Consider the following 57,671-nt stretch of genomic DNA (forward strand, 5'->3'; position numbering starts at 1 on the left):
GCTCAGTCTTATGGCTTCTTCTTTGAATGCCTTGTCATACCTGTTCATGCGTCCTCGTCCCCTCGCTAGCTTTCATTTTATTTCATACGAGGGGGTTTTTCGACTGCATTTTTATCGTAGCACTCCAAGGCGATGCCGCCAAACGCGGGTCCGCCGGGGCGATCGCCTCTCGTAGTAAAGGCGATGCCGCCAAACGCGGGTCCGCGAGAGCGATCGCCTCTCGTAGTGAAGGCGATGCGGCCAGACGCGAGTCCACGGAAGCGATCGCCTCTCGTAGTGAAGGCGATGCGGCCAAACGCGGGACCGCCGGGGCGATCGCCTCTCGTAGTGAAGGCGATGCCGCCAAACGCGGGTCCGTAGGAGCGCTCGCCTCTCGTAGTGAAGGCGATGCGGCCAAACGCGGGTCCGCCGGGGCGATCGCCTCTCGTAGTGAAGGCGATGCGGCCAAACGCACGCCCGCGAGAGCGATCGCCTCTCGTAGTGAAGGCGATGCGGCCAAACGCACGCCCGCCGGGGCGATCGCCTCTCGTAGTGGAGGCGATGCGGCCAAACGCACGCCCGCGAGAGCGATCGCCTCTCGTAGTGAAGGCGATGCGGCCAAGCGCACGCCCGCGGGAGCGATCGCCTCTCGTAGTGGAGGCGATGCGGCCAAACGCACGCCCGCGGGAGCGATCGCCTCTCGTAGTGAAGGCGATGCGGCCAAACGCGGGTCCGCGGGAGTGATCGACTCTCGTAGTGAAGGCGATGCGCCGCGAGAGGCGAAGCAGGCTCTGTTACATATACAATTGCCTTCAAATAAGTGGTAGTATCAAATTGCCTTGTCCGTCGCGGCGTTTTTTGATAGGGGATGATTGCTCGTGCCCGGTGCGGCGGTGATTAATAAAACTCAGTAGCATCGGCCCGGAAATAGTAGGATTCGCCCTGTAGACCGCTGCCAAAACATCTGATAATAGAGGGTATCACACGGTGAGTCGAGGGAGGTTATTCGATTGAATCGGTATACGTTCCAGAAAGATGTGGCGGTATACGAGAAAGCGGATATTGTGGTCGTAGGCGGCGGTCCGGCGGGGGTGGCGGCGGCGATCGGGGCAGCAAGATGCGGGAAAAAGGTGACGCTGCTCGAGCAATCGGGGCAACTGGGCGGGATGGGCACATTGGGCAATGTCAGCGTGTTTATGGGTGTCGGCAATGTGACGGGCATCTATCGCGAGATTATATCCGAGGTGCTGCCGCAGCAGGCGGTGCCGGACGATCATCATGGTTCGATCTGGCCGCAGTACAGTCCGTTCCGGCTGCGGCATTATTTGAACGAGAAGCTGGAAAAGGAAGGCGTGCAGGTGCTGTTCCACGTCGGCTGCGCGGGGACGATCAGCGAGCAGGGACAGGTCAAGGCGGTCATCGCGAATTCGCGCGAAGGGCTGCTGGCGTTCGAAGCGGATGTGTTCATCGACTGCACGGGAGACGGACGCGTGGCGATCGAAGCGGGTGCCGGTTATACTTCGGGGCGCGACGCCGACGGGATGACTCAGCCGATGACGCTCATGTTCATGATGCAAAATACCGGCCAGCCTGCCATTCGGCAACTGCCGGAGGGCTGTTACCATTACGACAGCGTATCCGAATTGCCGCAAGGCAGATTGCTGCACTGGGAGCAGAGCGAGCCGGGCAATCTGCTCGTCAACATGACCCGGGTGAAGGGAAACGGGGCCAAAGTCAAAGATGTCAGCTATGCGGAAAAAGAATCGCTGCGGCAAGCTTTTTCCGTCGCCGATTATTTGCAGCGCCACGGCTTCGAGAACTATGCGCTCACCCATATTCCCGGTCAGGTCGGCGTCAGGGAGACGAATCAGATCGTCGGCCGCTGTACGCTGACCGAAGACGATATACTGTCCAGCCGCAGGTTCGACGATGTGGTGGCGCAGACGAACTACGAGATCGATATTCACAATCCGAACGGCAAGGCGGGCACCGACGAGCGGGAAGTGAAGGGATACGATATCCCGTACCGCTGCCTGCTGCCGCAGGGTGTACGAGGCTTGCTCGTAGCCGGGCGCTCGATCTCGGCCACGCATGTGGCGATGTCGTCGATGCGGGTTCAGGCGACCTGCTATGCGCTCGGTCAGGCGGCCGGCGTCGCAGCCTCGATCGCTGCGGATCGAGGCATATCGCCGGAGCAAGTCGATATCGTTGAGCTGCACGAGGCGCTGCGGCTTCAGAATGTGGTCTTTCTGCAAAACACGCACAAGCGAAGCGACCCGTAAAGGGGCAGGGAATATGTATAAATTGGTCATCATCGACGATGAGCCGGCCGTCCGGGGCGGGCTCAGCAAGTTCGTGGATTGGAGCGAATACGGAATCGTGCTGGCCGGCACGGCGGACGACGGCGACACGGGGCTGGCGCTGATCGAACGGGTGAGGCCGGACATCGTGCTGACGGATGTGATGATGCCGACGCTGGACGGCATCCGCATGTCGAGGGATGTCCGCGAGCGGTTCCCCGAGACGAAAATCGTATTCATCAGCGGCCACAACGACGCGGACTATTTGCGCTCGGCGTTGCAGGTTCATGCTGCCGACTATATATTCAAGCCGGTCAAGCGGACCGAGCTTCAGAAGGTGATCGAGGGCATCGTGCTAGACCTCGGCGCGCGAGAAAAAGAGCGGCAGATGCTCAAGGACATGCAGGTCAAGCTGAGTCAGAGCATGCCACTGCTTCGCGAGAAATTTCTGATGTCGCTGATTCAGGACGGCGTCGCCGGGGAGGAGGAATTGCGGGAAAGAGCGGCATTCCTCAATCTGGCGCTGCCGTTCGCGGCGCCCTATCTCGTACTCGCAATCACGATCGACGATCCGTCGGAAGTGCTCGGCGGGCGCCCGGAGCGGGACAAGCAGCTCTTGTCTTATTCGCTTCTGAACATCGTCCAGGAGCTGATCGATCGGCTCCTGCCGGCGGGGTATGTCTTCGAGAACCGGGCGGCCGAATACGTGGCGCTGCTGGCGCTGGACGACCGGCTGCAGGAGGAAGGGCTGCCAGATCCGGAGGCGACGCTGCTGGCGCTCGCGCAGGAGATCCGGGACAATGTGCAGCGCTGGCTGAAGCTCAGTGTCACGATCGGCGTCGGCGAGCGCGCCGAGCATATCGGCTTGCTGCCGGCGTCCTACCGGCATGCCCGCGAGGCGGCGGACCAGAAGTGGTACATGGGCAAAAATCAGGTCATCACGATGGACAGTCTGGAGATGGGAGCGGCGGGTCCGATCCGGTTCGACGCCCGTCAGAGCGAGCGGCTGCTGTCGGGACTGAAGTCGGGAGAGCGGCATCGCCTGGAGGCGGAGCTGGAGAGCATCTTCGAGCCGCTGGCGCATGTCCGCAAGGACGGCTTCAAGTATGTGCGGCATGCCGGATTGCAGATGATCGCGCTCGCCGGCAGGCTGCTGCTCGAGCTGAACCTGCTGACCCGCGACAAGGAAGAGGAGGAAGCGCGGGCGCTGGACGGGCTGCTGAAGCTGGAGACGATGGCGGAGCTGAGGCGTTTCGTGAGCGATTACTTGTCCGGCATCTGCTGCTGGATTCAGGACAAGCGGAGCGGACGGTCGAGCAATGTGATCGAACATACGCAGAAGTACATAGGCGACAATTATGCCAAAAACTTGTCGATCGCGGAAATTGCGGGCAGCGTCTATCTCAGCCAGACGTATGTCAGCCTGTTGTTCAAGCAGGAGACCGGCGAGACGATCTACGAATACTTGATGAAGGTCCGCATCGAGAAAGCGAAGGAGCTGCTGCGCGATCCCCGCATCAAGCTGTACGAAGTGTGCGAGCTGGTCGGCTATACCGATCCGAGCTACTTCGGCAAGCTGTTCAAAAAGATGACCGGACTGACGCCAAGCGCTTATCGGGATCAGCAGTAGAACATGACGGGTTCCAATGCAGAAGGAGTCGATCCAGTGAAGAGCGTCTTGCGAAAAAGAAGGAGCCGCGCACTCGATCTGTGGGAAGGCATCGTGGCGGCCAGAAGGTGGATGCTCGCGTACGGCCTGCTTATTTTGCTGCCGGCCTGCATCATGCTGTTCGTCTACTACGAGCAGTCCTCCCGCATATTGCAGGAGGAAGTGACCCGGACGATGAAGCAGACGCTGAAGCAGGCGGGCATCAATCTGAGCTCGCGGCTCGACTATGTGCAAAATTCGTCCAACTCGTTGTTTATGAATCACAAGCTGTACGAGAATCTGGACCCTGCCGGTCCGATCGTCGACCGCATCGATCAATCGAAGGAGCTGCGCAATTTGCTCGAATCGGTGCAGACGGCGCCCGACATCGTCAGAGCGCGTATTTTTACCGATCCCGAGAACATATACGGCTTCGATCTTTTGAATCTTTTTCCGCTGGACAACTTGAAGGACCGCCCTTGGCTCCAGGCGGTCGGGGACGCGGGAGGCAGCATTTTCTGGACGGGAATATACGAAGAAAACTATCTGGATCTGGGACCGGCCCGGATTCTTTCCTGTGTCCGCATCTTGAGACATCCGCGCAATTTCGATCGGACGCTGGGCGTGCTGATGCTGGACGTTCCCGAGAAAATAGTGTCCGACATCATTTCCGAGCTTGATTTTCCCGCTCACAGCCGTGTCTATATGATGGATCGCGGCGGGACAATTATTTATAGCGCCGACCGCTCCTTGATCGGCACGCAGGCTGCGCTCGCGAGCGCGCCCGACGAAGGCATCCTCGAACGCTCCGAGGACGGCGTCGACTTGTTCGAGTTGCTCGCGCCGATCAAAGCCGCGGATTGGCGGCTCGTGCTGGAGGTGCCCAAGACCGGCCTCACGCATCGTACCGCTGCGCTGAGTCAGTGGTCCGGCGTCGCGACGATCGCGGGCATGACGGTCATGTTCCTCATTCTCGTATTCGTATTGCTGGCATTCGTCATCAACGGGATGAACCGCCGCATCAAATCGGTCGTCAGGACGATCCGCACGGAAGGCGTCGAAGGGCTGGAAGAGCCGCGTGCGGACAAGGGAGGCGACTTCTACTTGCTGGAGCGGGTCGTCGATCATCTGGTTCGTCGGGTGAGAGATCTGATGGAGGAAGCCTATCGCTCCAAAATGCTGGAGCGGGAGGCCGAGCTTCGCGCACTGCAAGCGCAGATCAATCCGCATTTCCTCTACAATACGCTCGATACGATCAACTGGCTCGCCATCTCCCGCGATGCCGGCGACATCAGTCATATGATCGAGAGTCTGTCCGATTATTTCCGGCTCAGCCTGAACAAAGGGAAGGATCATGTGTGCGTCGCGGACGAGCTGGAGCTGGCGCGAGTGTATCTGGAAATTCAGCAGAGCCGCTTCCCGTCCACATTCGCCTTCGCGATCGAAGCGGAACCCGAGGCACGCGGGTGCGTCATTCCGAAGCTGACGCTGCAGCCGATCGTCGAGAATGCGCTGCTGCACGGCATCCGCAAAAACAAGCACAAAACCGGCAACATCTCTGTTCGCGCGCGGCGATGCGGCGACGAGCTGGAGATTGCCGTCTCGGACGACGGCATCGGGATGGAGGAGCGACTGGCGGCCAGCCTGCTGTCCGAATCGCGCGCCGCGCTGCGTACCGAGGGCGGCGGCAGCTCGTACGGGCTGTACAATGTGAACGAGCGGATCAAGCTGCTGGCCGGTTGCGAATACGGACTGTCGGTCCGCTCCCGTCCGGGCGAGGGCACTGTCGTGACGATCCGGCTCAAGGCGGTACAGGAGCTGTCAACACAGTAGGATACGACGAGAAAGTGTCGGATTGCCATCTACATGACGCATCGTCCTGCGGCTACAATGAAGCCATAAGCAGGAGGTGCAACTACAAGATGAGCGAACTCATCACGCCGCTGAACGAAAAGGCGGAAGGAGTCAAAGCTTCGCGCAAGCGCGAAGGCAGACGGCGATTGATATGGCGGAACATCGATACTTATTTGCTGCTAACGCCCGGCCTGCTATTGCTGCTGCTGTTCAAATACGTCCCCGTGTACGGCGTCGTGATCGCATTTCAGGAATACAACATTTTCGACGGGATCTCGGGAAGCGAATGGGTGGGGCTGGCGCAGTTCCGCAAGCTCACTCACTCTGCGGAGTTCATGCAGGTGTTCGCGAATACGCTGCTCATCAGCGTATACAAGATCGTGCTGCTGTTCCCGATCCCGATCGTGATCGCGCTGCTGCTGAACGAGATTCGCTTCACGGCGTTCAAGCGGACCGTCCAGACGATTATTTATATGCCCCACTTTTTGTCCTGGGTCATCATCTCCGGTCTGTTCATGACCATCCTGTCCCCCTCCGACGGTCTTGTTAACTCCGTAATCCAGTGGTTCGGCGGCGAGCCGGTCAAGTTTTTTATGGACAACAGCGTGTTCCGCAGCGTCGTCGTATTCACGGCGGGGTGGAAGGAGATCGGCTGGAACGCCATCATCTTCATCGCCGCGCTCGCCGGCATCGAACAGGAGCAGTACGAGGCAGCCTCAATCGACGGTGCGAGCCGGCTGCGGCAGATGTGGCATATATCGCTCCCCGGCATATTGCCGACGATTATCCTGATGCTCATTCTCCGGCTCGGCATCGTACTGGACGCGGGTACGGAGCAGATTCTGACGATGTACAATCCTACCGTCTACGAATCTGGCGACGTCATCGGTACCTTCGTCTACCGGACGGGCCTCGGCAAGATGGACTACAGCTTCAGCACCGCGGTCGGCCTCTTCAATTCGGTCGTCGGCTTCATACTCGTCGTCTCCGGCAACTGGTTCAGCAGGAAGGTGCTGAAGCGCGGAATCTGGTAAAGGAGTGTTGACATGCCTATTCATAAAAGAACGTTTAGCGACTGGACGCTGGACATCTTCGTCTACGGCTTCATGATCGCACTGGGACTCGTCACGCTGCTGCCGATGGTCCATGTATTTTCCAAGTCCGTCAGCTCGGACTGGGCGCTCGTGTCGGGCCGCGTGAACCTGCTGCCGGTCGGCTTCCAGATCGATACGCTGGTGAACGTCGTGACTTCCGGCGCATTCAGCCGGGCCTTCCTCATCTCGGCTATCGTGACGACGGTGGGGACGCTGCTCAGCATTCTGGTGACGGCGATCACCGCCTACCCGCTGTCCAAGCGGCATCTGCCCGGCATCTCCTTCCTCATGGTGCTGTTCGTGTTCACGATGCTGTTCAACGGCGGCCTTATCCCCAACTACCTGCTCATCCGCGAGCTGCATCTCATCAACAGTCTATGGTCGCTCATCCTGCCGGCGATGATCAGTGTGTTCAACATGCTGGTGATCAAAAGTTATTACGAGGGGCTGCCCGAGGCGCTGGAGGAATCGGCGCGGATCGACGGAGCGCGGTCCTACACGATTCTGTTCCGCATCATACTGCCGCTCAGCATGCCCGTACTCGCCACGATCGCCTTGTTCTACGCCGTCGGCTTCTGGAACGACTACTTCAGTCCGATGCTCTACATCAGCGATCCCGCGCTCAAGACGCTTCAACTGCATCTGCGCGACGTCGTGATGGAGAACGATACGGCGAACGCGATCAACAGGTCGGCGGACGATCTGATGAATATGTCGCCGGAAAGCATCCGGGCCGCTACCGTAGTCGCCTCCACCGTCCCGATCCTGCTCGTGTATCCGTTTCTTCAGAAGTACTTTATCAAGGGCGTATTGATCGGCTCCGTCAAAGGCTGACGCTGCATTAACGCCGGCGGATACGATGCCGCCGCTTAATGATAAATCGCAACATAATTCATGGGAGGTTACAAAAAAGATGATGAAAAAAATGAAATGGGTCGCGCTGCCCGCCGCGGTCAGCCTCATGCTGCTATCCGCTTGCGGCTCGAACGGCGAGAACAAAAATAGCGGGGCCGAGAAAACTGCGGGCGAAAATAGCGCCACGGCGAAGTCCACGCAGTCCGCGCAAGCAACGAAGGAAAGCGCCAAGCCCGAATTGAAAGCGCTTATGCGGCTGGGACCGAACTTCGAGAAAGATCCGATCGCCGCCATGCTGCAAGAGAAAACCGGCTACAAAGTCAATTACGAAGCGCTCCCGGTCGACAAGCCGGAGGATAAGCTCAACCTGCTCATCGCTTCCTCCGAGCCGTACGACATCGTCTCGACGGGCGGGGACAGCAGCTCCAAAGCGATCTATGCCGACTATGCGAAGAAGGGCGCGCTGGTCGATCTGACGCCGCTCATCGAGCAATACGGCCAAAACATCAAAGCGTCGCTGTCCGCGGAGACGCTGGAAATGGCCAAGGTCGACGGCAAAATCTACGCGATACCGACCCGGTCGATCGAATCGGTCGGCACAAGCCTGATGATCCGCAAGGATTGGCTGGATAAGGTGGGGATGCAAGTGCCGACGACGCTCGACGAGCTGACGGCCGTCCTCAAAGCGTTCAAGGAAAAGGACCCCGGCGGCAACGGCGCCAAAAACATCCCGATGGCGATCAAAGGCGACGTGCCGATGGTCGACAACATCGTCGGCGCCTTCGGCATCGTCAACGACTGGAACGACGTGAACGGCCAACTGGTGCCCCGTGCCATGAACCCTGCCTTTAAGGAATATCTGGCATTCATGTCCGATCTGTACAAGCAAGGGCTGCTCGATCAGGAGTTCGCGATCAACAAGGACGCCACGGTGAAGGAGAAGTTCACGAACGGCAAGGTGGGCGTCATCGTGCTGCACTGGGCCGACATCCCGCAGATCGACGATGCACTTAAGAAAAACTTCCCGGATGCCGAATACGTGTACGTTCCCGCGTTGGCAGGCAAAGACGGCCAGGCAGGTCTGGCCCAGTCGTCCGGCTTCGACCGGATCACCTTTGTACCGAAGTCCTCCAAGCATCCGGAAGATGCGATCAAGTGGATCGACGCCAAGCTGAACCCGGATACGTTCAAAAACATGGCGATCGGCCTGGAAGGTACGCACCATACGTTCAAGGACGGCAATTACTACCCGATCCTGCCGATCTTCAACGACGAGCGCGGCTCGGCCAGCAACTATCTGACCGGCATCGACGAGAAAAACTACCCGATCTACTGGCAGGCCCGCGTCCGCAAGGACGAGCGGCTCTACAAAGGCTGGGAAGCGCTGAACAAGCAGCAAAAGCCGGAAGTGTTCAAGAAAAATCCGCTCGGGCTGGCTCCGTACTTGCCGAAGTACTCCAAGGAAGACGCGCAGCTCGGCCAGATGGTCAACGACTATGCCGTCAAGGTTATCGTCGGCGGCGAGCAACTGACCGGGTTCGATGCCTTCACGGAAAAATACAAGCAAGCCGGCGGTCAGACGAGCTTCGACGAGATCAACGCCTGGTACGCGACGGTTCATAAATAATACAGTGCGGCAGACTGCAGGCGTTGCTTAAGACGGGCAGTCTGCCGCATTCGCTATGTCCTGTTTTTCAAAAAGGTAGACGAAGCGAAGGGGGGATGAACGCTGTAGGCCGGGCATGATCATATTCATTATGGGAGGGAACAGGGATGATAGGTTTGGAATTATCGAAAAGATGGAAATCGCGCGCCGTAGTGTTGCTCTTTTTTCTGATCGGTATGCTCCTGTTAAATGTTAAACCTCTTAATGCCGCTCCACAAGAAGCTTACAATTGGCAAAATGTGCGCATCGGCGGGGGCGGCTTCGTCACCGGGATCGCCATTCACCCGACGGAGCCGGATCTCGTCTATATTCGCACCGACGTCGGCGGCGCCTTGCGCTGGGACCCGGCCAATCAAAAGTGGATCCCGCTTTTGAATGCGGTTCCACGCGAGAAATACAATTATTACGGCGTTGACAGCATCGCGCTCGATCCGTCGAACGCGGAAGTGGTGTATATCGCGGCGGGCAAGTATAACTATGTCGGAGCGCCGGCCGATATTTTGAAATCTACGGACCGGGGGGCCACCTGGACGCCGACCGGCTTCGAGCCCAGGCATTACGGCAACGGGTCGGGTCGGGACTTGGGCGAGCGGCTGGCCGTGGACCCGAACGACGGCCAAATCATCTATATGGGAACCCGCTACGACGGACTGTGGAAGAGCACATCAGGCGCCAGCAACGGCTCCTGGCAGAAGGTCACGAGCTTCCCGACTGTCGGCGCCGATCCGACCGGACTCAACTTCGTCATGTTCGACAAGAGCACGGGGTCTCCCGGCAATGCGACGCAGACGATCTATGTCGGCGTCAAAGGCACCGGCATCTACCGCAGCACGGACGGAGGAACGTCGTGGGCGCTGATGAACGGCAGCCCGCTGACGCCTCGCCGGGCCGTCCTTGCCGGCGGCACCCTGTACGTCACTTACGAGTCGGGCGTCGCCAAGTATGCGGGCGGGGCATGGACCGATATAACGCCGCCTTCGGCAGGAAGATACAACGGCATTACGGTAGACCCCACCAACCCGAACATCGTGATGACGGCCATCGAGGATGGCTCGAACACGCCGGCGCCGATCTACCGGTCGACGAACGGCGGCACGAACTGGACGCAGATCACCTTCGTCAAGCATCAGAACGTGCCTTGGTGGACGAGCAACTGGTTCGCCGCCAATACGTCCACCTTGACCATCGATCCCCATGATCCGAAGCGGGTGTGGCTGACCGACTTCTACGGCACATGGCGCACGGACGATATAACGGCCAGTCCGTCCCATTGGTATACGTACGAAGAGGGCCACGAGGAAGTGGTGACGTTCGCCCTGCGCAGCACGCCGATCGGCGCGCCGCTGCTGAGCGGTCACGCGGATGTCGACGGCCTGCGCCATACGTCGCTCACGGCGTTTCCAAGCGCCAAATTCGGCGGCCCGACGATGGGCGATACGGTTTCCATCGATTTTCAAGAGAGCAACCCGAACTTCATCGCCCGGGTAGGCACCACGCGTTATGCCAGCACGGCAAGCGGCGGCTACAGCACCGACAACGGGGCGACTTGGACGGCGTTTGCCGGTTCGCCGGGGATAGCCGGCCGAATCGCCGTATCGTCCGGCAGCGAGACGATGGTCTGGGTTCCCCAGTACGGCAGTCCGCTCTATTCGACCGATCGGGGGCTATCGTGGACGCCGGGCACGGGCGCGCCGTCCGGAACCGTACACGATTTCTGGGTCTGGTACCAGCCGCTGGCGTCCGACCGCGTCAACAACAATACGTTCTATCTGTTGGAACGAGGGACGTGGAAATTGTTCCGCAGCACGGACGGCGGGGCCTCTTGGGGGCTTGCTTCCACGATACCGGTATCGCTGAGCAAGACACCCGCGTACTTCAGCCTCAAGGCAGCCCCGGGCAAGGCGGGCGAGCTATGGGCCGGCCTGGATGCGGGAGGGCTGTGGCGCTCCGGCAATGCCGGCGATACCTGGACGCAGGTGCCGAACGTGCAGCAGGCGACGCTGTTTGCATTCGGCAAAAACAAGCTCGGCTCTCCGGACCCTACCGTTTTCGTATACGGCAAGGTGGACAATACCGTCGGCATTTTCCGCTCCGACGACTTCGGCGCCACCTGGGTGAAGATAGACGTGCTCGACCCGGCGATCGGCGACGAAGCCAATACGATGGAGGGCGATCGCCAGACCTGGGGGCGCGTTTATATCGGAACGAACGGCAACGGCGTTTATTACGGCGACACCTTGATGAGCGAAGGGACCGATACGGAGCCGCCGTCGACCCCTGCGAACTTGTCGTCTCCGTCGCATACGTCGGCGACCGTCAACCTGTCCTGGACGGCTTCGACCGACAATACCGGCGTGGCGGGCTACAACATTTATAATGGAGGCGTATATGTCGGAGCTACTACGACGCCTTCTAGCACGAGCTATACCGTAAGCGGCTTAACGCCCAACACGACTTATTCGTTTACCGTGCAGGCCAAAGACGGCGCGGGCAATCTGTCGGCTGCGAGCAATGCGATAAGCGTGACGACGGCATCTCCGCCGGCGCCGCCGACGAATCTGACGATGACATCGGCGACGCTCACGAGCCTCACGCTGGGCTGGAGTCCGCCGTCCAATATGTCCGGTGTCGTCGGCTACAACCTTTACGTCGGTTCCAAGCAAGTGGCTGCCACCTCGGGCACGACGTATACGCTCACGAACTTGCTGCCGGGCCGCGCCTATTCGGTTACGGTTCGTGCGTTCGACGCCGCAGGCAGCACGTCTGCAGCCAGCAATACGCTTGCTGCGACGACTGCGGCAGGCCCGGGCACGCTCGCCTTCAGCGACGATTTTCAGGATGGGGCGGCGGACGGCTGGACTTCCGTGAACGGGATATGGTCCGTCGTCACGTCGGGCGGCTCCAAGGTGTACAGACAATCGTCCTGGCCGACGGTCGATTCGTTCAGCACGGTCGATGCAAGCACGTATACCAATTACAGCGTGGAAACGAATATTAAACTGACGCAAAACGACAGTGACCTGGCGGCCGGCATTACGGCTCGCTATCAGGACCCGGGCAACTTTTACTACTTCCGGGTCAAGGCGGGCAAGCTGCAGATCGGCAAAGCGGTGAACGGAGCAATCACGATACTGACTGCGAAAAATTACATCATGACGACAAACGTCGTATACTCGTTCACGGCAGTAATGAACAACAGCACGCTCGATTTGTATGTGAACGGGTTCAAGGAATTGTCGGTTACGGATACGAGCCATACTTCCGGTAAAATCGGTCTGTACGCCTTCAAAACAAGCGTGGAATTCGATGACGTGAAGGTCGTTCACGACCGCGACTTTGCGCCCCCGACGGCTCCCGGCAATTTGCGCTTGACGTCAAAAAGCGAGACGACGGCGGATCTGGCGTGGGACGCGTCGTCGGACAATATCGGCGTCACCCAGTACGAGGTGTATCGGGGCTCGACGCTGATCGGCACCGTCGCGACCAACACCTTTTCCGCGACCGGCCTTGCGGCGAACACCGCATACACGTTCAGCGTCAAGGCGAAGGATGCGGCCGGCAACGTGTCCGCAGCGAGCGCTTCGCTCAACGTCACGACCGATCCGTATCTCTATCAAGCGAAAAAAACGATCGCCGCCGTCGCCGTGAACGGATCGCTGGATGAAGCCGGCTGGTCGGCGTCCGCGTTCAAGCAGATCAAAAAAGCGATCATCGGCACCCCGAACAATAAGGCCCAGTTCAGCGCATTGTGGGACAGCAATTATTTGTACGTGGGCGTCAAAGTCATCGACGGCAATCTGTACAACACTTCCGTACAGCCCTATAATGACGACTCGATCGAAATTTATATCGACAGCAACAACAATAAGGGTACGACGTACGACAGCTACGACCAGCAGTATGTGAAGGGCTGGAACGACAGCACGCTCTGGCTGCAAAGAACGATGCCCAGCGGCGTGCTGCATGCCTGGGCGCCGATAACGGGCGGATACAGCGTGGAGCTGGCGATACCGTGGAGCTCGCTCGGCCTGTCGCCGTCCGCCGGCTTGACCGTCGGCTTCGATGTGGCGAACAACGATTCGGACACCGGCAACGGCCGGGACAGCCAGCTCATGTGGGCCGGCACGAGCGACAACTGGACGAATACGTCCGCCTTCGGCAGCCTGCAGTTGTCCGCCGTCTCGATCGGTGACACGCAGCCGCCGACAGCGCCTGCGAATCTGACGTCGCCTTCGCATACCGACCGGACGGCAACGTTGTCGTGGACGGCTTCGACGGACAATGTCGGCGTGACCGGGTACGACGTGTATAACGGCGCCAATCTGGTCGCATCGGTCGCTTCGACGACGTATACGGTCACCGGGTTAACGCCGGAAGCCAGCTATACATTCCATGTCAAAGCGAAGGATGCGGAAAACAATGTGTCGGCGGCGAGCAACACGGTCAGCGTCACGATGGATGCGTCCTACACGCTGCTCTCCGTCGCCAAGACGAATGCCGCCATCCAGGTCGACGGCTCGCTCGGCGAGACGGCATGGGCCATCACCAAACAAGTGAACAAAAATGTGTTCGGAGTCTCTAACAACACAACGAAATTTGGGGTATTATGGGACGATAACTACTTGTATGTCGGAGTGACCGTCATCGACGCTGATCTGTACAACAATTCGCCGGAGCCGTATGCCGACGATTCCGTCGAGATTTACATCGACGGGGATCACAACAAGGGGACGGTCTACGACAGCTATGACCGGCAGTTCATCAAGGGCTGGAACGACAGCGCGCTGTTCGAAGGGCGCAGCCTCACGAACGGCGTACAGCACGCATGGGCAACGATACCGGGCGGATACAGCGTGGAGCTGGCGATACCGTGGAGTTCGCTCGGCCTGACGCCATCCCCCGGCATGCTGATCGGCTTCGACGTCGCCAACAATGACGAGGACGACGGCAACGGCCGGCAGAGCCAGACGGTATGGGCCGGCGAGTCCACGAACTGGACGAATACGTCCTCCTTCGGGGAGCTGAAGCTGGCACTGTCATAATCCGGTGCAGTTGAATTGAAGCAGCGTCACTCGCCGGGTCAACGGCGAGTGGAGATTCGCAAGCAGGACGCATATATGGAGCCGGTTCCGGTTGATCGGCAGGACAGGCGGGTGTACGGCCTGTCGATACCGGGACCGGCTGCCAGAGCAATAGTTGAGAGAAGGTGGCTGAAGTTATGGAGATCATTCATCGCGTGCCGACATCGCAAAAGGCGATTGCTTTTACATTCGACGACGGTCCGCATCCGATTTATACGCCGCAGTTGCTGGACATTTTCGAAGCGGTATCCGGCCGTGCCACTTTTTTTATGATGGGCAAGCAGATGGAGCTGCATCCCGAGACTGCCCGGGAAGTCCACGCGCGGGGCCATGAGATCGGCAACCATTCGTACACCCACCCGTATATGACGCAGATCGGCCCGGACGCATGCGAGCGCGAGCTCTACGATACGGACAGCTTGATCGCTCGGGTGACAGGCTCCCGGCCTGCGGTCATGCGACCTCCATATCTCGACTATAATTCGGAAGTTCACGCGATTACGGCCAAACTGGGTTATCAGGTCATAGGCGCGCTCAACGGAGAAGCGAGAGATTGGGAGATGCCCGGCGTAGCGCATATTCTCGATGCCACCCGCAAGCAGGTGGGATGCGGCAGCATCCTTCTTTTTCATGACGGATTCGGGGACCGGTCTCAGACGATCGAAGCCGTTCGAATTTTGTGCAAAGAATTAACGGAGGAAGGCTATAGGCTTGTAACGGTCAGCGAGCTTCTGCAAATGTCGGACTCGTAATTTCGAACCTGGCGCCCATCCTGTTCCATTTTGCGGACAGTCCCACTATCCCATTGGCTCAGACGGAGCTGAAGCGGCTCCAGATCAGGGCAATCGCATCTGCATGGGTCAGGTCGCGGAGCTCGACACATCGTCTTGTTTTTTATTGCCATCCCACTATCCCATCGGCTCAGCTCGTAGGGATCGCAGGCGTTTGAAGCTGGGTTCGCCGAATCGGCAACAACGCGCATTGCCGCATCGGCTTCTGAGCCGATGGGATAATGGCACGGGATGCGCGATCGGACATAGAGCTGAGCGGATGGGATAGTGGCACGGCATGTGCGATCGGGCATAGAGCTGAGCGGATGGGATAGTGGCACGGGATGTGCAGTCGGACATAGAGCTGAGCGGATGGGATAGTGGCACGGCATGTGCGATCGGACATAGAGCTGAGCGGATGGGATAGTGGGATGACGGAGAAAAAAGGTGCTGGCACGCCGCCAGATTCTAATATTTGGAATACGATTGCCATCTGGCGGCTGCTGGCGAGGACTTGTCCGAGTGTGGTATAGTACCTACCGTACAACTAAAGAATAATTCCGGGCGAGGCCGTTCTGCCCGAACGGCGGCAGCGCCGGGAGAGGTTCGCGAACTCCCTCTATAAAAAACTATGCAAAAGCGGCGGTCCGTTATGGACGCTGTCGTTTTTGGCGTTCGGCGCGAAGCGGCTCTCAGCCCGCTTCGCGCCGATTCTTTAGGAACGGGAATTCAGAGATCTCTCTCCTGATGCCCAACGAGGAGAGTGCAGCGATGAAGCGGGAAAAAGCGGTCGTCGTATTCAGCGGCGGCCAGGACAGCACGACCTGTCTGTTCTGGGCGAAGGAACGATTCGCCGAGGTGGAGACAGTAACTTTTAAATATGGCCAGCGGCATGCGCTGGAGACGGAGATCGCCGCCGATATCGCGGCGGAGCTCGGCGTCCGCCATCATCTGCTCGATATGTCGCTGCTCGGGCAGCTGGCGCCGAATGCGCTGACCCGGGACGATATTGTGATTGAGCATGAGGAGGGGGCGCTGCCCACGACCTTTGTGGACGGCCGCAATTTGCTCTTCCTTAGCTTCGCTGCTGTACTCGCCAAGCAGGTCGGCGCCAAGCATATCGTGACCGGCGTCTGCGAGACGGACTTCAGCGGCTATCCGGATTGCCGCGACGTGTTCGTCAAGTCGTTGAACGTGACGCTGAATCTGGCGATGGACTATCCGTTCGTCATCGATACGCCGCTCATGTGGCTAAACAAAGCGCAGACATGGGAGCTGGCGGACAGGCTCGGCGCGTTTGAATTTGTAAAAGACCGCACGCTGACATGCTACAACGGCATTCCCGCCGCAGGCTGCGGAGAATGTCCGGCCTGCAAGCTGCGCAAGCGCGGCTTGGACGAATATATGGCGACGTCCGGACGGGGAGGCGTGCGCTGATGCTGCAGCAGATCTACCCTGTCGCCCCGCATCCTTACCGCTATGAGCTGAACAAGGATTTTCAATTTGCCGCCGCGCATTATGTCCCCGCCGAGGAAGCCGGCAAGTGCAGACAGCTGCACGGCCATACGTACTTCGTCAACGTGACGGTAGCCGGAGATGAACTGGACGGTGCAGGTTTCCTCGTGAACTTTTCCGATATCAAGCGGCTTATCCACGCACGGTTCGATCACACGCTGCTCAATGACGATACGGTCAGCTTCAGCGCCGAGGAGCCGGACCGATATCCGACGACGGAGGTGGTGGCGCGGACGATCTGCGAGCTCGTGCAGAGCTACCTGGACGGGCGGCCGAATTATCCCGTATGCCTGCAGGTGTTCGTGCGGGAGACGCCGACCAGCTACTGCGTGTACAGGCCATGGCCGAAGGTCAACAGGCGACCGGCGGGAGACGCTCATGCTTAAGCCGGCTTCGAACGTGCAGGACAGCCGCGAGGCTCGCATTCCCGTCATGGAGATTTTCGGTCCGACCGTGCAGGGCGAAGGCATGGTCATCGGGCGAAAGACGAAGTTCGTCCGCACGGCAGGCTGCGACTATCGGTGCGCCTGGTGCGACTCCGCCTTCACCTGGGACGGCACCGGCAAAGACGATATTCGGATGATGACGCCGGATGAGATCGTTGCCGAGCTGGCCATGCTGGACGGCAGCCCGCCGGATCATGTGACACTGTCGGGCGGCAACCCGGCGCTGCTGGGGCAGCTCGGCGCGTTGATCGACGCGCTCCATGGCGCAGGCGCGATCGTCGCCCTGGAGACGCAGGGCAGCCGCTGGCAGGACTGGTTCAGACAGATCGACGAGCTGACGCTGTCGCCCAAGCCGCCGAGCTCGGGCATGTCGACCGACTGGGAGCGGCTGGGGGAGATCGTCGACCGGCTCGCAGCGGCCGGCAGCGAGTTCAGCCTGAAGGTCGTCGTGTTCGACGAGACGGACCTGACGTATGCAGGCGAGGTACATCGGCGCTATCCCGATGTTCCATTCTTCATGCAAGCGGGCAACGGCCTGCTCGGCGAGCAGGACCGGGAGCGGCTGCTGCCCTACCTGCTGGCAAGGTACGAATGGCTGGTCGAACGAGTCATGTCCGACCCCGGGCTGCGCCGCGTTCATGTGCTGCCGCAGCTGCATACATGGATATGGGGCAACAAGAAGGGTGTATAGCTGCGTATAAATGCAAAAATGGAGGACGAAGTCGATGGCGGGAAGAAGCAAGGAAGAGCTGTCGGGCGTATCGCTGCTCGGCAATCAGGGCACCGAGTATAGAAGCACGTACGCACCCGATGTGCTCGAAGCGTTCGACAACAAGCACCCGGGCAGAGATTACTTCGTCAAGTTCAACTGTCCCGAGTTTACGAGTCTGTGCCCGATGACAGGCCAGCCTGACTTTGCGACGATCTATATCTCTTATATTCCCGACGTGAAGATGGTGGAAAGCAAGTCGCTCAAGCTGTATTTGTTCAGCTTCCGCAACCACGGAGACTTCCACGAGGACTGCATGAACATCATTATGAACGATCTGATCGGCCTCATGTCGCCCCGCTATATCGAAGTATGGGGCAAGTTCACGCCGCGCGGCGGCATCTCCATCGATCCGTATTGCAACTGGGGCCGTCCGGGCACCAAGTACGAGGCGATGGCCGAACACCGGCTGATGAATCACGATCTGTATCCGGAAAAGGTGGACAATCGGTAAGTTGCACGATAGAAGCGAAAAAAAATACGCGACATAAGAGGCTGCGTTCGACGGACTGCTGGACAGACCGTCGAACGCAGCCTTTTGTTGTCTGTCATGCCTTCCTCCGGTAGGGCTTTTTGGAACTTTGTGGACATATCCCCTGAGCCTCTCGAAAAAGTTCGGAACGGACGCATATTGTAGCAATTGGTCAGTGTGCGTTGGATTGTCGCGGAAGTATGATGGTGTTGCCGGCGACAGGCCCGTCGGAAAGGCAGGACGGACAAGCAGCTGCCGGACAAATAGCGAAGGGGGGCGGGAAGGCGGCAGTATCCGCATCCAGATTGGAAAGCCGAGGCAATTCGCCCTATCATTCAAATCCATGGGAGGAATGCAACTGATGAACGGAAACCGATCCAGGCATCTTGGATGGAAAAGCGGCCTCTATGCACTGGCCGCGCTGCTGCTCCTGCTGACGGCTTGGCCGTCTGGCCCGGGCTTGTTGAAGCCCGGCGTCGCTCACGCCGGACCGAACGACGTCCCGCTGCCGCCGCCGACCGAGTGGACGGCGCCAAGCGGCGCACCGACTGCGCCGGGAGACGACTACGGCATCACCTTCGCTTCGCCGGCGGTCACGGTGGCCCCGAACGCGCCGGCTATCGCGGAATGGACGAAGACCGTGAAGCCGAACGAGACATTCACGCTGAGCGGCGTCCGCTTCACTCAGCAGACCGGAGCCGCGGCGGGAAGCGACACGACGGTGTGGCTCTGGGCGGCAACCTCGACGGGCGGCGTGCTGACCAAAGCCCAGCTCGTCACCGTGTCGGATACGGTGCTGCAGGCGATCGTTCCCGCCTCCGTGCCGTTCGGCATGTACCTCGTATGGGTGGAGAACGGGACGGGGCCCTCCAGTCCGATCGCGCTTAACCGGCCGGAGCCGGGGTGGATGGGCCCGTTCGGCAATACGGCCGCGCCGGGCTCGACCAAACGGCTGTTCGGCAAAAATCTGTCCAAAAACCACGGCACTGCAAATAGCTATGTGTATCTGCAGCCTGCGGCGGGCGGCGCCTTCACGGCGGCGGCCGTGACCTCGGTTGAGCCGTATGCGGTCGCATTTACTGTGCCTGCGGGACTGGCGGCGGGCAGCTATAAAGTCTACTTGCATTCAGGTCAGGGCGGCGCCTACGGATGGAGCTCGCCGCTGACGCTGAACGTCGCCGCCGCCTGGACGCGCGGCACGACAGAGACGATCGTCGCCCCGGCCGGCGGCGGCGCCGACGACGCGCCTGCCATTCAGGCGGCCATCGACGCGCAGACCGCGAATGCGAACGGCGGCACGGTCCGTCTCCAGGCGGGCACATATACGCTGAAAAACGAGATCGATCTCAAGGACAACGTCCGCCTGCTCGGCGCAGGCAAGACGGCGACCGTGCTGAACATTGATCATACGAACATGAAGCCGACGGGCATTCTGATCATCGGCCAGCATACGACGCTGCAGGACTTCAAGCTTGTGCAAAAAGCAGGGTCGAACCAGCCGCAATACGGGCCGATCAAGACGAACTTCCCCGGTCCGTATGCGGACATCCGGCTGCTTAATCTGATCATCAGCGCCGATGCCAATACGAAGGGCGGCACGGTCGACATCCGGACGTCCGGCGGCGAGATATCGGGCTCCGATTTTTACCGCGAGCTCACCCTGTCCGGCTCCGACTTCTGGGTGCACGACAACAACTTCTACGGCGGTCCGTACGGCGGCGCCAACGTCGCGGAGACCGAGGCCGCCACGTATACGGACGGCAACAACCTGCTCATGGAGCATAATCATTTCGAGACGCAGAACTGGCCGACCGATGCGAACGGCAGCAAAAATTACTTGAACTTTGTGAATCCGAACGATCTGCAGTACAAAGTATGGGCGAAGCGCGTCTTCTACTCGGCGCCGCAGTTCGGCTCGGTCGAGAACTCGTATATCGCCTGGAATACCGGCACGGACGTCGCGGTAGACGACAATCGCGGCGAGCTGATATTGTTCCACGGGATTCCGAGCAAGGTATACGCGCAGGTCGCGTCTAGCGCCGGTACGACGCTCACGATCCGCACCGACGGCAAGATCGATGGCCAGGCGCGCAATGTGGACAACATGCCGGCCATCAGCTCCGTGCCCGACAATATCGTGCACGGACAGCTCGACAATCAGGCCTATGTGGTCATCATGAACGGCACCGGCATGGGCCAGGCGCGCAAGATCGTCAGCCACACGAGCACGACGGTGACGGTCGACAAGCCTTGGCGCGTGCAGCCGGCGGCGGACAGCAAGATCACGCTGACTTATCTGTCCAAAGACCATATCGTGTACAACAACAATATCAATGCGTTCCCGGCGGGGTACGATTTGTTCTACTCGGCCAGCACAGGACCTGACGCAGACGGCAACGCCTGGGGCTTCGCGGCCGAGGGCAATATGACCAACCGGACGTATGGCGGCCGGGTGCTCGGGGGCTACAGCACGGGGCCCGGATACTGGAACGAGCAGCGCGACGAGACGGCGAACAATGCCGTCCACAGCGGCATGAATCTGGTCGCCTGGGCGTTCGAAGGCTACGACTTCCTCGGCCCGTCCGTGCTCGGCTCCTATTTCCGCGGCGGCTCGGCGAACGTCACATCGGCGCAGAACGGCGCGGCCTCGGGCCCGCCTGCGCTGTTGAACACGCAGATCTCGCCGTATGAGGGTCAGGAGATCGCGGCCGGCCGCAATGCGATCGTCGGCAGCGGCTTCGAGGGCGTCACCGGAAGCGGCTCGACGCTCGGCGCGCGGGCGGAGCAATGGACGCAGGTGCTGTTCCGGAACAACAACGTATCGGTGCAGGCGAATCCGAACGTCTCCTATGCGGCGCGTCCGTTCGAGATTCGCAAGGACAGCGATCCGTATCTGATCTCGAACAGCTACGCCGGCGGCTCGTCCGTCTATGTGAAGACTAACGTCAGCACGCTGGGCGATCGTCCGACGCCGCTGCTTCGCGTGGCGCAGTTCCAGGGCGCGGTCGGATCTTCGCTCGGCAGCATCTCGATTCCGGTGGCGAATACCGGCATCTCGCCGATGACCTGGACGGCATCCGCATCGCAGTCCTGGATCACGGCGACGGTCGGGACGGGCGCTTCGCCGCTCGCGGCCGAACAGCCGACGGGTACGCTGGATGTGTCCGTCAATACGAGCGGCATGGCGCAAGGCACGTATAACGGCACGGTCACGATCACGACCGGCAGCGGCCGCACGGCCACGGTCGGCGTGAAGCTGATTCTCGGCAATGGCTCCGGCGGCGGAGACACCCAGGCGCCTGCGGCGCCGACGGGGCTGACGTCCCCGTCCAAGACATCGTCGTCGGTCAGCCTGTCGTGGACAGCATCGACGGACAATGTGGGCGTGACGGGCTACGATATTTATCGCGGCACGACGCTGGCGGGTTCGGTGAACGGGACGACGACTTCGTTCACGGACACGGGCCTTGCGGCGAGCACGGCGTACACGTATACCGTCAAGGCGAAGGACGCGGCGGCGAACGTGTCCGCGGCGAGCAATGCGGTCACGGTGACGACGGACGCGCCCGCAGGCGGAGGCACCGGTACCGGCCTCACCGGCGAGTATTACAACAACATCGACTTCGTCGGCTTGCGCAATACGCGGGTCGATCCGACCATCAACTTCGATTGGGGGACTTCGATACCAACCGGCATCGATCTGGACGCGGCCGATACCTACTCCGTCCGCTGGACCGGCCAGATTGAAGCGCCGGCCACCGGCACCTACACGTTCACGACGACGAGCGACGACGGCGTGAAGCTATGGGTGAACGGTACGATGGTTATCGACCACTACGGCGATCATGCGGCGAGCGATCGGAGCGGCACGATCTCGCTGACGGCGGGCACGAAGTATACGATCAAGATCGAGTACTACAACAATCAGCCCGGCGCGGTCATGAAGCTGTACTGGGAATATCCCGGGCAGGCCAAGCAGATCGTGCCGCAGAGCCGGCTGTATCCTTAATACGAACGCTGGAGCGAGCCTCCGATCCCGTGCGGGATCGGAGGCTTTTTTCAGGATAAGTCTCTAATCTTCCGGAAAGTCAGTCATGCGCAGGTCCCGGATTTGTTACAATGAAGGCGCATTCTAATCGTTCGGGGGGATCGGCATGAAAGCAAGGCGCAGGTCGAACTCAAGCTATGCCAAGCTGCTCGGTATCCTGCTCAGCATCGCGATCATCCCATGTCTGTTGATCAGCGGATTGGCTTATTATGTCTCTATCGAAAATGCCAAAAAGCAGGCGGTCACTTATTCCGGTCAGTATCTCGACCTGATCGTCGAATCCCACTCCGCCTTGCTCCAGCAAGCGAAGGGCCTCCTCTACGAGCTCATGCTCAACTATGACAATTACAGCGAGATTCTCCGGCTCAAGCCGCAGTCCGCCGATGCGCACAATCTGGTCCAGGCGCTGGAGAAGAAAAAGCTGTCCAGCGATTCCTACCTGAAAACGTTCTACTTTGTAGACAACCGCTCCCGCATTGTCTACACCTCCGCCGACTCCTCCATTTATACGTTCGACGACTACCCGGACACCGGTCTGCTCAACCTGCTCGAGCAGCCGAACGACATGCTCCGCCTCAACGATTTGTTCCCGCGGCTGACCGGCAACGGGGATCAGATCGCTTCATACGTCGTGCGCTATCCGCTCACCGGTCCCGCTTACGGGTATCTGATCGTCGATCTGGATCTCAGCCATATCGTCAATCCGGACGGGGACGGCCGGGACTACGGCGGACATCTGCTCATGCGGAACAGTCACGGCGATCTCGTGAACCAGGACCAGGAGGCTTGGCTCGAGCGGGTCAAGACGCACCCGGGCGACTTCGTGGTCATTCGCGACCGCTCCGCCGACGCCGGCCTCACCTACGAATTCGCGATCCCGCGCAGCCGGATTACCGCCGACAACCGGCTGCTGCTGCTCAGCATCCTCTCGATCTGCGCCGTCATCGTATTGCTGGAGGCCGTCGCGGCCTGGTTCAGCTCCAAGCGGCTGTATACGCCGCTCAACAATCTCGTGAATTATATTCGCCAACTGGCGCCCGAGCAGGAGGAGCAGGAGCACGCGGAACCCGAGAATGCGGACGACGAGTACCACTACGTGCGGCGGGTCGTCACGCGAATGAACCTGCAAAATACCGATTATATGAAAACATTCCATGCGAACGGCCTGCTGTTCAAGCAGCGCCAGCTCTCCAGGCTGCTGCTCGGCGAGACGTCAGCCTACCGGCGGATGGTCGTGCCGGACAAACTGAGATTGCGCTTCGCGCGCGGCGCCTTCACGGTCATGGTGCTCGAAGCCGGCGGCAGCGAGGAATTCAAGGAAAGACGGACGGCGCTCGAGCAGGAACTGCTGCTGTATGCGGTGACGAACATCGCCGAGGAGCTGCTGAGGAAGGAATGCGAAGCCTTCTCCGCGCCGATCGACGCCGGGCGGGCCGTCGTGCTGATCAATCACGATGCGCCGTACGAAGGGGTCTCATTCGAGGAGCTTGGCCGTCAGCTGCAGGAGCAGGTCCGGCATTATCTGAAGCTGACGCTCAGCATCGGCATCGGGGGCAGCTGCGCATCCGAGGAGGAGATCCCGCGCTCGTACGAGCAAGCGCAGCGCGCGCTGTCGCACAAAGTCTATTACGGAAAAGGCAGCATTCTGAACGCCGACAAGCTGTCCGACGCGCCGGATTCGCAGCGCAAGCTCGTATCGTGGGCGGATATCAGGGAACGGCTCAAGGTCCGGCTGCAGAGCTCGGAATGGGAGCCTGCTCGGGAGATGATCGCGGAGCTGGCGGATGCGTCCGCATTCGTCGGGATGACCGAGACGGATCTGCAATTGTTCTACCTGCAATTTACGGCCTGCCTGTCGGATCTGTGCGCCGAGTTTTCCGTTCCGTTCGAGGAGCTGACGGAGAGCGGGGGCCTCGCGGGTCTGAGCGCAGCTCGCATCGCGTCGGTCGCCGAGCTGGAGGCCGAGATGGAGGCGCTGACGCTGCGCCTCCACGAGCGCATCCAATCGACGAAGGATCATATCCACCAGGAGCTGATCGAGCAGATTCTTCATTATATTACGGAGCATCTCGACCAGGACCTGACGCTGGAGGCGATCGCGGAGAAGGTCTACATGCATCCGGCCTATCTCAGCCGAATCTGCAAGAGCCTCACAGGCAAAGGGCTCGGCGAACAGATCGTGCAGGCGCGCGTCGACCGCGCCAAGCATTTGCTGTCCGGCACGAACAAAAGCATCAACGATATATCCGCCATGATCGGCTATACGAACCCGCGTGCGTTCTATCGGCTGTTCAAGGATTATACGGGCCTCACGCCGGGCGAATTCCGCAAGCGAGAGGGCTTGAAGAACGTCAAATAAGCGGTTTTGGGCGCTGATATGCGAAATGGTCCGTTTCCAAAACCGGCTGCCGACCCTAGGATGAAGGCGATGGACGAAGGCTCTGCGGCCATCTCGGAGCGCATGCGGAGTCGAGGCGTCCTCGCTATCCGATGGGGGAGGGAACAGAGGATGAGAGGGAAAAAATGGAGCGCGCGAGCAGCTGTGTTAACGCTGGCGTTCGCCGTCCTGGCGACGATGCCGGGGCTCGGCTACGGCCAGGCAAGCGCGCAAGCGGAAAAGGCTGCGGCGCCTGCGATCGCCTATGCGACGGAAGGCGTGGACGACGGCGGCACGTTCGTGCTGACCGGCGACGGCTTCACGGCCGACGCGCAGGTGTGGCTGTACCGGCCGGCGAAGGATGACGCGGCCAAGCTGAAGCAAGCGTTCGGCCAAGCCGCTGCGCTGCCGGCGCAGCCGCCGACGGATGCCGTGCAGGCGGAGCTGATCGGCAAGCCTGAAGCGCATCTGCTTGCCGCAGGCCAGATCGGATATCCGAATCTGTCGCCGAGCGATGCCGTCGTCCCGACGATCGTGTGGGTGAAGACGGCTGCGGGATACTCCAAGCCTTATATGCTGAACCGGCCGGAGATTTACTTCGTGTCCGCGGCCGCGGCGCTGCCCGGCGAACGCGTGCGCGCCTTCGGCCGGAACCTGGAGACGAAGTTCGAGGTGGCGGGAGCGGACTACGATCTGCCGGTCGCGCTGCGCAGCAAGACATCCGGCAAAGTCCTGTGGGCCCAGACACTCATGGAGGAAACCCAGGAACAAGCCAACGTCAAGCAGCATGTGCTGAACATCCTCATCCCCAAAGAAGCGGCGCCCGGCGATTACGAACTGTTCGTCCATACGCTGTACGGCGGTGCGGCGGGCTGGAGCGATCCGGTGCAGCTCCGCATCGCGGCCTCGCGCGACCCGGTCGCCAGGCTGGCGGCCGACAGCGACGCCAAGCTGGCGACGCCGGCACAGGCCGCCGCCGGCAAGAACGGGATCCGCACGGAGGCGGTCAAAGGTCTGAACGCCGACGGCGTCACGGACGATACCGACAAGGTGCAGAAGGCGATCGCCAAGCTGGCTTCGCAGGGCGGCGGCATCGTCATTCTGCCGCCGGGCAATATCGCGATCTCCAGGACGATCCGCGTCCTGCCGAACGTCGTGCTCTCAGGCTCGGGCAAGGCCGCCACCCAGCTCGTCGTCTCGCCCGATCGTCCGCTTGAAGGCGCTTTCCCAATCGCGAGCATGTTCGCTTCTCCCGATTGGGTGCACGGCTTCGCCGGCGACTACGGTCCCTATCTCAAGGACCGCGTGCCGATGGTGTGGATGGACGACAAGACCGGACTGCAGGATCTGTCCGTGCTGACGGGCGGCGGCGCCGATATCGGCGTGCTCGTCGGCAACGAGGATCCGGCCAGAATCGTGCGGGACACGTTCATCAAGCGCACGGAGATCGTCAACCGCCACATGCTCTACTTCCCACCGCAGGAAGGGTGGGGCGCGTATATGGGCGGCGTGCTTGTCGTCTCCGCGACCGAAGGCTTCACGATGACCGACAATCGGGTGACGGGCGACCAGTCGCTGTTCATGCAAGCCGCGTCGGCGCCGCACCGGCATGCGCGCATCGCGAACAATCAGTTCGAGACGGCCGTGAACAACAGCTCGGACAATATATTCGTCAATGCGATTGCGGACTCGATCATCGAGAACAACCGCATCGACAACGGCGGACGCGCGATCACGTCGCAGATGGGCATGTGGCGCAACTGGATCTCGGGCAACGTCATCAGCCATACGGGCGGCCGGGCCAACGGCTCCGAGATGCTCATGTCCGAGGACGGCTACGTGACGCCGCTGCTGTCGGCCAAGGCCGTATCGGCCACCGATACGACCGTGGCGCTCGCCGCTGACCTGCCGCCGGCGGCCGGAGCGATCTCGTCGACCGCGGTCGAATACTATGCGTTCGTCGCCGACGGCAAGGGCATGGGCCAATACCGCAAGGTGACGGGCAATCCGGACGCCAGAACGCTGAAGCTGGCCACAGCCTGGACGGTTCAGCCGGATGCCACGAGCCGTATCGACGTCATCCGGGCCGCCGTCAAAAACCTTTTCGTCAACAACTGGATCAGCGACTCCCGCGGCAATCTTCAATTTTCCTACGGCGCCGGCCTCGACAATGTCGTCGCGGGCAATCAGATCAACAATGCGGGCAGCATCACTGTATTCGGCGGCGTCGAGGACTGGACGGACGCGAAGAAGCCGTATCTGGCCATCACGGCCTACAATCAGGTATACGCCAACTTCCTCGCCAACGCGGGCGGCATCTACCTGAAGGGCAATGTCGGCAAGGATCACGCGTACGGAGATGCCGTGCTGACGGCGACGGGCGGATTTTTTGCGAATCGCGTCACCCGCAATCAGATCTGGTCGCGCTCGATGTCCGGCGATATCAACCAATATTACAACGTCTGGCTGCAAGGCAAGGACAAAGGCATCGAGAATGAAGGCGCGATCGATGTCAGGGATGCGGCATTCACCGTCATCGAGGGCAATTATATCGACGACGCGGCCATCGGCATCCGTCTTAGCGGCGGCAAAAGCGCGATTGTTCGGAGCAACCGCATGGACGACGTGACGGACCGCATCGTCGAGCAGAACGGCTCTGCGGGCACCTTCAAGCAGGCGCCTGCATGGGAATCGCCGTACTGACGCCAGGCAGGGAGGAGTACTAGCATGGAGAACGTCAATCCCCGCGCCGCGGGGCCGATCAAGCAGCTGATCAGGCAATGGCAGCTCACATTCATGCTGCTGCCCATGCTGATCCTCGTCATCTTGTTCTTGTACGTGCCGATGGGCTTTCTCGTTATCGCCTTCAAGGACTACAACATCGGCAAAGGCGTCTGGGATAGCCCGTGGGTCGGCTGGGCGCATTTCCACAAAATATTCGCTTATCCGGACATCGCGCGGCTGATCCGCAATTCACTTGTCATCAGCCTGCTGACGCTCGTAACCGGATTTATCGGACCAATCTTCCTGGCGCTTCTGTTTAATGAACTGCGGCGGGGACGTTTCAAAAAATTCGTACAGACGGTCAGCTACTTACCTCACTTTTTCCCGTGGACGATCGTCGCCGGCATCATCCTGCTCTTTTTCTCCATCGACGGCGTCGTGAACGGGCTGCTCGAGTCGTGGGGCGCGAGCAAGCCGACCGGCTTCCTCACGCAGCATACGAGCTTCATCCAACTGCTCGTCGCCTCCAATCTGTGGAAGGAAATCGGGTGGGGCACGATCATCTACATGGCGGCGATCGCCGGCATCAATCCGAGCCTGTACGAAGCCGCGGTGATGGACGGCGCGGGCAGGTGGCACCGGCTGTGGCATATTACGATGCCGGGGATGCGGCCGGCGATCAGCATCTCGCTGATATTTGCCGCGGGCAGCCTCATGTCGGTCAACTTCGACCAGATCTACAACCTGTACAATCCGCAGGTGTACGAATGGGCGGACGTCATCGATACGTATATCGTCCGCGCGGGCGTCATCGGCATGCAGTATAGCCAGACCGCTGCGATGGGGCTGTTCAAAGGGGTGATCGGACTCGTCCTGATCGTGCTCGCCAACTGGACGGTCCGCCGGATGACCGACCGTGAATACTCGGTGTTCTGACACAGAAAGGAGGGCATCCATGGTCTCGGGGGACACGCGCCGATCGGGGTTCGACTACTTGAATATCGTCCTCATGGCCTTGTTGTGCGCATGTACGATTTATCCATTTCTGTATATTCTCAATATCTCGCTCAGCTCCCCGGAAGCCGCGTCTCAGGCGGGCCTTCATTTGTGGCCGCAGGGGATGAGGTTCACCGCCTACCGCGGCATCCTGGACGACCGCCACTTTCTGCGGAGCTACGTCAACATTATCGCGGTTACGGCGATCGGGACCTTTCTCGGGCTGCTCGTGTCGGCCGCTGCGGCTTATACGCTCTCCCGCAAGCGGTTCCCGCTGCGCAAGTCGATCCTGTTCCTGCTGACGGTCACGATCGTCTTCAACGGCGGGCTGATTCCCTATTATCTGGTGGTCCGTTCGTTCCATCTGATCGACACTTGGGTCCCTCTCTGGCTGCCGGTCATGACCGGCGTGTTCAACGTCGTTATTTTGAAAAACTTCTTTCTGGCGGTGCCCGCGGAGCTGGAAGAGTCGGCCAAGATCGACGGCGCCTCGGACTTCCGGATATTCGCAGGCATCGTCGTGCCGCTCTCGAAGCCGGTGCTTGCCACCGTAGGCTTGTGGCTCGCGGTCCAGCTGTGGAACGACTGGTTCACGCCGTATTTGTACATCAACGATCCGAACAAGGTGACGCTGCCGCTCGTGCTGCGCAAGTATGTCGTCGAGAACGATCTGACCCAGGTCGGGAGCTTCGCGGCAGCCATCGCGAACGTCACCGACCGTCCGATCCCGACGCAGATCGTATCGGCCGTCATCGTCGTTTCGATCCTGCCGATGCTGATCGCTTATCCGTATATTCAGCGCTTTTTCGTCAGCGGCATCGTGCTCGGTTCGGTCAAGGAATAAAGGAATGACTTTTCATTCGATAGAGAGGGGAACACAACCATGAACAAACGAATCTATACGATCGCATCGGTCCTGCTGGCGGCATCGCTCGTCACCGCAGGCTGCTCGGGCAACAACAACGGAGGCAACGCTTCGCCGAGCGCGAGCGGCAGCGGCGCGTCCCCGTCCGCTTCGCCGTCGGCAAGTGCGGATGCGAGTCCGAGTGCGGCCGCAAACGACAAGCCGATCACGATCAGCTGGCACGGGAACTTCCAGGACGAGATCGACGCCGACGGCACCATCGAGCAGGAGATCGAGAAGAAGTTCAATGTGGATATCAAGTATATCAACGCCAAAAACGACAAGCTCCCGCTGCTCGCATCCTCCAACGACATGCCGGACGTCATGCGTCTGCCGGACCCGAAGGATGTGACCGAATACGCCAAGGCTGGCCTGCTGCTCGAGCTTCCCGTAGAGACGCTGCAGCAAAAAATGCCGACGGTCTACGAGTCGATCAACGCTGTCAACCCGGATCTGTGGGGACTGACCAACTACGACGGCAAAAACTACGCGATCCCGCAGTATATCAAGTATATTACCTGGGACACGGCGATGAAATGGCGCAAAGATATTCTCGATATCGCGGGCGTAGCCGGGACGCCGGCGACGATCGATGAGTACGACGCGGCCTTCCAGGCTGTCAAGGCGAAGGAAAAGGACATCATCAAGGCGACGAATCCAACGCTGAAAAAGCTGTATATGTTCTCGGGAACCGACATCGCCTACGCCTGGAACCAATTCTCCTGGCTGTTCGGTGCCTATGGTTCGATGCCGGGCACATGGCAGCTGGACGACAGCGGCGCGGTCGTGCGCGGCGAGCTGCTGCCCGGCACCAAGGATGCGCTGGCCAAGCTGAGCGAATGGTACAAGGCAGGCTACATCGACCCGGCATTCGTCACGGACAAGGGCGAGCAGTTCAACGGCAAGTGGGAGAAAGGGCAGTATCTGGTCAACGGCTCCAACGGGTTCATCAGCGATGCCGTGCCGCTCAAGGCCGGCAGCCCCGAGATTCCCGGAGACGTGCGGCTCAAGGCGAACGTGCCGAACGCGGCGAGCGCCTGGACCAAGTCGCCGGCCGGTCCGAACGGCCAGCAGGGCTTCTTCTCCTGGGGCCCCCGCCAGAACTTCGTCGCCCTGTCGTCCCGTCTCAAGGACGATCCGGAGAAGCTCGACCGGGTGCTGACGATGCTCGAATCCGTCGCCAGCGACGAGCAGCTGTGGCTGACCGCCGCTTACGGCATCGAGGGCGTATCCTACAAGATCGGCGACAACGGTCTGCCGCAGTATATCAAGCCTTACGACGACCGCAAGACGCCCGACGGCAAGAAGATGGGCGCGCTCGGTCCGGGAGCGCCGTTCGCGCCGTTCGCCAATACGGAGGTCACGAACAAGTTCACCGATCCGGACGTCGCCACGACCTGGACGAATCTGACGACCGACAAGTCCGACGTGCTGTTCGGCCTGCCGCTGCCGTCGACGCAGGAACTTGATCAGCGCAACCAGGAAAAGTGGACCGATACGATGATCAAGATCATCACCGGCGAAAAGCCGCTCAGCTATTATGACGACTATGTCAAATGGTTCGGCGACAACGGCGGCGCGAAGTGGACGCAGGAGGCGAACGATCTGTACGTCAAGCAGTTCAAGAAATAGCGCAACCGGGAGGATGACGGTCTTGGAATTGCTCAGGATGAGGCCGGACCAGCTGCGGGAGGCGGTGCGGCGGCGTCTGCCGCTACTCGTCCCCGCAGGGGTCGTTGAGTATCACGGACCGCATCTGCCGCTCGGCACCGACGTTCTGATCCCAGTTCGCCTCTGCGAGGAGATCGCGCGCCGGGAGCCGTGCGTCGTCGCGCCGGCATTCCCCTATGGGCCGACGCTCTCCTGGGCGGGGGGCGCGTACGAGGGGGAGATGGACTTCGACCCCGAGCCGTTTTTTGTCTACGTCCGGGAGACGCTGCGGCGGTTCGTGTACATGGGATTCAGACGCATCTATGTCATGCAGTATCACCAGGGCGAGGACGGCCTGCAGCGGCTGTGCGTCAAGCGGGCGGCCGGAGAGGTCGTCCGGGAGCTGACCGGCGGCTTCGGCGAAGGCTGGGGGAGACGCGATCCGGGCACGCTGCCGGTACCCGATCCGTTCGGGCTGATCCGGGTCGCCGGGCTCGACGATTATGCCGGACGGGCGACGGATGGCGGGGATCGGCTGCCGATCGGCCATGCGGGCAAGGGGGAAACCCAGCTCGTCATGGCCGCCGCGCCCGAGACGGTGGAGCTGGGATTGCTCCGCGAGGCGCCGGACCCGTCCGGCCCGCTCCCGGTCTGGCTGTCGGATGCATCGGACGCGGATGCGGAGGATGGGGAGCGCTGGCTGGCGTACTGCGTCGCCGGATGGGTGGACCGGCTGAGATCGGATGCCGCCGCCTCGCACAGTGCGGACGACGGCGGGGGCGGTGCGGCAGACGAAAGGGCTGATGCGGCTGACAAAGGGGACGGAGCGGACGGAGGCGGGAACGTGCACATGGGAGAACAAGAAGCCGGCGGGCAAAGCCGGATTGCGAAGCGGAAGTCCGATATAGACGGAGGAAGCCTATGAAAGTCATCGCCGGAACCGCAAAGATGGATTCGCCGCCCCGGTGGGCGGTGCTGGAGCGGGAGCTGCTGGCCGCCATGGAACGGGTGTGGGAGCCGGTCATGGCCAAGTACGTGCTGCCGGACGGGCGGCTGATGTGGCCGCCGCTGCCCGGTCACGAAGGCATCGATGCCCTGGACGACGCGTACGAGAGCTTTCACAATTGGCCGCTGCTGTACCTGCTCGGCGGCAGCGAGCAATACTTGCGCCTGTCCGAGCGCGAATATGACGCCATCACGGCGCAGTTCGCCGGATACGGGACGGGCCACGGCCATCCGATGGTCGTCAAGGAGTACGAGCAGGGCTACGACTGGTTCCACCAAGGGGAGGGCTATCTGTTTTTTTATCATTTGAATCTGGCGAATCCGGGCGGCGCGCGGCAGCGGGAGCGCGCCGTCCGCTATGCCGGCTTTTACCTGAACGAAGATCCGGCAGCCGCGAATTACGATGAGCGGCGGAGGCTGATCCGCTGCGCGCATACCGGCAGCATGGGGCCGGCCTACCGGAACTTCGACGGCAAGCCGTGGATCTACGAAGAGTGGAAGTCCTTCTATGGCCTGCCCTTCGCCGACGTGCCCGGTTGCGGGACGATCGAGGATATCCGGGAACCCGCAAACGCAGCCGCCATGGGCGAAGCGATGCGCGAGCGGATGTCCCGCGGGGACGTCGTCGCGAATCTCGCCGCCACGACGATGGTGACGAATGCCTACCTGCATACAGGAGCGGAAAAATACCGCGACTGGGTGCTGTCCTATGTGGAGGCGTGGATGGCGCGCGTGCGGGACAACGGAGGCATCGTCCCGGATAATGTCGGCCTGTCGGGACAGGTCGGGGAATATACAAACGGCAAGTGGTACGGCGGCTACTATGGCTGGACCTGGCCGCACGGCTGGCTGTCCGTGGGCGACGCCATGCTCGTCGCTGCGGAGAATGCGACGCTGCTGTCGGGCGATACGTCGTATTTATCGTTCGCAAGGGAGCAGATCGATCAGCTCGCGGCGCGGGGCGTGATGCAGGGCGGGACGCTGCGCGTGCCGTACAAGTACGGCGATCCCGGCACATACCGCTACCGGCTATGGATCGAGGGGGTCGCGATGCAGGATGACGGGGACCTGCTGTGGCGGGACGGGTGGTTCGAGTTCCAGCCGATGGACGCGCGCTATCCGGTCCATCTGTGGCATCTGTCCCGGGAGGCGGGCGATTGGGAGCGGGTCAAGGCGCTTCGCAACTACGACAAGCGCGACTGGGAGCGCGTCCTGCCGAAGCCCGCGAAGGATCTCGGCGGGCATGAGGCCGCCTGGGCGGAATATTTGAACGGCGGCTTCCCGGATTATCCGGAGCGCATTCTGGCGTACAATCTCGGTCAGGTGGCGGAGCGGCTGCGCTTCATGGCGGAGGATGAGCAGGACCCGCTCACCTATACGGACTCGTACCTGCAGGCGAGAAATCCGGTCACCGTCGAAGGGCTGGTCCACCTGACGATGGGAGCGCCGCTGCCCATGTACAACGGAGGCCTGCTCATGGCCGTGTTCGCCTATGCCGATCCGGCGCGGGGGCGCCCGGGATTGCCCGAAGACGTCGCCGCGCTGGCGGAGGAGATCGGCGGCGAGCATGCGGTATTGCGCCTCGTCAACCTGAATCCGGACGGCGCCAGGCGCGTCGTCGTGCGTGCGGGCGCTTATGGCGAGCACCGATTCGAGAGAGTCCGGTATGCGGATGCGTCCCATCCGGGCGAAGTCCGCACGGAGGAGATCGGCGCGGCCGCGTTCGAAGTCGTGCTGCCGCCGTACTCGCATATGAGACTGGAGCTGGAGATGAAGCGATTTGCGAACAGACCTTCCTACGGCGCATACGCCGTCTTACATCGATGAAGTGAGTCGCTACTATCTGAAAAGCGGCGCGGCGCGGATTCCGTACGGAATCGGCTGCGCCTGGCTGGGCAGACAGGGGACGGAGGGAGAGGCGCTGCGCCGGGATCTGAGCGTGCTGGATGCCGCCTATGCCCGCAGCTTCCGGTACTTCGACACATCGTCCGCATACGGCGAGAGCGAGATCACGCTCGGCGTCTATCTGAGCGCGCTCGGCGCAGCGCGGGACGGGCTGTTCGTGGCGACCAAGAGCCGGATCCCGGCAGCGCTGGACGCCCGCGGGGCGCGTGAGCATGTGAGGCGGCAGATTGAAGCTAGCCGCATGCGGCTTCAGACCGACGTCATTGATCTGTACCAGATTCATGATGTCGACGGACTGGACGAGACGACCGCGCCGGGCGGGGCGATCGAAGCGCTGGAGGAGGCGAAGCAGGCTGGCAAGATTCGCTATGCCGGCCTCGCGACCCGGAATCTCGAATTGCTCGCTGCGGGCGCGGGGGACGGCAGATTCGACACGGTGCTGACCTATTCGGACTATACGCCGATCGATCAGACCGCGTCGGAGCTGATCCTGAAGGCGGGCAGCCGCGGCGTCGGCGTGATCAACGGGACGCCGCTGTCCGCGGGCCTGCTCGCCGGCGGCGATCCGGCGGCCATGTCCGTCCCGCTGTGGCACGCGGAGTCGGTCCTGCGCCAACGCCGCGCGGCATCGTTGTATCGGCTGTGCAGCGGCCTGGACGTATCGATGCTCCATGTGGCACTGCAATATCCGCTCCGGTGTGCGGGCATCCATATGAATCTGACTGGTCCTTCGACGACGGAGGAGCTGGACGCCGGCTGCGCCGCCATGCTGGCGCCATTGCCCGATTCATGCTGGCAGGCGATAGATGAATGGAACGCGGCGCGGCTGTCCGAACCTGCCGAACCTGCCGAACCTGCGTATCCGGACGAATGAGAGGAGGAATCGCTGTGAAAATAGCCGTAATCGGCGCGGGCGGCATGGGGCGCATTCATGCCGAGGCGCACAGAAGCAACCTGGCTGTCCGGCTCGCCGGCATCGTCGATGCCGATCCGGCGGCCGCTGCGAGATTGGCGTCGGATACGGGCGCAAGGCCGTATCCGACGCTCGAGTCGTTGCTCGAAGCCGAGCAGCCGGACGTCGTGGACATCTGCCTGCCTACGCCGCTGCACAAAGCATATGTGCTCAAGGCCGCGGCGTTCGGCAAGCATGTGATTTGCGAGAAGCCGCTCGCGGGCAGCATCGCGGATGCCGAGGAGATGATCGAGGCTTGCGAAAAGGCGGGCGTGAGGCTGTTCGTAGGCCATGTCCTCCGTTTTTTCCCCGAATACGCGAAGGCCAGGGACGTGATTGTGTCCGAAGCGCTCGGACAGATCGCGACCGTGCGGACCGAGCGGGTGAGCGCGGCGCCGACCGGTCGCGACGGCTGGTACGCCGACTATGCCAAGTCGGGTGGCGTCCTGCTCGATCTGCTCATCCACGACTTCGACTGGCTGCGCTGGACGTTCGGGGAGATCGAGCGCGTCTATGCCAGGAGCGTCGCGGCGGCGCGGCCCGACCATGCCTTCGTATCGCTGCGATTCGCCAGCGGGGTCATCGGCTATGCGAGCGGCTCCTGGGCGTATCCCGAAGGATTCGCCACCCGCCTTGAGGTCGCGGGGCAAGGCGGAATTCTGAGTCTCGACTCCGAGGAGGCGGCGACCAACCGCAATCTGCTGCGCGCCGCGGAGGCGGGGCGGCCGTCGGTCCAGGTGCCCGGCAGCCCGCTGTTCAAGAGCCCGTACGAGGAGGAACTGGCGCATTTTGTCGCCTGCCTCGCCGACGGGACCGAGCCGGTCGTGACGGCCCGCGATGCGCTGGAGGCGCTGCGCGTCAGCCTGGCGGCGATCCGGTCCGCAGCCACGGGCGAGGCCGTGACGCTGTCGTCTTGCGAAGGGAGGCAAGGAATCGCATGAAGCCGAAGATCGCACTGCTTGGAGCCGCGCACGGCCATATGTACAGCTACGCCGCGGCATTGCGCCGTCTGGGCGCGGACATAACGGGCGTCGCGGACGAATCGGAGCCGCGGGGCCGGGAGGCGGCTGCGCGCCTCGGAACGTCATGGGCGCGCGACGCGCAGACGCTGCTCGCCTCGGATGCGGACGCGGTTATCATCTGCGCCGAGAACAGCGGTCACGCGGCGTTCGCGGAGGAAGCGGCGCAGGCGGGCAAGCATATGCTGTGCGAAAAACCGCTGGCGGATTCTGCGGAGGGAGCGGCGCGGATCGTCCGTGCCGCGCGCGAGGCCGGCGTCAAGCTGATGACCGCCTTTCCGTGCCGGTTCCATCCGGCGGCCGCGGCGATGAAGCGGGACGCGAAGGCGGGCGTATGGGGCGAGCTGCTGGCGATCCAGGGCGCGAATCGCGGTACGATGCCGAGCGGCTGGTTCGTCGACCGGACGCTGTCGGGGGGAGGGGCGATCATCGACCATACGGTGCATGTCGTCGACCTGATGCGCTGGATCATGCCGGGCGCAGAGGTGAAGGAGGTGTACGCGGAGAAAGGGACGCGGATGCACGACCTTGCGGTCGAGGACTGCGGGCTGCTCGTGCTCTCCTTCGACAACGGCGTCATCGCCTCGCTGGACCCATCGTGGTCGCGCACCGCCTCCTATCCGACATGGGGCGACGTGAAGCTTGAGCTCGTGGGCACGGCGGGCGTCGGCCGGGTCGACCTGTTCCGGCAAAACCTCGTGCTGCACGAGGACCGGACGATGCGCACGTCCTGGAAGAACTGGGGCTCCGACATGGATCTCGGACTCGTAGCCGAATTTATCGGATGCATCCGGGAAGACCGGCCGCCGGCCGTCACGGGAGAGGACGGGCAGCGGGCGCTTCTCGTGGCGCTGGCGGCATACGAATCCGCCGCGTCCGGACAGCCGGCGCGCGTCGCTGCGCCATGAGCGGGGCCGTGCCCGCTGCTGCATCTGTGTCCGCTTCCGCGTCTGCGCCTGTGTCCGGCAAGCGTCGGCTGCTGTTCGTCGGCTATGAAGGGTTCGAGCACTGGACCGGGCATCCGCTGGCCGAGCCGGTCGGACGCGTGGATCTTTACGGCGAGCATGCGAGCGAGGGAGAGCGCGATCGGGCAGGGGCGCATTGGCCCGAGTCGTTGCGGATATGCCAGGCCTATCCCGATCTCGACACAGCGATCGCCCTGGCGAGGCCAGACGCGGCCGTCGTCAGCGTCCCCGGCGGCGCCAAGACGACGGTGGACGCCGAGGCGCTGCTGCTCGCGCGCGGCGTAGATGTACTGGCCAAGAAGCTGCGCCTTGGAGACTATCGCGACATCGAGCGGCTGCGCGCGGCTTCGGAGGCGGGCCCAGGCCGCTTGTTCGTCGGTGAGCATTACCGCCAGCTGCCGCAGGTCGAGGCGCTGCGGCAGTTGCTCGCGGCGGGCAAGCTCGGCCGGATCTGGTCGGTCACCTGGCGATGCAGGCTGCCTTATGAAGCATACGACTGGATGCGCGGCTATCGGCATCTAGCGCTGGAGGACCTGGCGTACCATCACTTCGGCGTACTGCACGATGTGCTCGGCTTTCATGCGGAGCGGCTGTACGCGCAATCGTTCGAGCCGCCGGGTTCGACTGCCGGCACGATGACGGCCGCTTCGGCGCTCGCGGATACGGCGGAAGGCTACCGGCTCAACTATCAGCTGCTGTGGTGCTCGAGCCAGAAGCCGTTCGGCTACTTCGGGGAAGCCGTGTTCGAAGGCCGTCAGGTGACGGCCCGACTGACGGATGAAGGGCTTGAGATCTACTCCGACGCGGGTCGAAAAAAGCGGATCGACGTCGGTGAGGTGCGCTATCAAGGCGCATGGGGGCCGCTCATCCAGTGGCTGGACGAAGGGGCCGGAGCGTTCGCGGGAATGACGCCGCTCGGCGGCGCGTCTCTGTTCGGCGCATTCGAGCCGGTGCTCGGAGCAATCTCGCTTGCCGTCCGCTCGGCGGAGACGGGGCAGGCATGCGTCCGGGCTTGGCCGGAAGTATCCGCAGGCGGCACCGACAGGAGAGAGGGGGAGCAAGCATGAGACTGAAGGGGAAGGTGGCGCTCATCACGGGCGCAGGCTCTGGTATCGGACGCGCGACGGCGACGCTGTTCGCCCGCGAGGGGGCGCATGTCCTCGTGAACGATGTGGATGCCATTGGCGGTGAAGAGACAGTCGCATCTATAATAAAGCAGGGCGGCGAGGCGGCTTATCTGCAAGCCGATGTCACCGATCCGGATGCGGTGGCGTCGATGGCAGCGGAGGCGATACGCCGCGCAGGCCGCGTCGACGTGCTGTTCAACAATGCGGGCATCAGCGGCGTCGGCATGCTGCACGAGATCGAGCCTGATGCCTGGGATCGGGTGATGCGCGTCAATGTGCGGGGAATCTATCTGCCCTCGAAGCATCTGCTGCCCCATATGATGGCGCGAAGGAGCGGCGTCATCATCAATATGTCGTCCTGCGTCGCGGAGATCGGCCTCGCGCGGCGCGCCTCCTATGCGGCATCGAAGGGGGCGGTGCTGGCGCTGACGAAGGCGATGCAGGTCGACTATGCGCCTTACGACATACGCGTCAACGCGATCCTGCCGGGCACGATTCTGACGCCGTTCGTCGACCGCTACTTGAAGACGTCGTACGAAGATCCGGACGCGGCGATCGCCTCGCTCAAGGCGCGCCAGTTGAGCGGAGAACTGGGACGCCCGGAAGATGTCGCACAGGCCGCGCTCTTCCTGGCATCGGACGAGGCGCGATTCATGATGGGGTCGCCGCTCTATGTGGACGGCGGCGTCGTATTCGGCAAAAACGCCTGAAATGAAAAGCAAGGAGTTGTGCGCATGAAATTCGTATCGATCGAGAAAGCAGACGGTATAAAGCTCGGCATCCGCACTGGCGGCGGCATATTAGACGTGGCGGCAGCGCTGGCGGCAGAGCCGGCCGAGGGAATACCGGACGATATGATGGATGTCATCGCCGGACAGCCAGGGGTGCTGGAGGCGCTGGACGCCTATGTCCGGCGATGGCAGGCGGCGCGCGAGGCGGGGGACGCCCGAGCGGCTGACGTCTTTGTGAATGAGAGGACAATGTCATTTGCGCCCAGCGTGCCCAGGCCCGGCAAGATTGTCTGCGTCGGACTCAACTATCGGAGGCATGCCGAAGAGACGAACGCCGCGATCCCGGGGAGCCCGATCCTTTTCAACAAATTTTCCAATGCGCTGAGCGCGCACGGGCAAGAGATCGCGATTCCGACGGACATCACGTCGCAGGTCGACTATGAAGCGGAGCTCGCGATCGTCATCGGCCGCGAGGCGAGGCGCATAGGCCGCGAGGAGGCGCTGGGCTGCGTATTCGGATACAGCGCGGCAAATGACCTGTCTGCACGCGACCTGCAGATGCGCTCGTCGCAGTGGCTGCTCGGCAAGTCCCTCGACGGCTTCTGCCCGCTCGGTCCGGATCTGGTGACGGCGGACGAGGTTCCCGACCCCAACGGGCTCGATATCCGCTGCATCGTGAACGGTGAGACGCGTCAGCGGTCGAATACGTCCGACATGATCTTCCGATGCGACGAGATTATCAGCTATATCTCGTGGCATATGACTTTGTCTCCGGGCGATGTCATCCTGACCGGTACGCCGGAGGGAGTCATGCTGGGCTGGCCCGAAGATCGGCGGCTCTACCTGCGTCCCGGGGATATAGTGACCGTCGAGATCGAACGGCTCGGATCGCTCGTGAACCGCATGGCATAATGGTAATGGCATAGCTCAAATCGGGAACGACAGCTGCATATAGACTTAGGACCGCCAGGACGTTGGATCCTGGCGGTTTTTTTTATATGTCATCGCGCAAAGGTGCATGATGGATACCGGCGATTGGACTAATAGTCGTTGGTTGAGCGATTCGTTCTTCTCCGGGCCGACGCTTGGCATAACCGCATCGATTCGTAAATTCGGGGATATTTTACAATTCTCCAATGTCCTTCGAACGCGGCGTTGACAAGCTGCTGATACACTGAGCGTGACAGAACGCCCGAGAAGGAGTTGGAAGCATGAGCTTGCTTCTTATAGAAAAGACAAAACCGACAGCAGCCGCCCCGGCCTCTGCGAAACCGGCGGAGACGCCTAAATTGGTGGAACCGCCTAAGTCCGTGCAGCAACCCAAATCCGTGCAGCCGCCTAAAATCGTGGAACCGCCGCGTGCGGCAGCTGTGAAGGAGCAGGTGAACGCGGTACCCGATTCAGCGAGCTACGAGGCTTTTTATCCCGCGGTCACGCTCGCGGACTGGATCAAGTCCTGCCCGCAGGTGTCGCCGGAGCAGACATGCGGCGAGATCGCCGAGCTGTTCCGCAAACGCGAGGAGCTGGAATGCGTGGCCGTCGTGCGAAGCGCCGGAGAGCCGGCGGGAATCGTGATGCGTCACCGCTTTTTCAGGCTGGTCGGCTCACTGTACGGGATGCCGCTGTTCGCGGAAAAGCCGGTGACGAAGCTCATGGATGCGCAGCCGATGATCGCGGAGACGACGCTGTCGCCGCAGGAGGTCATCGACCGGGCGATGACGCGCGACGAGGTCCGGATCTACGACGCCGTCATCATGACCCGGGGCGGCCGATTCGCCGGCATCCTGACGGTGAGCGACCTGCTGCAGCTGTCCCGCCTGCTGCGGCAGGAGCTCGCCGCGCGCCAGATGGCGACGGTCCGCGGTGCGGAGCGCATGCTCAGAGACATCCGCAGCGCCGTCGAACGGCTCGATAGCGAAGCTGCGGCATCCCGCGCGAGCAGTCTGGATATTGCGGCGCAGGCGGAGCAGGGCCGGGGAGAGCTGACGGAGATGCTCGGGCTGTTCCGCCTGTGGACGGCTTCGGCGGACCGGCAGGCCGCCTCGGTGGACGAGCTGCTCGCCCGCGTATCGGATACGGTCGGCATCGCCAAGATGATCGCGCAGCTCGCGGACCAGTGCAACCTGCTGGCGATTAATGCGCAGATCGAGGCCGCCCGGGCCGGGTCGCACGGCCTCGGGTTCGCGGTCGTCGCGCAGGAGGTGCGTCAGCTCGCCGATCAGACGAAGGCGCAGGCGGGCCAGATTCACGACCAGCTGAGCGGGATGGCCGAGGCTGCGGCCGCTGCCGCGGCGCATGTGCGCGAGGGCAAGCAGGGCGCAGACCGCGGGCTGCACCAGGTGATGCGGACAGAGGAGACGTTCGGCCGGCTGTGGACGGGCAGCTCGGACAATGTGAGAGCGACCGGGCGTCTGGCCGATGCGTCCCGGGATGCCTCGGCGATGTCCGAGCAGACATCGGCGCAGGTCGCGAAGCTGGCGGCCCAGATGCTCGGGATGCAGCAGTGAGCGAATATTAACGGGTCGCAATTTTAACATTGCGTTAACAATGCGCAAATACAAGATTGACGAACGACAGCTAGAATCGTAGATGTACCGCACAAGACAAACAAACAAGCATTCGAAAGGGGCTCTTATCCTTGAAAAAATCTCTGCTCGTACTGACAACGCTCGCACTCGGCATCTCACTGGCCGCCTGCGGCAAAAATGACAATTCCAATAACGCGGGTGCATCAGGCTCCGGTCTCAGCGGTTCTATCATCGCGGCAGGATCGACTGCGCTTCAGCCGCTCGTGGATGCCGCATCGAAGAAGTTCATGGAGACGAACGGCAGCGTATCGATAACGGTTAACGGCGGCGGCAGCGGCGCCGGTCTGTCACAGGTTGCGGAAGGCACCGTTCAGATCGGCAACTCCGACGTATTCGCCGAGGAGAAGCTGAAGGATGCGGACGCAGACAAGGCGAAGGCGCTCGTCGATCACCAGGTCGCGGTCGTATCGATCGCAGCTGTGTCCAACAAGGACGTAGGCGTAGACAATCTGACGAAGGCGCAGCTGGTCGATATTTTCACCGGCAAAGTAAAGAACTGGAAGGATGTCGGCGGCAAGGACGAAAAGGTCGTGCTCGTCAATCGTCCGGCCAGCTCCGGCACCCGCGCGACGTTCGAGAAGTACGCGCTCGGCGCCAAGTCCGAGGATCTCCCGGACTCGATCACCGAAGACGCTTCGGGCACGGTCCGCAAGCTCGTCTCCGAGACGCCCGGCGCGATCGGCTATCTGGCGCTCTCCTACCTGGACGACTCGATCCAGGCGCTGAAGTACGAAGGCGTCGAAGCGACGACGGATAACGTAGCGGCCGGCACCTACCCTGTATGGGCATATGAGCACATGTACACGAAAGGCGAGCCCGACGGCGCGCTCAAGGCATTCCTCGAATATATGGTGAGCGACGAGATCCAGCAGAAGGAAGTCAAGGATCTGGGGTACATCCCCGTGAACGACATGAAGGTCACCCGCGATGTGCAAGGCAACGTATCGAACAAGTAATACCGGCAGTCCAAAGTGAGAACAGGCGAAAGAGGCGTCACGAAAATGGCGCCTCTCTTGCCGTGTAAGGGGAGAGGCGCATGAACATGACAGAGACCCGCCTGCAGGCGGATTCCATATCGATGCCCGGAGATCGCAGACTGCCGAAGCACAGGCTCGAGGAGCTGCGCGGCAAGAGCTACGTCCTGCTGTGCGTGCTCCTGCTGATCGTGATCATTTTCTCGATCGTATACTTTATCGCATCGCGAGGGCTCACGCCGTTCCTGAGCCAGGGCGTCCGCATCGGCGATATGCTCGGCGGCCTGAAGTGGTCGCCGGAGGCGGACACGCCGCTGCTCGGCGCGCTGCCGTTTCTGTTCGGCTCGTTCGCGACGTCTCTGCTCGCAGCCGTCATCGCGGCTCCGCTCGGCATATGCGCCGCGCTCTTCATGACCGAAATGATGCCCAAGGTAGGCAAAAATATTCTCCAGCCCGCCATCGAGCTGCTGGCCGGCGTGCCGTCGGTCGTATACGGCTTCGTCGGGCTCAGCGTAGTCGTGCCGTTCCTGCGGAACAACTTCCCCGGTCAGGGCGTAGGCGTCCTGGCTGGCGCCATCGTGCTGTCCGTCATGATCCTGCCGACGATCACGACGATCGCCACGGATGCGCTGCGCACGCTGCCGGCAGGACTCAAGGAAGGCTCCTACGCGCTCGGCGCCACCCGCTGGCAGACGCTCTCCCGCCTCGTCATCCCGACGGCGCTGCCTTCGCTCATGACCGGCGTCGTGCTGGGCATCGCACGGGCGTTCGGCGAAGCGCTCGCCGTGCAGATGGTCATCGGCAACGCGCCGCATATTCCGCATTCGCTGTTCCAGTCGGCTTCGACGCTCACCAGCATCATCACGCTGTCGATGGGCAACACGACGAGCGGCTCGCTGCACAACAACGCGCTGTGGAGCCTCGCGCTCATCCTGCTGCTCATGACGTTCCTGTTCGTATTCATCGTACGACTGCTGGAAGGGAGAGTGAAGCGCGTATGAAAGCCAAGACTATGGATCGCCTCATGACCGGCGTCATCGTCGGCGTAGGCTTCCTGATCATCGCGCTGCTCGCGGCGCTGCTCGGTTATCTGCTCATCCGGGGCGTCGGCCATATCAGCTGGCACTTCCTGACCTCTCCGCCCGAGTCGATCCGCGCGGGCGGCGGCATCGGACCGCAGCTGTTCAACTCGCTGTTCCTGCTGGTGCTGACGATGATCATCACGATCCCGCTCGGGCTCGGCGCAGGCATCTACATGAGCGAATACGCCAAGCCGAGCCGGCTGACCGCGTTCATCCGGCTCGTCGTCGAAGTATTGTCCTCCTTTCCTTCGATCGTCGTCGGTCTGTTCGGCCTGCTCGTCATCGTCAACCGCTTCGGTCTCGGGCTGTCGCTCATGTCGGGCGCGCTCGCGCTGACCGTGTTCAATCTGCCGCTCATGGTGCGGATTACGGAGCAGGCGCTGCGCGCCGTGCCGCGCGAGCAGAAGGAAGCGGGCCTCGCGCTCGGCCTGTCCCGCTGGCGCACAATCACGACCGTCATGGTGCCGATCGCCGTGCCTGCCATCGTCACCGGCACGATTCTGGCCGCGGGCCGCGTGTTCGGCGAAGCCGCCGCACTGCTGTTCACGGCGGGCATGAGCTCGCCGCGCCTCGACTTCACGGACTGGAATCCGCTGCACCATACGTCGCCGCTCAACCCGTTCCGCCCGGCCGAGACGCTGGCCGTGCACATCTGGAAGGTCAACAGCGAAGGGCTCGCTCCCGACGCCGCGCAGATCGCGGCGGGCGCCTCCGCCGTGCTCATCGTCACCGTCTTGCTGTTCAATCTGTGTGCGCGCTGGCTCGGCAGGGTGCTGTACCGCAAGCTGACGGCCGGCCGCTGACGGCGGCCCGCATGACCGCCGGAGACAGCAAGATCAAGGATCAAGGGAGGAATTCATCGTGACGCTGATCGCGACAGACAAGAACAAGGCCGCGCCGACGCCCGAGGACGCGAAGCCAGCCGCCATGCAGCCCCTGCCCGATGCCGGGCCGGGCGAGCCGATTAAGCCGCAGCCCGCGACCGACAGGGAGCCGGCACCCGCTTTTTATACGAAAGATTTATCCGTCTACTACGGGGAGAAGCAAGCGATCAAGCATGTCAGCATGGCGTTCCCGGACCGCGAGGTCGTCGCGCTGATCGGGCCGTCGGGCTGCGGCAAGTCGACGTTCCTGCGCTCGCTCAACCGGATGAACGACCTGATCCCCGGCGCGTCCATCGAAGGCGAGATCTGGATCGGCGGACACAATATATGCGATCCGCGCACGGACGTCGTGCGGCTGCGCCAGCGAATCGGCATGGTATGGCAGCGGCCCAATCCTTTTCACAAGTCGATCTATGAGAACGTCGCCTTCGGCCCCCGCTATCACGGCGTGAAGCGCAAGGCGGAGCTCGATGCGATCGTGGAGGATTGTCTGCGCAAGACGGCGCTGTGGGACGAGGTCAAGGATCGCCTGGGCCAATCCGGCCTCGCGCTCTCGGGCGGCCAGCAGCAGCGTCTGTGCATCGCGCGCTCGATCGCCGTGAAGCCGGACATCCTGCTCATGGACGAACCGGCATCGGCGCTCGATCCGGTATCGACGGCCAAGGTCGAGGAGCTGATCGCCGAGCTCAAGCGCGACTACACGATCGTCATCGTCACGCACAACATGCATCAGGCGGCGCGGGTATCCGACAAGACGGCGTTCTTTTTCCTCGGCGATCTCATCGAATACGACAATACGAACAAGATCTTCACGAACCCGTCCCGCAAGTCGACGGACGACTATATCTCCGGACGCTTCGGCTGACATCCGCGAGAGGAGGCCATTCATTTTGATCATCGAGACCAAGCGGCTGCAGCTGTATTACGGCAAGTTCCAGGCGCTCAAAGACGTGGATCTGACGATCAAGGAGCGGAGCGTGACCGCCTTCATCGGCCCGTCGGGCTGCGGCAAGTCGACGCTCCTGCGCACGCTGAACCGGATGAACGATGCGATACCGGGCGTGCGCGTCGAGGGCGAGGTCACGATCCAGAACCGCAACATTTACGACGGCGTGACCGAGGTGGAATTTCTGCGCAAGCGGGTCGGCATGGTGTTCCAGCAGCCGAATCCGTTCCCCAAGTCGATCTACGACAATGTAGCATACGGGCCGCGCCTGCACGGCGTCACCAAGAAGGCGGAGCTCGACGGCATCGTGGAGAAGAGCCTGCGCTCCGCATCGCTGTGGCATGAGGTCAAGGATGTGCTGAAGAAGTCCGCGCTGAGTCTGTCGGGCGGCCAGCAGCAGCGTCTGTGCATCGCCCGGGCGCTCGCCGTCGAGCCGGATATTCTGCTCATGGACGAGTCGACGTCGGCGCTCGATCCGATCTCCACGACGAAGATCGAGGAACTGACCCGCGAGCTTAAACAGCGCTATACGATCGTGATGGTAACGCACAATATGCATCAGGCAGCCAGAATTTCGGATCAGACCGTTTTTTTCCTGAACGGCGAAGTGGTGGAATCCGCGGATACGGAGCGACTGTTCAGCGCGCCGCGCGATCAGCGGACGGAGGATTATATCTCCGGCAGATTCGGTTAATCGAGGGAAGGGGCAGACGGTACATGACGGCAAGAAGGGAATTCGATATCGGGCTCGTGCAATTGCAAAATATGCTGACGGAGATGGGAGAGCGCGTGGAGAAGGCGCTGCAGGAGGCGATGCACTCTCTCGAGAGCCTCGATATGGCGCTCGCGCAGCGCCTCATCCGGGAGGACCCGGAGCTGAACCGGCTCGAGGAGCGGATCTCGGACCTGGGCGCCAAGCTCATCGCGACGCAGCAGCCGGTCGCCAAGGATCTGCGCCGCATCCTCGTGGCGCTCAAAATCTCCTCGGATCTGGAGCGCATGGGCGATCTGGCCGTGGACATCGCCAAGGCCGCGCAGCGTCTCGAAGGCCAGACGCTGATCAAGCCGCTCGTCGATCTGCCACGCATGGCGGAGCTGGCGCGGACGATGATCGGCGAGTCGATCCGGTCCTACGTCGACGAGAACGTCGATCTTGCCTACAAGATGGCGAAGGACGACGATCAGATCGATGCGCTGTATTCGCAAATTTTGCGCGACCTGATCCTGGTCATGGCGGACAATCAGAAAAACATTAATCAGGCGATGAATCTATGCTTCGTCGGACGCTACATCGAGCGGATCGCGGATCATGCGACGAACATCGGAGAGAACGTCGTCTACCTGGTCGTGGGCACGCGGCCCGAGCTGAACCGCTAGAAGCGCCCGGGGCGATCTGGAACAAAGAGGGACCTACCTATAAGGAAAGAAGCCTGCATCCCGCCGTTATGGCGGGAGCAGGCTTCTTTATTAGTAAGGATTGTAAGGATGAGATACGAGTTATGAGTGCTAATTCTTCTTCTGCGGCATCGGCGTGAACAGCAGGGTGAAGGGCAGATTGCTGCCCGCGGTCGGCGTCGTCCAGATGGTCACCGTCTCCTCGGTATTGCCCGTTCTGTACAGCACGCTCGCCTGGTTGGTGGCGCTCACGGTGCCGAGGTTGGCGAAGCTGACGACCTGGCCGTTGATGAGGGCAGCGCCCATATACAGGCCGCCGCGCGGATTAAGCGAGATCAGCGTATTCGGCGCGACGCGCCGCAGGACGAGCTTGTAAAGCAAGCCGTAGTTGCCCGAGTTGTAGGCGACGGTGTTGGTGATATTGTCGTAGCCCTGGGCGAACGGGTCCGTCGTATTGTCGGTCAGCGGCAGCTTGATCTGGCGATCGCCGACGAGCCCGCCGTATTCGAACACCCGGGTCGAATCGACGAAGGAGCCGCGCGTGATCAGCTGGTTCGGATCAAGATACGGCAGATTCGCAAGCGCGGCGATCGGGTCCCGGTTCTGAGCTACGAGCACCGAGGTGTACTGAATAGTAGCGTCGCTCGTGAGATCGCCGTGGAACGTGATGACGTCGCCGTTTTTCATGGCGTTCGCGCTGAGGTCCGCGTACAGCAGCCTGCTCTGTCCGGGCTGGAGCGTCATCGACTGCGAGTTGCTGCCTGTCACGTAGGTCTGGAAGTACCGTGCGACCGACATCCGTCCGGCGACCTCCGGAAAGGTGGTTGGCCCGGCCATGCCGTCGGCGATGATCGACAGATTGGCCGGCACGGAGCTTATGTTTTTGGCGATCAGATACAGCTTCGCGTTCTGCCCGGTGCCGTTCTTGTGATGAAGCATGAACCGGACGTCCCCGGCGATCGTGTCCTGATACAGGATGCCGTCGGTCTTGACCGTCTCGGGCCCGCTGCTGCGGAAGAGCGTGACCGGCTCCGTCGTATAGGAGTACGGGATGGCTTCCATCGTCTTGACGCTGGAGCCGTCCAGCGGATAATTGCTGCCTGCCGGCGTGAACAGCTTGTTGAACTCGTCTTCGGTGTACATTACTTCGGACGTGACCGTCAGCGTCTTGCTGAAGCTCGAGACGTCGCCGCGGTTGTCCTTGACGGTGATGCTGACGGAGTACGAGCCTGCCTGGAAGAAGGCGGGCTTGTTGGTGCCTGACCACTCGGAGCTGACGATGAAGCCGTCCGGGTCCGTGCTCGTGTCGGAGTAGGTGATCGGCTCGCCGATCCGGTACGTATCCTTGTCCGTCGTGAACGCTGCGACCGGCGGCGTATTGACCGGGAGCACCTGAATCGTCTGGCTGTACGGCTCGCTCCATTGTCCCGCCGAATCGCGGACGGAGTAGCGGACGACGTAGGTGCCGGGCTCGGCGAACACGTCCTGCCGGCCCTCCCAGTACTCCTCGACGATCGGCAGCCCCTTGGGCGAGCTCGAGGTCGTCGTGTAGTAGACCTGCGTCTGTCCCGCGATGATCTCTCCGGCTTGGACCTTGAAGGACGCGGTAGGCTTGGTCGACAGATTGAAGATGATTTGCTTTTTGCTGTTATCGACCTGGTACGGGATGTTCATCGCTTGGGCGAACGCGATGACCGGCACCATCAACACGTTTTTGTCGGCATAGACGGGAGCGCCGAACTTCCTGGCCTGACCGTTAACCGTATAGGCGGCGCTGTCGGCCTTCAGGCGGATCGTGATGCCGCCGCGGCTGATCACATTTTCCTTGGTCTTGGCATCGTTGGTGATCGTGGCGCCCGTCAGATCGGACAGCGCGCGCAGCGTGCCGAACGTGACGCCTTTCTTGACGACGAGCGGACGCGTCGCTTTGTAGTTCAGACCGTTGCGGCTCATGGTGGCGCTGTTCATATAAAGGATCAGCTGATCGCCCGCATTCGAGTTGGCCGCTTGCGGCGGCGTGGTCGGCGTCGCAGAGCCGTCGGAAGGCGGCGTCGGCGTAGCGGAAGGCGCGGTGCCGGGATTGGCGCCGGGATCGCCGGTGTAGCTCGGTGGCGTGGTCGGCGTCGGTGTCGGTGTTGACGTCGCTTGATCCGGATTCTGACCGGGGTCGCCGGTGTAGACAGGCGACGAAGTCGGCGTTATATCGTCGGCATAGACGGGAGCGGTAGTCGCGATCGTAGACAAGACGAGTAGAGAGGCGAGTGCTGTTTTAATTCTGGTTGCTTTCATTGTTCCTCCTTCATGATGCTTAAGTAATTATTTGGCGGCGATGACGGCGACGCCCAAGATGACAATACCTGCGCCGATCCACCTCGTAATGGGGACCGACTCGCCAAATAGCGCCCAAGCCAGGACGATCCCGAGCACATAGGCCAGACTCTGCAGCGGGTAAGCTGCACTGAGCGGCAGACGGGAGAGGACAGCGAGCCACAGGACGGTGGCAAGGCCATACAAGGCGATGCCAAGCAGGATCAAGGGCGAAAACAAAGTAGGCAGGAGGTTGTGCAGCGACAAGCCTCCCGCTCTGTCGAGTCCGTACTTCCAGGCGATCTGGCCGCCTACGAGCAGCAAGATGTTGAGCGCGAGCATCAAGTAGGCAAGCATCAGGGCGACACTCCTTCATCGGAAGGCTGCGCCGCGGCGGTCTGGAGCCGGTGCGCCTCGGAGTCGGGACGCAGCTGTGCGAGCTGCTGCTCCTGGATCGCGACCGTCTGCGTCAGGACGATGACCTTGTGGGTCAGCGCGGACACGGCGACGGACAGATGAAGCAGAATAAGCAGGACGCCGATGAGGCCGAGCAAATACAGCAGCGACGGCGCATAGTCGACGCCGATGCCATGCGCGATCCGGTCGAACAGCTTCGGGAACAGCGACAGCACCATCATGATGAAGCTGAGCAGCAGCCACAGAATCGCATATTGTTCCTTGAGCTTGCGGGAGCGGATCTGGTAGACGATCCACACCATGAACCCGATGCTCATCAGGAAGCTGATTAGAAACACATCAGGCTTCATAGCCGACACGCAACTTTCTTTTCTTGGACTTCGTGATCAGAACCGCGAGTATGACTTTGACCATGTAATAGATGGACTTGAAGGACGAGATGCTCGACGTGCCCGCGAGCCGTTCGTTCATGACGACCGGCACCTCGCGGAACTGCAGGCGGTGATTGTCGAGCAGCACGAGCGCCTCCACCTCGGGATAGTCCGTCGGATAATCCTTGGCGAACAGCGCGATGGCGCGAGGGCCGCACAGCCGGTAGCCGGATGTCGGATCGGTGACGGGGCGCCGCAGCAGGCCGGTCAACAGCTTGGCCAGGATGACGATGCCCATGCGGCGGGCGAGCGTCGACTGGAAGCCTTGCTTCTCCACGAAGCGGGAGCCGACGACCATGTCCGCGTTCGTGGCTTTGATTGCCTCGAGCAGCCTGGCGAAGTCCAGCGGGTTGTGCTGGCCGTCGCCGTCCATCTGGGCGGCGTATTTGTAGCCGTTAAGCGCGGCATAACGGTAACCGGTCTGCACGGCGCCGCCGATGCCGAGATTGACGCTCAGGTTGAGCACGATCGCGCCCTCCAGCGCCGCGAGCCGGCCGGTATCGTCGGCCGAGCCGTCATTGACGACGAGAATGTCGGCGTACGGGATCTGCTCGCGGATCCAGGCGATGACGCGGCGGATGCCCTCGGCCTCGTTGTAGGCCGGCATGATGATGAGGACTTCCTTTTTCATTGGACGGCGGCGCCTCCTGCGGCTGGAATGGATCTGCGAAGCTTGGTGCGGCTGATGACCCAGCCGACAAGCGCGAGTCCGAGCAGCGTATCCATCACGATAATGAGCGGCATCGACGTGAAGTTGTAACGGAACTCCGGTACGAACGCGATGCGCGTGACTGTCAGGATCAGCAGCAGCAGGGCCAGATAGGAAGCCGGATTGCGCCACCGCCACAGCAGGAACAAGCCGGCCGGAATAGCGGCCCATACCATGCCGAGGTGGAGCACCGCCCCGTACGGGATCACATGGTAGATCGGGCTGTGTCCGCTGCCAAAGAACATGGCGCCGTATATGTACGGAATTTTGCCGTAGGTGTACCATTTGACGAATGTCCACGTCTTCGTCTCGAAGCCGACGCGCAGCCGTTCCTTGGCGACCTCCATCTGGGTCTTGTTGTGGCGGTCGACGAGCCCGTCCTCATAGTTCTTGTCCGGATAGGTGCCCGCGGTGAACGGATTGACCTGCGTCGACGCGACGACTACCTCGTGCAGGGTGACGACGTTGCGCACGATCCACGGCGACAGCACGATGAAGAGGCCGAGCGCCGTCCATACGCCGAGCTTGAACGCGGTGAGGAACTTCTTGTGCCAAGCCCAGAAAAACGCGTAGCTGACGGCGATCAGAATCAGAAATTCGGGACGCGTCAGCACCGTCAGTCCGAGCGCGGCGCCTGCGGCCAGTGCCCAGGGCCAGGTCCGCTTTTCGAAGACGAGCATCTGCAAATATACATATAATACGAAGAAAAGCGCGGCCTGGGTCTCGGTCAGAATAGCGCCGACCGTCCAGACGAACGGCGGATAGACCGCGGATACGGCGGCGACGATGAGCCCGGCCGGATCGCCGCCGAGCCGGCGAGCGAGCAGGTAGAGCAATCCGATCATGATGAGGCTCTCGACGACCTGCAGGTAGCGGATGTACGGAAAAGGATTGTTATGTTTATAATCGGCCAACTTGTAGATCGCCGCCATCACGAGCGGATAGCCCGGCGTGACGTTTGCGTTAGGCACTGTGTCTTTGTAAGCGTATATGTTATCTTCAAGCAGCTGACGGACCATGATGTCGTAATACTTCGTATCGTGGGATGTCTTGTGGTTGACGGATTGGAGGAAATCAATCCTGAGGTATGCGGCAAGCAAGATAATGATGCCGAGTAGTGCAAATACAATCGTTCGTTGCTTGGTGGTGCGCGCGGTCCAGCGCTTGAAAATTGAAAAATCCATGTGGTGCTAAGTCTCCTCCCAGGCTTATCTACAAAATCAAAGTATAGTCGAGTCTATGATGTGGGGCAACACCATGTTTTTACATTTTTGGTCTGCGCAAAAAGTATATGTCGAATGTCCGCAAAATGAAGCGAATCTGGCCGGTTGTCTTTACTATAGACGACGAGAACACGCAAAAGTTACGCGCAGCGGCGTTAATTTCCGGAAGCGGCGGAAAACGCTGCTTTTCGCCTCTCCGTCAGGGGATATGGTATGATATCTGAATAGAAGGAAGAGTCGATGGAGGGATCGAAAGGAATGGGACTTCAACACGGATTCGGCGGGGAACGGACGGACAAGCTCCTGCTGATCGACGGCAACAGCATCATCTTCAGGGCGTTCTACGCGATGCCGCCGCTGACCAATGCGGCCGGCCTGCAGACGAATGCGGTGTTCGGGTTCACGACGATGCTGCTCAAGGTGCTGGAGGAGGAGCGGCCGACGCATCTGCTCGTCGCATTCGACGCCGGCAAGACGGTATTCCGCCACGAGGGCTTCGCGGAGTACAAGGGCGGCCGGCAGAAGACGCCGCCAGAGCTGTCCGAGCAGTTCCCGCTGCTCAAGGAGCTGCTGGACGCATTCTCGATCTCCAGGTACGAGCTGCTCGGCTATGAGGCGGACGATATCATCGGCACGCTGACGCGGCAGGCGGAGGAGCAGGGCGTGGAGGCAGTCGTCGTATCCGGGGACAAGGATATGCTGCAATTGGCCTCCGAGCGGACGAGCGTGCTGCTCACGCGCAAGGGCGTGAGCGAGACGGAGCGGTATACGCCCGCTGCGATCGGAGAGCGGTACGGCCTGACACCGCTGCAGATCATCGATCTGAAGGGGCTCATGGGCGATACGTCGGACAACATCCCGGGCATCCCGGGCGTCGGGGAGAAGACCGCGCTCAAGCTGCTGGCGGAGTACGGCAGCGTGGAGCAGGTGCTGGCGCATGCCGGCGAGATCAAGGGCAAGCTCGGGGAAAATGTCCGCGGCAACGCGGAGTCGGCGACCATGAGCAAGGAGCTGGCGACGATCATGCGCGACATCCCGCTGGAGCGGAGCTGGCAGGAGCTGGCGTGGAGCGGCTACGACGGCGCGGCGCTGCTCGCCGCATTGAGGAAGCTGGAGTTCAAGTCGCTCATCGAGCGGCTGGCGCTGAGCGAAGGCATGGGGGCGGCCGCCTACGGTTCGGCCGAGGGCGACGCGGCTGCCGCGTACGAGGTCGTCGAGGTGCGCGAAGCGGCGGACTGGTCCGCGCTGGCGGCGGCGCTGCCGCTGGCCGAGAGCTTCATCCTCGACGCGAACGGGGACAATCCGCATCAGGGCGAGGGCATCGGCTTCGCGCTCGCTGCGGGAGAGCTGGTGTTCGCGCTGCCGTTCGAGGCGCTGCTGTCCGAGGCGGCGAAGCCGCTGCAGGCCTGGCTCGCGGATGCGGGCGTGCCCAAGACCGGCTACGACCTGCACCGCACGGAGCTGGTGCTGGCCCGCTACGGCCTCGAGCTGCGCGGCCAAGCGTTCTGCTGCTCGCTGGCGGCGTATCTGCTCGACCCGACCGAGGCGGACCCGTCGCTCGTCGGCCTGCTCGCGAAGGCGGGCCTGCCGGGCATCGCCTCCGACGAAGCCGTATACGGCAAAGGCGCGAAGTTCCGCGTGCCGGACGAGACGGCGCTCTGCGCGCATCTGGCCGCCAAGGCGGATGCGGTCCGGCGGCTCGCCGGCCTCCAGGCCGAAGCGATCGAGGCGGCCGGCATGAAGCCGCTGTACTACGAGCTGGAGCAGCCGCTCGCGATCATCCTCGCCGATATGGAGAAGCAGGGCATCGTCGTGCAGGCGGAGGCGCTGGAGGAGCTGGGCAAGGACTTCTCCGCGCGCATCGGCCAGATCATGTCCGAGATCTACCGGATCGCGGGCTTCGAGTTCAACATCGGCTCGACCAAGCAGCTGGGCGAGGTGCTGTTCGACAAGCTTGGCCTGCCCGTCGTCAAGAAGACGAAGACCGGCTATTCGACGGATGCCGAGGTGCTCGAGAAGCTGGAGCCCTACCACGAGATCGTGCGGCTCATCCTGCATTACCGCCAGCTGGCGAAGCTGCAGTCTACTTATATAGAAGGCTTGCTGAAGGAAATCCGCGCCGAGGACGGCAAGATTCATACGTACTACCGTCAGACGATCGCGGCGACGGGCCGGCTCAGCAGCCAGTACCCGAATCTGCAGAACATACCGATCCGGATGGAGGAGGGCCGCCAGATTCGCAAGGCGTTCGTCCCGTCCGAGCCGGGCTGGCAGATTCTCGCCGCCGACTACTCGCAGATCGAGCTGCGCGTGCTGGCGCATATCTCCGGCGACGAGGGGCTCAAGGAAGCGTTCCGCCTGGAGATGGACGTTCATACGAAGACGGCGATGGACGTGTTCGGCGTCAGCGCCGAGCAGGTCGACGGCAATATGCGGCGCAGCGCCAAGGCGGTCAACTTCGGCATCGTCTACGGCATCAGCGACTACGGACTGTCGCAGAACCTCGGCATCACGCGCAAGGAGGCGGCTTCCTTTATCGAGCAGTACTTCGCCGCCTTCCCCGGCGTGCGCCGCTACATGGACGACATCGTCGCCCAGGCCAAGCAGGACGGCTATGTGAAGACGCTGCTGGAGCGCCGCCGCTATCTGCCGGACATCCGCTCGTCGAACTTCAATCTGCGCTCGTTCGCGGAGCGGACGGCGATGAACACGCCGATCCAGGGCACCGCTGCCGATATCATCAAGCTCGCGATGGTGCGGATGGCCGATGCGCTCAGGAGCAAGGGGCTTCGCAGCCGCATGCTGCTCCAGGTGCATGACGAGCTTGTATTCGAGGTGCCGCCGGAGGAGCTGGACACGATGAAGACGCTTGTGCCGCAGGTGATGGCCGAGGCGCTGCCGCTCGACGTGCCGCTGAAGGCGGAGGTCAGCGCGGGCGTGAACTGGTACGAGGCGAAGTGACGGCTGCGGATTCATTCAGCTTAGAAAAGGAAGGTGCATATCGATGCCGGAATTGCCAGAAGTCGAGACGGTCAGACGGACGCTGTCCGAGCTGATCGTCGGCAAGGCGATCAGCTCGGTGACGGTCCGCCTGCCGCGCATTTTGCAGAAGCCGGACGACCCGGACGTATTCGCAGCGATGCTCGAAGGCCGGACGTTCACCGGCGTGGAGCGGCGCGGCAAGTTTCTGCGGCTCATCCTGGACGGCCTCGTGCTCGTGTCCCATCTGCGGATGGAGGGACGGTACGGGTTGTTCGAGGACGACGCGCCGCTGGACAAGCATACGCATGTCATTTTTCATTTTACCGACGGGACAGCCCTGCGTTATACGGACGTGCGCCAGTTCGGCACGATGCATCTGTTCCCGGCCGGCGAGGAGATGCAGTCGCCTCCGCTCGCGAAGCTCGGCCTCGAGCCGCTGGATGCGGGCTTCACGCTGGACGCGCTGCGGGCCTCGCTCGGACGCAGGAATACGAAGATCAAGCCGCTGCTGCTGAATCAGGAATGGATCGTAGGGCTCGGCAATATTTATGTAGACGAAGCGCTCCATCTGGCGGGCATTCATCCCGAGCGCACGGTTAGCGAGCTGAAGGCCAAGGACTGGCAGCGGCTGCATGCGGCCATCGTGTCGACATTGACGGCGGCGGTCGAGGCCGGCGGTTCTTCGGTTAAGTCTTATGTCAACGGACAGGGCGAGATGGGCATGTTCCAGCACAGTCTCCGCGTATACGGCCGGACCGGCGAGCCTTGCCCGTCCTGCGGTCATCCGATCGCGAAGTCGGTCGTCGGCGGTCGAGGCACGCATGTGTGCGCGAAGTGCCAGAAGCCGCCGCATGGCGCGGCGGGCCCCGTGAGCGGGGCCAGCGCGGCCGCGTCCAAGCGGTACCGGGAGGGCGGCAATGCCGTGAAGCGCAGGCTCGACGGGGCTGAGGGCTGAGCCGATCGAGCATCCGGCTGAAGTCTGCCCGCAATGTTCATAATTGGAGGAGGGCATTCGCCTTCGTTGCTGCATAGGATGAACAGAACCGACGATCTCTAACCGGATCCGTCGGCATGTCTTCGCCATGCAGGAGGAACGGTAATGCTCGCACATTCGTTATCCTTATTATTTCTCGCGTTCGCGGTCAGCCTCGACGGCTTCGGTGTCGGCATCACTTACGGACTGCGCAAGATTCGGATTCCGCTGCCTTCGATCGCGATCATCGCGGGATGCTCCGGCGTGGTCATCCTCATCTCTATGCTCGTCGGCACGTTCATCGCCCGTTGGCTGTCGCCTTATGGGGCCAAGGCCGTAGGAGCTGTCATTCTGATCGGTATCGGCTCGTATGCGTTGATTCAGTTCGCCAGGCGCCGCAAGGGCACGGACGACGACGCGGCGGACGGTGCGGACACCGGGACCGGGGGGGCGGACGGGTCGAGGCAGGCTTCGCCGGCGAACGCTGAAGCAGCGGCGGCCGATCCTGGCCAGGCGGCGGACGATGGTGCTCTCTCTTCGGCGGAGCGCGTACCGATGCTGACGCTTGAGCTGCGCCTCTTCGGACTGATCATTCAGATTCTCCGCACCCCCTCCGTCGCCGACGTGGACCGGTCGGGCATCATCACATCGGGAGAGGCGCTGCTGCTCGGCTTCGCGCTGTCGCTCGACGCCTTCGGCGCCGGCATCGGCGCCGCGCTGGTCGGGTTCCCGGCGGCGCCTACCGCAATTATGATCGCAGCAGCGAGCGGCCTGTTCCTGTGGGCGGGCATGCGCGTCGGCTTCGTGGCGGCAGGCATGCGATGGGCGCAGCAGCTGACAGTGCTGCCGGGCGTTATATTGATTGTGATGGGCATATTCAAGCTGCTGCAGGCGTCTTGACGGTTCGGGCGCTCGGCGCATGATCTGTTGCTGGGAGAGACCCTCCCATTATCCCATCGGCTCAGCTATGCAGCAGCCGCTCCATATGCGGCTGAGCCGATGGGATGATTTGAACATCGGTTGAATACACTTTTGATGAACGACGCGAACGAACGACGGCATGCATGAGCCGCTGCAAGGAGGCATTGAACATGAACATCGGATTGACCGGCGGCATCGCCACCGGCAAGAGCACTGTAGCACGTATGCTGGTCGCACGCGGAGCGGCGCTGGTCGACGCTGATCGAATTGCCCGGGAAATTGTCGAACCGGGACAAGCCCCGCTCGCACAAATCGCCGAGCGATTCGGCAAAGCGGTCATACAGGAAGACGGAACCTTAAACCGCAAGCTGCTCGGTTCGATCGTATTCGCCGATGCGGGCGAACGCCAGGCGCTTGAGGCGATCACCCATCCCGCCATCCGGGCGCGGATGAAGGCGCGTATCGCGGCGCTTGAGGCGGCGCGCCCGGACAGGCTCGTTGTGGCGGATATTCCGCTGCTTTTCGAATCGGGACTGCAGCATTTATATGAGGGCGTCATGGTAGCCTACGTCCCGCGCGACGTGCAGCGGATGCGGCTGATCGAACGCGACGGATTAACGCCAGAGCAGGCGGATATGCGTATCAGGACGCAGATGGATATCGAACAGAAGCGGCAACTGGCCGACTACGTCATAGATAACAGCGGCACGTTGGCGGACACCGAGGCGCAGCTGGACCTTTTCTGGCAGTCGCTTCAATTGGGATCGGTACAGTCATGAGCCCAAAAAGGACAAGGCCGAAACGAAAAAGATGGTTCCTCGCGCTGCTCCTCATCGTCGTCGCGCTCCTTTTTATCCGTTCGGAATGGCTCGGCAAGATGGTCTATCCGATTCAGTACCGGGAAGAAATCGGGATGAATGCGGATCGCTACGCGATGGACCCGCGGCTGATCGCGGCCGTCATCCGGGTCGAGTCGAACTTCGAGCC

Annotated in this window: 44 protein-coding genes and 1 riboswitch (1 of these 45 running past the window's edge); of the genes, 39 read left to right on the forward strand and 5 right to left on the reverse strand. The window is 61.7% G+C overall.

Going from position 1 to position 57,671, the window contains the following annotated elements:
* The first annotated feature begins 26 nt into the window (after positions 1-26).
* The 34 genes from VQ071_RS19660 (at position 27) to phoU (ending at position 46,703) form a co-directional block, all read left to right on the forward strand.
* Positions 27-806 (forward strand): hypothetical protein, encoded by a 780-nt coding sequence (locus VQ071_RS19660; protein WP_340515873.1) that lies wholly within the window; start codon positions 27-29, stop codon positions 804-806.
* Positions 807-989: 183 nt separating this feature from the next.
* Positions 990-2,261 (forward strand): FAD-dependent oxidoreductase, encoded by a 1,272-nt coding sequence (locus VQ071_RS19665; protein ID WP_340515874.1) that lies wholly within the window; start codon positions 990-992, stop codon positions 2,259-2,261.
* Between the two features lie 13 nt (positions 2,262-2,274).
* Positions 2,275-3,909 carry a response regulator gene (locus VQ071_RS19670; protein ID WP_340515875.1) on the forward strand — a complete coding sequence of 545 codons (1,635 nt, stop codon included), beginning with the start codon at positions 2,275-2,277 and terminating at the stop codon, positions 3,907-3,909.
* Between the two features lie 36 nt (positions 3,910-3,945).
* Positions 3,946-5,760 (forward strand): cache domain-containing sensor histidine kinase, encoded by a 1,815-nt coding sequence (locus VQ071_RS19675; protein WP_340515876.1) that lies wholly within the window; start codon positions 3,946-3,948, stop codon positions 5,758-5,760.
* An 89-nt stretch (positions 5,761-5,849) separates the two neighbouring features.
* On the forward strand, positions 5,850-6,815 hold the full coding sequence (locus VQ071_RS19680) for an ABC transporter permease (protein WP_340515877.1): 966 nt from the start codon (positions 5,850-5,852) through the stop codon (positions 6,813-6,815).
* Positions 6,816-6,827: 12 nt separating this feature from the next.
* Positions 6,828-7,709, forward strand: a complete 882-nt coding sequence (locus VQ071_RS19685) for a carbohydrate ABC transporter permease (protein ID WP_340515878.1) — start codon at positions 6,828-6,830, stop codon at positions 7,707-7,709.
* A 79-nt stretch (positions 7,710-7,788) separates the two neighbouring features.
* Positions 7,789-9,357: an extracellular solute-binding protein gene (locus VQ071_RS19690; RefSeq protein WP_340515880.1), complete on the forward strand. Its 1,569-nt coding sequence runs from the start codon at positions 7,789-7,791 to the stop codon at positions 9,355-9,357.
* 278 nt (positions 9,358-9,635) lie between these two features.
* Complete coding sequence (locus VQ071_RS19695; RefSeq protein ID WP_340515881.1) at positions 9,636-14,438, forward strand: sugar-binding protein; 4,803 nt, start codon at positions 9,636-9,638, stop codon at positions 14,436-14,438.
* Positions 14,439-14,614: 176 nt separating this feature from the next.
* Entirely contained in the window at positions 14,615-15,229 is a 615-nt protein-coding gene (locus tag VQ071_RS19700) for a polysaccharide deacetylase family protein (RefSeq protein ID WP_340515882.1), read from the forward strand.
* A gap of 613 nt (positions 15,230-15,842) precedes the next feature.
* A riboswitch (PreQ1 riboswitch) is annotated at positions 15,843-15,886 on the forward strand.
* A gap of 132 nt (positions 15,887-16,018) precedes the next feature.
* Positions 16,019-16,684 carry a 7-cyano-7-deazaguanine synthase QueC gene (queC, locus tag VQ071_RS19705; protein ID WP_340515883.1) on the forward strand — a complete coding sequence of 222 codons (666 nt, stop codon included), beginning with the start codon at positions 16,019-16,021 and terminating at the stop codon, positions 16,682-16,684.
* Positions 16,684-17,148 carry a 6-carboxytetrahydropterin synthase QueD gene (gene queD, locus VQ071_RS19710; RefSeq protein WP_340515884.1) on the forward strand — a complete coding sequence of 155 codons (465 nt, stop codon included), beginning with the start codon at positions 16,684-16,686 and terminating at the stop codon, positions 17,146-17,148. Before queC ends, queD begins: the two co-directional genes overlap by 1 nt.
* Positions 17,141-17,899 (forward strand): 7-carboxy-7-deazaguanine synthase QueE, encoded by a 759-nt coding sequence (gene queE / locus VQ071_RS19715; protein WP_340515885.1) that lies wholly within the window; start codon positions 17,141-17,143, stop codon positions 17,897-17,899. Before queD ends, queE begins: the two co-directional genes overlap by 8 nt.
* 34 nt (positions 17,900-17,933) lie before the next feature.
* The gene (gene queF, locus VQ071_RS19720) at positions 17,934-18,431 is read left to right on the forward strand and encodes a preQ(1) synthase (protein WP_340515886.1); all 498 of its coding nucleotides are present in this window, start codon (positions 17,934-17,936) and stop codon (positions 18,429-18,431) included.
* Between the two features lie 379 nt (positions 18,432-18,810).
* A complete protein-coding gene (locus VQ071_RS19725) occupies positions 18,811-22,458 on the forward strand; it encodes a PA14 domain-containing protein (RefSeq protein ID WP_340515887.1) in 3,648 nt (1,215 codons plus the stop codon).
* A gap of 145 nt (positions 22,459-22,603) precedes the next feature.
* Entirely contained in the window at positions 22,604-24,856 is a 2,253-nt protein-coding gene (locus tag VQ071_RS19730) for a helix-turn-helix domain-containing protein (RefSeq protein WP_340515888.1), read from the forward strand.
* A gap of 150 nt (positions 24,857-25,006) precedes the next feature.
* Entirely contained in the window at positions 25,007-27,577 is a 2,571-nt protein-coding gene (locus VQ071_RS19735; protein ID WP_340515889.1) for a glycosyl hydrolase family 28-related protein, read from the forward strand.
* A gap of 24 nt (positions 27,578-27,601) precedes the next feature.
* Positions 27,602-28,534, forward strand: coding sequence for an ABC transporter permease (locus VQ071_RS19740; protein ID WP_340515890.1), 933 nt, complete (start codon positions 27,602-27,604; stop codon positions 28,532-28,534).
* 19 nt (positions 28,535-28,553) lie between these two features.
* Positions 28,554-29,438: a carbohydrate ABC transporter permease gene (locus tag VQ071_RS19745; protein WP_340515892.1), complete on the forward strand. Its 885-nt coding sequence runs from the start codon at positions 28,554-28,556 to the stop codon at positions 29,436-29,438.
* A gap of 39 nt (positions 29,439-29,477) precedes the next feature.
* The gene (locus VQ071_RS19750; RefSeq protein ID WP_340515893.1) at positions 29,478-31,130 is read left to right on the forward strand and encodes a hypothetical protein; all 1,653 of its coding nucleotides are present in this window, start codon (positions 29,478-29,480) and stop codon (positions 31,128-31,130) included.
* 22 nt (positions 31,131-31,152) lie between these two features.
* Positions 31,153-32,073, forward strand: coding sequence for a creatininase family protein (locus VQ071_RS19755; protein ID WP_340515894.1), 921 nt, complete (start codon positions 31,153-31,155; stop codon positions 32,071-32,073).
* A complete protein-coding gene (locus VQ071_RS19760; RefSeq protein WP_340515895.1) occupies positions 32,070-33,980 on the forward strand; it encodes a hypothetical protein in 1,911 nt (636 codons plus the stop codon). The genes VQ071_RS19755 and VQ071_RS19760 overlap by 4 nt, the downstream gene beginning before the upstream one ends.
* The gene (locus VQ071_RS19765; RefSeq protein WP_340515896.1) at positions 33,934-34,932 is read left to right on the forward strand and encodes an aldo/keto reductase; all 999 of its coding nucleotides are present in this window, start codon (positions 33,934-33,936) and stop codon (positions 34,930-34,932) included. Before VQ071_RS19760 ends, VQ071_RS19765 begins: the two co-directional genes overlap by 47 nt.
* A 14-nt stretch (positions 34,933-34,946) precedes the next feature.
* Positions 34,947-35,951: a Gfo/Idh/MocA family protein gene (locus VQ071_RS19770; RefSeq protein ID WP_340515897.1), complete on the forward strand. Its 1,005-nt coding sequence runs from the start codon at positions 34,947-34,949 to the stop codon at positions 35,949-35,951.
* Positions 35,948-36,937, forward strand: coding sequence for a Gfo/Idh/MocA family protein (locus VQ071_RS19775; RefSeq protein WP_340515898.1), 990 nt, complete (start codon positions 35,948-35,950; stop codon positions 36,935-36,937). Before VQ071_RS19770 ends, VQ071_RS19775 begins: the two co-directional genes overlap by 4 nt.
* A 50-nt stretch (positions 36,938-36,987) precedes the next feature.
* Positions 36,988-38,061: a Gfo/Idh/MocA family protein gene (locus tag VQ071_RS19780; RefSeq protein WP_340515899.1), complete on the forward strand. Its 1,074-nt coding sequence runs from the start codon at positions 36,988-36,990 to the stop codon at positions 38,059-38,061.
* Positions 38,058-38,831, forward strand: coding sequence for an SDR family NAD(P)-dependent oxidoreductase (locus VQ071_RS19785; RefSeq protein ID WP_340515900.1), 774 nt, complete (start codon positions 38,058-38,060; stop codon positions 38,829-38,831). Before VQ071_RS19780 ends, VQ071_RS19785 begins: the two co-directional genes overlap by 4 nt.
* Positions 38,832-38,855: 24 nt before the next feature.
* Positions 38,856-39,764 carry a fumarylacetoacetate hydrolase family protein gene (locus tag VQ071_RS19790; protein ID WP_340515901.1) on the forward strand — a complete coding sequence of 303 codons (909 nt, stop codon included), beginning with the start codon at positions 38,856-38,858 and terminating at the stop codon, positions 39,762-39,764.
* Positions 39,765-40,144: 380 nt separating this feature from the next.
* Positions 40,145-41,359, forward strand: a complete 1,215-nt coding sequence (locus VQ071_RS19795; protein ID WP_340516110.1) for a methyl-accepting chemotaxis protein — start codon at positions 40,145-40,147, stop codon at positions 41,357-41,359.
* Between the two features lie 131 nt (positions 41,360-41,490).
* Entirely contained in the window at positions 41,491-42,396 is a 906-nt protein-coding gene (locus VQ071_RS19800) for a PstS family phosphate ABC transporter substrate-binding protein (protein WP_340515902.1), read from the forward strand.
* Between the two features lie 86 nt (positions 42,397-42,482).
* Complete coding sequence (gene pstC, locus VQ071_RS19805; RefSeq protein ID WP_340516111.1) at positions 42,483-43,415, forward strand: phosphate ABC transporter permease subunit PstC; 933 nt, start codon at positions 42,483-42,485, stop codon at positions 43,413-43,415.
* The gene (gene pstA, locus VQ071_RS19810) at positions 43,412-44,299 is read left to right on the forward strand and encodes a phosphate ABC transporter permease PstA (protein ID WP_340515903.1); all 888 of its coding nucleotides are present in this window, start codon (positions 43,412-43,414) and stop codon (positions 44,297-44,299) included. Before pstC ends, pstA begins: the two co-directional genes overlap by 4 nt.
* 55 nt (positions 44,300-44,354) lie before the next feature.
* On the forward strand, positions 44,355-45,245 hold the full coding sequence (gene pstB, locus VQ071_RS19815; RefSeq protein ID WP_445293318.1) for a phosphate ABC transporter ATP-binding protein PstB: 891 nt from the start codon (positions 44,355-44,357) through the stop codon (positions 45,243-45,245).
* A 28-nt stretch (positions 45,246-45,273) separates the two neighbouring features.
* Positions 45,274-46,020: a phosphate ABC transporter ATP-binding protein PstB gene (gene pstB / locus VQ071_RS19820; protein WP_340516115.1), complete on the forward strand. Its 747-nt coding sequence runs from the start codon at positions 45,274-45,276 to the stop codon at positions 46,018-46,020.
* Between the two features lie 23 nt (positions 46,021-46,043).
* Positions 46,044-46,703 carry a phosphate signaling complex protein PhoU gene (gene phoU / locus VQ071_RS19825; RefSeq protein WP_340515904.1) on the forward strand — a complete coding sequence of 220 codons (660 nt, stop codon included), beginning with the start codon at positions 46,044-46,046 and terminating at the stop codon, positions 46,701-46,703.
* Positions 46,704-46,832: 129 nt separating this feature from the next.
* Here the strand turns inward: phoU and VQ071_RS19830 are convergent, their stop codons facing one another.
* Genes VQ071_RS19830 through VQ071_RS19850 form a run of 5 tightly spaced genes read right to left on the reverse strand, consistent with a single transcriptional unit; the run spans position 46,833 to position 51,769 of the window.
* Positions 46,833-49,010: a stalk domain-containing protein gene (locus tag VQ071_RS19830; protein ID WP_340515905.1), complete on the reverse strand. Its 2,178-nt coding sequence runs from the start codon at positions 49,008-49,010 to the stop codon at positions 46,833-46,835.
* A 27-nt stretch (positions 49,011-49,037) separates the two neighbouring features.
* A complete protein-coding gene (locus VQ071_RS19835) occupies positions 49,038-49,385 on the reverse strand; it encodes an EamA family transporter (RefSeq protein ID WP_340515906.1) in 348 nt (115 codons plus the stop codon).
* On the reverse strand, positions 49,385-49,795 hold the full coding sequence (locus VQ071_RS19840) for a DUF2304 domain-containing protein (RefSeq protein ID WP_340515907.1): 411 nt from the start codon (positions 49,793-49,795) through the stop codon (positions 49,385-49,387). The genes VQ071_RS19835 and VQ071_RS19840 overlap by 1 nt, the downstream gene beginning before the upstream one ends.
* Positions 49,785-50,507: a glycosyltransferase family 2 protein gene (locus tag VQ071_RS19845; RefSeq protein WP_340515909.1), complete on the reverse strand. Its 723-nt coding sequence runs from the start codon at positions 50,505-50,507 to the stop codon at positions 49,785-49,787. Before VQ071_RS19845 ends, VQ071_RS19840 begins: the two co-directional genes overlap by 11 nt.
* Positions 50,504-51,769, reverse strand: coding sequence for an ArnT family glycosyltransferase (locus tag VQ071_RS19850; RefSeq protein WP_340515910.1), 1,266 nt, complete (start codon positions 51,767-51,769; stop codon positions 50,504-50,506). The genes VQ071_RS19845 and VQ071_RS19850 overlap by 4 nt, the downstream gene beginning before the upstream one ends.
* Before the next feature lie 297 nt (positions 51,770-52,066).
* On the opposite strand from VQ071_RS19850, the gene polA reads away from it, so the two are divergent.
* From polA to VQ071_RS19875, 5 genes are all read left to right on the forward strand, one after another.
* A complete protein-coding gene (gene polA / locus VQ071_RS19855) occupies positions 52,067-54,769 on the forward strand; it encodes a DNA polymerase I (RefSeq protein WP_340515911.1) in 2,703 nt (900 codons plus the stop codon).
* 43 nt (positions 54,770-54,812) lie between these two features.
* Positions 54,813-55,745: a DNA-formamidopyrimidine glycosylase gene (mutM, locus tag VQ071_RS19860; RefSeq protein ID WP_340515912.1), complete on the forward strand. Its 933-nt coding sequence runs from the start codon at positions 54,813-54,815 to the stop codon at positions 55,743-55,745.
* Positions 55,746-55,889: 144 nt separating this feature from the next.
* Entirely contained in the window at positions 55,890-56,663 is a 774-nt protein-coding gene (locus VQ071_RS19865; RefSeq protein WP_340515914.1) for an MntP/YtaF family protein, read from the forward strand.
* 191 nt (positions 56,664-56,854) lie between these two features.
* A complete protein-coding gene (gene coaE / locus VQ071_RS19870; protein WP_340515916.1) occupies positions 56,855-57,463 on the forward strand; it encodes a dephospho-CoA kinase in 609 nt (202 codons plus the stop codon).
* On the forward strand, positions 57,460-57,671 hold the start of the coding sequence (locus VQ071_RS19875; protein WP_340515917.1) for a lytic transglycosylase domain-containing protein. The gene runs 370 nt beyond the window's last position; the window shows 212 of its 582 coding nt (coding positions 1-212); the start codon lies at positions 57,460-57,462; the stop codon falls past the right edge of the window. The genes coaE and VQ071_RS19875 overlap by 4 nt, the downstream gene beginning before the upstream one ends.

The organism is Cohnella sp. 56 (assembly GCF_037963805.1).
Lineage (GTDB): Bacteria > Bacillota > Bacilli > Paenibacillales > Paenibacillaceae > Cohnella.

What these genes read in the sequence shown, in the direction of transcription:
- VQ071_RS19775 (WP_340515898.1), top strand. Translation starts at nt 35,948, where the DNA reads ATGAAGCCGAAGATCGCACTGCTTGGAGCCGCGCACGGCCATATGTAC.
- VQ071_RS19730 (WP_340515888.1), top strand. Translation starts at nt 22,604, where the DNA reads ATGAAAGCAAGGCGCAGGTCGAACTCAAGCTATGCCAAGCTGCTCGGT.
- VQ071_RS19785 (WP_340515900.1), top strand. Translation starts at nt 38,058, where the DNA reads ATGAGACTGAAGGGGAAGGTGGCGCTCATCACGGGCGCAGGCTCTGGT.
- VQ071_RS19690 (WP_340515880.1), top strand. Translation starts at nt 7,789, where the DNA reads ATGATGAAAAAAATGAAATGGGTCGCGCTGCCCGCCGCGGTCAGCCTC.
- VQ071_RS19830 (WP_340515905.1), bottom strand. Translation starts at nt 49,010, where the DNA reads ATGAAAGCAACCAGAATTAAAACAGCACTCGCCTCTCTACTCGTCTTG.
- VQ071_RS19680 (WP_340515877.1), top strand. Translation starts at nt 5,850, where the DNA reads ATGAGCGAACTCATCACGCCGCTGAACGAAAAGGCGGAAGGAGTCAAA.
- pstA (WP_340515903.1), top strand. Translation starts at nt 43,412, where the DNA reads ATGAAAGCCAAGACTATGGATCGCCTCATGACCGGCGTCATCGTCGGC.
- VQ071_RS19835 (WP_340515906.1), bottom strand. Translation starts at nt 49,385, where the DNA reads ATGCTTGCCTACTTGATGCTCGCGCTCAACATCTTGCTGCTCGTAGGC.
- queF (WP_340515886.1), top strand. Translation starts at nt 17,934, where the DNA reads ATGGCGGGAAGAAGCAAGGAAGAGCTGTCGGGCGTATCGCTGCTCGGC.
- VQ071_RS19660 (WP_340515873.1), top strand. Translation starts at nt 27, where the DNA reads ATGCCTTGTCATACCTGTTCATGCGTCCTCGTCCCCTCGCTAGCTTTC.
- queD (WP_340515884.1), top strand. Translation starts at nt 16,684, where the DNA reads ATGCTGCAGCAGATCTACCCTGTCGCCCCGCATCCTTACCGCTATGAG.
- phoU (WP_340515904.1), top strand. Translation starts at nt 46,044, where the DNA reads ATGACGGCAAGAAGGGAATTCGATATCGGGCTCGTGCAATTGCAAAAT.
- VQ071_RS19750 (WP_340515893.1), top strand. Translation starts at nt 29,478, where the DNA reads ATGAACAAACGAATCTATACGATCGCATCGGTCCTGCTGGCGGCATCG.
- VQ071_RS19735 (WP_340515889.1), top strand. Translation starts at nt 25,007, where the DNA reads ATGAGAGGGAAAAAATGGAGCGCGCGAGCAGCTGTGTTAACGCTGGCG.
- VQ071_RS19760 (WP_340515895.1), top strand. Translation starts at nt 32,070, where the DNA reads ATGAAAGTCATCGCCGGAACCGCAAAGATGGATTCGCCGCCCCGGTGG.
- queE (WP_340515885.1), top strand. Translation starts at nt 17,141, where the DNA reads ATGCTTAAGCCGGCTTCGAACGTGCAGGACAGCCGCGAGGCTCGCATT.
- VQ071_RS19745 (WP_340515892.1), top strand. Translation starts at nt 28,554, where the DNA reads ATGGTCTCGGGGGACACGCGCCGATCGGGGTTCGACTACTTGAATATC.
- VQ071_RS19670 (WP_340515875.1), top strand. Translation starts at nt 2,275, where the DNA reads ATGTATAAATTGGTCATCATCGACGATGAGCCGGCCGTCCGGGGCGGG.
- VQ071_RS19850 (WP_340515910.1), bottom strand. Translation starts at nt 51,769, where the DNA reads ATGGATTTTTCAATTTTCAAGCGCTGGACCGCGCGCACCACCAAGCAA.
- VQ071_RS19685 (WP_340515878.1), top strand. Translation starts at nt 6,828, where the DNA reads ATGCCTATTCATAAAAGAACGTTTAGCGACTGGACGCTGGACATCTTC.
- VQ071_RS19840 (WP_340515907.1), bottom strand. Translation starts at nt 49,795, where the DNA reads ATGAAGCCTGATGTGTTTCTAATCAGCTTCCTGATGAGCATCGGGTTC.
- VQ071_RS19740 (WP_340515890.1), top strand. Translation starts at nt 27,602, where the DNA reads ATGGAGAACGTCAATCCCCGCGCCGCGGGGCCGATCAAGCAGCTGATC.
- polA (WP_340515911.1), top strand. Translation starts at nt 52,067, where the DNA reads ATGGGACTTCAACACGGATTCGGCGGGGAACGGACGGACAAGCTCCTG.
- VQ071_RS19700 (WP_340515882.1), top strand. Translation starts at nt 14,615, where the DNA reads ATGGAGATCATTCATCGCGTGCCGACATCGCAAAAGGCGATTGCTTTT.
- queC (WP_340515883.1), top strand. Translation starts at nt 16,019, where the DNA reads ATGAAGCGGGAAAAAGCGGTCGTCGTATTCAGCGGCGGCCAGGACAGC.
- VQ071_RS19725 (WP_340515887.1), top strand. Translation starts at nt 18,811, where the DNA reads ATGAACGGAAACCGATCCAGGCATCTTGGATGGAAAAGCGGCCTCTAT.
- VQ071_RS19865 (WP_340515914.1), top strand. Translation starts at nt 55,890, where the DNA reads ATGCTCGCACATTCGTTATCCTTATTATTTCTCGCGTTCGCGGTCAGC.
- coaE (WP_340515916.1), top strand. Translation starts at nt 56,855, where the DNA reads ATGAACATCGGATTGACCGGCGGCATCGCCACCGGCAAGAGCACTGTA.
- VQ071_RS19790 (WP_340515901.1), top strand. Translation starts at nt 38,856, where the DNA reads ATGAAATTCGTATCGATCGAGAAAGCAGACGGTATAAAGCTCGGCATC.
- mutM (WP_340515912.1), top strand. Translation starts at nt 54,813, where the DNA reads ATGCCGGAATTGCCAGAAGTCGAGACGGTCAGACGGACGCTGTCCGAG.
- VQ071_RS19845 (WP_340515909.1), bottom strand. Translation starts at nt 50,507, where the DNA reads ATGAAAAAGGAAGTCCTCATCATCATGCCGGCCTACAACGAGGCCGAG.
- pstC (WP_340516111.1), top strand. Translation starts at nt 42,483, where the DNA reads ATGACAGAGACCCGCCTGCAGGCGGATTCCATATCGATGCCCGGAGAT.